At 67.6% G+C, this 56677-nt stretch carries 49 protein-coding genes and 2 tRNA genes (1 of these 51 running past the window's edge); 23 read left to right on the top strand and 28 right to left on the bottom strand.

All coding sequences use genetic code 11. From position 1 onward, the window contains the following. Positions 1-167: 167 nt before the first annotated feature. Positions 168-989 (top strand): hypothetical protein, encoded by an 822-nt coding sequence (locus tag AC07PF_RS11455; protein WP_494611913.1) that lies wholly within the window; start codon positions 168-170, stop codon positions 987-989. 55 nt (positions 990-1044) lie between these two features. Here the strand turns inward: AC07PF_RS11455 and AC07PF_RS11450 are convergent, their stop codons facing one another. Further along, a complete protein-coding gene (locus tag AC07PF_RS11450; protein WP_494611912.1) occupies positions 1045-1716 on the bottom strand; it encodes a DUF1294 domain-containing protein in 672 nt (223 codons plus the stop codon). A 12-nt stretch (positions 1717-1728) separates the two neighbouring features. Then, complete coding sequence (locus AC07PF_RS11445; protein ID WP_494611911.1) at positions 1729-2619, bottom strand: CoA transferase; 891 nt, start codon at positions 2617-2619, stop codon at positions 1729-1731. Between the two features lie 170 nt (positions 2620-2789). Between AC07PF_RS11445 and ygiD the strand changes: the two genes are divergently transcribed. Then, positions 2790-3656 carry a 4,5-DOPA-extradiol-dioxygenase gene (ygiD, locus tag AC07PF_RS11440; RefSeq protein WP_494612024.1) on the top strand — a complete coding sequence of 289 codons (867 nt, stop codon included), beginning with the start codon at positions 2790-2792 and terminating at the stop codon, positions 3654-3656. On the opposite strand, the gene AC07PF_RS11435 is transcribed toward ygiD, so the two are convergent. Both AC07PF_RS11435 and AC07PF_RS11430 read right to left on the bottom strand, forming a co-directional pair. Beyond that, positions 3625-4200 (bottom strand): nucleotidyltransferase family protein, encoded by a 576-nt coding sequence (locus tag AC07PF_RS11435; RefSeq protein ID WP_494611910.1) that lies wholly within the window; start codon positions 4198-4200, stop codon positions 3625-3627. The two genes, ygiD and AC07PF_RS11435, sit on opposite strands and share 32 nt — an antisense overlap. 195 nt (positions 4201-4395) lie before the next feature. Next, positions 4396-5592, bottom strand: coding sequence for an amino acid aminotransferase (locus AC07PF_RS11430; RefSeq protein WP_494611909.1), 1197 nt, complete (start codon positions 5590-5592; stop codon positions 4396-4398). Positions 5593-5697: 105 nt separating this feature from the next. Between AC07PF_RS11430 and uvrB the strand changes: the two genes are divergently transcribed. From uvrB to AC07PF_RS11375, 11 genes are all read left to right on the top strand, one after another. Next, the gene (uvrB, locus tag AC07PF_RS11425) at positions 5698-7788 is read left to right on the top strand and encodes an excinuclease ABC subunit UvrB (protein WP_494611908.1); all 2091 of its coding nucleotides are present in this window, start codon (positions 5698-5700) and stop codon (positions 7786-7788) included. A gap of 289 nt (positions 7789-8077) precedes the next feature. Next, the gene (iscR, locus tag AC07PF_RS11420) at positions 8078-8614 is read left to right on the top strand and encodes a Fe-S cluster assembly transcriptional regulator IscR (RefSeq protein ID WP_007851285.1); all 537 of its coding nucleotides are present in this window, start codon (positions 8078-8080) and stop codon (positions 8612-8614) included. 137 nt (positions 8615-8751) lie between these two features. Then, entirely contained in the window at positions 8752-9966 is a 1215-nt protein-coding gene (locus tag AC07PF_RS11415) for an IscS subfamily cysteine desulfurase (RefSeq protein ID WP_007851283.1), read from the top strand. Positions 9967-10007: 41 nt separating this feature from the next. After that, positions 10008-10406: a Fe-S cluster assembly scaffold IscU gene (gene iscU / locus AC07PF_RS11410; protein ID WP_007851274.1), complete on the top strand. Its 399-nt coding sequence runs from the start codon at positions 10008-10010 to the stop codon at positions 10404-10406. Between the two features lie 6 nt (positions 10407-10412). Then, positions 10413-10736, top strand: coding sequence for an iron-sulfur cluster assembly protein IscA (gene iscA / locus AC07PF_RS11405; protein WP_007851273.1), 324 nt, complete (start codon positions 10413-10415; stop codon positions 10734-10736). A 255-nt stretch (positions 10737-10991) separates the two neighbouring features. Next, positions 10992-11510 (top strand): Fe-S protein assembly co-chaperone HscB, encoded by a 519-nt coding sequence (gene hscB / locus AC07PF_RS11400; RefSeq protein ID WP_007851271.1) that lies wholly within the window; start codon positions 10992-10994, stop codon positions 11508-11510. A 74-nt stretch (positions 11511-11584) separates the two neighbouring features. After that, positions 11585-13453, top strand: a complete 1869-nt coding sequence (hscA, locus tag AC07PF_RS11395; protein ID WP_494612023.1) for a Fe-S protein assembly chaperone HscA — start codon at positions 11585-11587, stop codon at positions 13451-13453. Between the two features lie 42 nt (positions 13454-13495). Next, positions 13496-13834, top strand: coding sequence for an ISC system 2Fe-2S type ferredoxin (fdx, locus tag AC07PF_RS11390; protein WP_007851267.1), 339 nt, complete (start codon positions 13496-13498; stop codon positions 13832-13834). A gap of 1 nt (position 13835) precedes the next feature. Further along, positions 13836-14549 (top strand): DNA polymerase III subunit epsilon, encoded by a 714-nt coding sequence (gene dnaQ / locus AC07PF_RS11385; protein WP_494611907.1) that lies wholly within the window; start codon positions 13836-13838, stop codon positions 14547-14549. A gap of 38 nt (positions 14550-14587) precedes the next feature. Beyond that, positions 14588-14662 (top strand) — tRNA-Val (locus tag AC07PF_RS11380). A gap of 53 nt (positions 14663-14715) precedes the next feature. Beyond that, positions 14716-14790: transfer RNA gene (locus tag AC07PF_RS11375), tRNA-Val, on the top strand. Between the two features lie 80 nt (positions 14791-14870). Here the strand turns inward: AC07PF_RS11375 and AC07PF_RS11370 are convergent. The 16 genes from AC07PF_RS11370 to atzF all read right to left on the bottom strand — a co-directional run bounded on the left by AC07PF_RS11370 (position 14871) and on the right by atzF (position 30278). Beyond that, a complete protein-coding gene (locus tag AC07PF_RS11370) occupies positions 14871-15842 on the bottom strand; it encodes an MBL fold metallo-hydrolase (RefSeq protein WP_494611906.1) in 972 nt (323 codons plus the stop codon). Between the two features lie 48 nt (positions 15843-15890). Then, complete coding sequence (locus tag AC07PF_RS11365; protein ID WP_494611905.1) at positions 15891-16748, bottom strand: ABC transporter substrate-binding protein; 858 nt, start codon at positions 16746-16748, stop codon at positions 15891-15893. A 68-nt stretch (positions 16749-16816) separates the two neighbouring features. Then, a complete protein-coding gene (locus AC07PF_RS11360; protein ID WP_007848330.1) occupies positions 16817-17560 on the bottom strand; it encodes a GntR family transcriptional regulator in 744 nt (247 codons plus the stop codon). A 16-nt stretch (positions 17561-17576) separates the two neighbouring features. Then, positions 17577-18263: a cysteine hydrolase family protein gene (locus tag AC07PF_RS11355; RefSeq protein WP_494611904.1), complete on the bottom strand. Its 687-nt coding sequence runs from the start codon at positions 18261-18263 to the stop codon at positions 17577-17579. After that, on the bottom strand, positions 18260-19867 hold the full coding sequence (locus AC07PF_RS11350) for an ABC transporter ATP-binding protein (RefSeq protein ID WP_494611903.1): 1608 nt from the start codon (positions 19865-19867) through the stop codon (positions 18260-18262). The genes AC07PF_RS11355 and AC07PF_RS11350 overlap by 4 nt, the downstream gene beginning before the upstream one ends. Before the next feature lie 18 nt (positions 19868-19885). Then, positions 19886-20587: a biuret amidohydrolase gene (gene biuH / locus AC07PF_RS11345; RefSeq protein WP_494611902.1), complete on the bottom strand. Its 702-nt coding sequence runs from the start codon at positions 20585-20587 to the stop codon at positions 19886-19888. A gap of 12 nt (positions 20588-20599) precedes the next feature. Beyond that, on the bottom strand, positions 20600-21526 hold the full coding sequence (locus tag AC07PF_RS11340) for an ABC transporter permease (RefSeq protein ID WP_494611901.1): 927 nt from the start codon (positions 21524-21526) through the stop codon (positions 20600-20602). Beyond that, positions 21523-22617 carry an ABC transporter permease gene (locus tag AC07PF_RS11335; protein ID WP_494611900.1) on the bottom strand — a complete coding sequence of 365 codons (1095 nt, stop codon included), beginning with the start codon at positions 22615-22617 and terminating at the stop codon, positions 21523-21525. Before AC07PF_RS11335 ends, AC07PF_RS11340 begins: the two co-directional genes overlap by 4 nt. A gap of 13 nt (positions 22618-22630) precedes the next feature. After that, positions 22631-23752: a BMP family ABC transporter substrate-binding protein gene (locus AC07PF_RS11330; protein WP_494611899.1), complete on the bottom strand. Its 1122-nt coding sequence runs from the start codon at positions 23750-23752 to the stop codon at positions 22631-22633. Positions 23753-23817: 65 nt separating this feature from the next. Next, on the bottom strand, positions 23818-24198 hold the full coding sequence (hpxZ, locus tag AC07PF_RS11325) for an oxalurate catabolism protein HpxZ (protein WP_494611898.1): 381 nt from the start codon (positions 24196-24198) through the stop codon (positions 23818-23820). A gap of 11 nt (positions 24199-24209) precedes the next feature. Then, positions 24210-25628 (bottom strand): AtzE family amidohydrolase, encoded by a 1419-nt coding sequence (locus AC07PF_RS11320; RefSeq protein WP_494611897.1) that lies wholly within the window; start codon positions 25626-25628, stop codon positions 24210-24212. Beyond that, a complete protein-coding gene (locus tag AC07PF_RS11315) occupies positions 25625-25831 on the bottom strand; it encodes a DUF4089 domain-containing protein (protein ID WP_007850504.1) in 207 nt (68 codons plus the stop codon). Before AC07PF_RS11315 ends, AC07PF_RS11320 begins: the two co-directional genes overlap by 4 nt. After that, complete coding sequence (locus tag AC07PF_RS11310; RefSeq protein WP_494611896.1) at positions 25828-26649, bottom strand: ABC transporter ATP-binding protein; 822 nt, start codon at positions 26647-26649, stop codon at positions 25828-25830. The genes AC07PF_RS11315 and AC07PF_RS11310 overlap by 4 nt, the downstream gene beginning before the upstream one ends. After that, positions 26646-27476 (bottom strand): ABC transporter permease, encoded by an 831-nt coding sequence (locus AC07PF_RS11305; protein ID WP_007850497.1) that lies wholly within the window; start codon positions 27474-27476, stop codon positions 26646-26648. The genes AC07PF_RS11310 and AC07PF_RS11305 overlap by 4 nt, the downstream gene beginning before the upstream one ends. 14 nt (positions 27477-27490) lie before the next feature. After that, positions 27491-28498: an ABC transporter substrate-binding protein gene (locus AC07PF_RS11300; protein WP_494611895.1), complete on the bottom strand. Its 1008-nt coding sequence runs from the start codon at positions 28496-28498 to the stop codon at positions 27491-27493. Between the two features lie 43 nt (positions 28499-28541). Next, complete coding sequence (atzF, locus tag AC07PF_RS11295) at positions 28542-30278, bottom strand: allophanate hydrolase (RefSeq protein ID WP_494611894.1); 1737 nt, start codon at positions 30276-30278, stop codon at positions 28542-28544. 332 nt (positions 30279-30610) lie between these two features. Between atzF and AC07PF_RS11290 the strand changes: the two genes are divergently transcribed. The 5 genes from AC07PF_RS11290 (at position 30611) to AC07PF_RS11270 (ending at position 34007) form a co-directional block, all read left to right on the top strand. After that, on the top strand, positions 30611-31657 hold the full coding sequence (locus tag AC07PF_RS11290) for a histone deacetylase family protein (protein ID WP_494611893.1): 1047 nt from the start codon (positions 30611-30613) through the stop codon (positions 31655-31657). Further along, complete coding sequence (locus tag AC07PF_RS11285) at positions 31654-32754, top strand: NAD(P)/FAD-dependent oxidoreductase (protein WP_494611892.1); 1101 nt, start codon at positions 31654-31656, stop codon at positions 32752-32754. Before AC07PF_RS11290 ends, AC07PF_RS11285 begins: the two co-directional genes overlap by 4 nt. Before the next feature lie 160 nt (positions 32755-32914). Beyond that, a complete protein-coding gene (locus AC07PF_RS11280) occupies positions 32915-33220 on the top strand; it encodes a DUF883 family protein (RefSeq protein WP_007850485.1) in 306 nt (101 codons plus the stop codon). A 65-nt stretch (positions 33221-33285) separates the two neighbouring features. Beyond that, on the top strand, positions 33286-33681 hold the full coding sequence (locus AC07PF_RS11275; protein WP_145696571.1) for a phage holin family protein: 396 nt from the start codon (positions 33286-33288) through the stop codon (positions 33679-33681). Beyond that, on the top strand, positions 33681-34007 hold the full coding sequence (locus tag AC07PF_RS11270) for a hypothetical protein (RefSeq protein WP_007850480.1): 327 nt from the start codon (positions 33681-33683) through the stop codon (positions 34005-34007). Before AC07PF_RS11275 ends, AC07PF_RS11270 begins: the two co-directional genes overlap by 1 nt. Here AC07PF_RS11270 and AC07PF_RS11265 read toward each other — a convergent pair. Continuing rightward, positions 33970-39630, bottom strand: a complete 5661-nt coding sequence (locus tag AC07PF_RS11265) for an alpha/beta fold hydrolase (protein ID WP_494611891.1) — start codon at positions 39628-39630, stop codon at positions 33970-33972. The two genes, AC07PF_RS11270 and AC07PF_RS11265, sit on opposite strands and share 38 nt — an antisense overlap. 97 nt (positions 39631-39727) lie before the next feature. Between AC07PF_RS11265 and AC07PF_RS11260 the strand changes: the two genes are divergently transcribed. After that, entirely contained in the window at positions 39728-41506 is a 1779-nt protein-coding gene (locus AC07PF_RS11260; protein ID WP_494611890.1) for an ATP-binding response regulator, read from the top strand. 84 nt (positions 41507-41590) lie between these two features. On the opposite strand, the gene AC07PF_RS11255 is transcribed toward AC07PF_RS11260, so the two are convergent. Next, positions 41591-42241, bottom strand: coding sequence for a response regulator (locus tag AC07PF_RS11255; RefSeq protein ID WP_007850470.1), 651 nt, complete (start codon positions 42239-42241; stop codon positions 41591-41593). A gap of 190 nt (positions 42242-42431) precedes the next feature. Then, entirely contained in the window at positions 42432-43487 is a 1056-nt protein-coding gene (locus AC07PF_RS11250) for a quinone-dependent dihydroorotate dehydrogenase (RefSeq protein WP_494611889.1), read from the bottom strand. Between the two features lie 47 nt (positions 43488-43534). Between AC07PF_RS11250 and rpiA the strand changes: the two genes are divergently transcribed. Continuing rightward, a complete protein-coding gene (rpiA, locus tag AC07PF_RS11245) occupies positions 43535-44224 on the top strand; it encodes a ribose-5-phosphate isomerase RpiA (RefSeq protein ID WP_494611888.1) in 690 nt (229 codons plus the stop codon). Positions 44225-44335: 111 nt separating this feature from the next. Here the strand turns inward: rpiA and AC07PF_RS11240 are convergent, their stop codons facing one another. From AC07PF_RS11240 to AC07PF_RS11220, 5 genes are read right to left on the bottom strand one after another with little or no spacing between them, the layout of a single operon-like run. Beyond that, on the bottom strand, positions 44336-44995 hold the full coding sequence (locus AC07PF_RS11240; RefSeq protein ID WP_494611887.1) for a DUF4124 domain-containing protein: 660 nt from the start codon (positions 44993-44995) through the stop codon (positions 44336-44338). A 36-nt stretch (positions 44996-45031) separates the two neighbouring features. Then, positions 45032-47077, bottom strand: a complete 2046-nt coding sequence (locus AC07PF_RS11235) for a M3 family metallopeptidase (RefSeq protein WP_494611886.1) — start codon at positions 47075-47077, stop codon at positions 45032-45034. 41 nt (positions 47078-47118) lie between these two features. Next, positions 47119-47976: a bifunctional methylenetetrahydrofolate dehydrogenase/methenyltetrahydrofolate cyclohydrolase FolD gene (gene folD, locus AC07PF_RS11230; RefSeq protein ID WP_007848532.1), complete on the bottom strand. Its 858-nt coding sequence runs from the start codon at positions 47974-47976 to the stop codon at positions 47119-47121. Positions 47977-48036: 60 nt separating this feature from the next. Continuing rightward, a complete protein-coding gene (locus tag AC07PF_RS11225; RefSeq protein ID WP_007848524.1) occupies positions 48037-48663 on the bottom strand; it encodes a response regulator transcription factor in 627 nt (208 codons plus the stop codon). Next, a complete protein-coding gene (locus tag AC07PF_RS11220; protein WP_007848515.1) occupies positions 48660-51221 on the bottom strand; it encodes a sensor histidine kinase in 2562 nt (853 codons plus the stop codon). Before AC07PF_RS11220 ends, AC07PF_RS11225 begins: the two co-directional genes overlap by 4 nt. A gap of 239 nt (positions 51222-51460) precedes the next feature. On the opposite strand from AC07PF_RS11220, the gene aceE reads away from it, so the two are divergent. The 3 genes in view from aceE to lpdA are tightly spaced (at most 18 nt apart) and all read left to right on the top strand, a layout consistent with a single transcriptional unit that may run on beyond the window. Beyond that, the gene (aceE, locus tag AC07PF_RS11215) at positions 51461-54178 is read left to right on the top strand and encodes a pyruvate dehydrogenase (acetyl-transferring), homodimeric type (RefSeq protein WP_007848506.1); all 2718 of its coding nucleotides are present in this window, start codon (positions 51461-51463) and stop codon (positions 54176-54178) included. An 18-nt stretch (positions 54179-54196) separates the two neighbouring features. Continuing rightward, positions 54197-55867, top strand: a complete 1671-nt coding sequence (gene aceF / locus AC07PF_RS11210; protein WP_494611885.1) for a dihydrolipoyllysine-residue acetyltransferase — start codon at positions 54197-54199, stop codon at positions 55865-55867. A gap of 15 nt (positions 55868-55882) precedes the next feature. Then, a protein-coding gene (gene lpdA, locus AC07PF_RS11205; protein WP_494611884.1) for a dihydrolipoyl dehydrogenase crosses the window boundary here: on the top strand, positions 55883-56677 show its 5' end (the start). 1038 nt of this gene lie beyond the right edge of the window; the window shows 795 of its 1833 coding nt (coding positions 1-795); its start codon is at positions 55883-55885; its stop codon lies beyond the right edge, outside the window.

Here is a 56677-nt window from a genome sequence, read left to right as displayed (position 1 = left end):
GACACCCGGCCCGCGCCAGCGATGATGCTCGTGCCCCCTGGCCTGGACGCAGCCATCGCGCTTCCCATCTTTCCATTCGTGCACCACGGCGCAGTGGGCGCGGGATATTGCGCAGCCGGGCCAGCAACTTCGATTCAACCTTTGACGGAACTGATAAGGAGAGAGCGGTGCCCACTATTATTTTTGCGCTGAAGCCTTGGTCATCATCGACAGCCACCATTTCAAGACATGAAAACTCACTTGGCGGCATTGACAGTACTTCCTGGCCGGTCAATTCGGTCACGGTCGACGATCCCTACGCCATTGCCGTCGGCCGTATCCTGAATTGGGACGAGGGAACTCTCGATGACCAGGGCGGCATCATCGTGCGCCGTTCCGGGGTGGGGTTCGCCTTTCAAAAGGCATTTGAGCACTACACCAAGGTCACCGGGGAGCCCGCGCCCCATAAATACAAGGTCACGCGCGCGACCTTGTCATTCAGGTACCGCAGCCTGGGCATGACGTTCATGGTGGGCGACGTGCAGCATTCCATCAAGCGCGGCGGGTCGCAACTCAACCGTTTGTTCTTCTCCAGCAGAATCGGCCCCGACGAACTTTTTGAGCCGACCGAGCCTGTGCCCATCAAGACCATCGCGCCTTTTGATCCGCGGCACCAGAAGATACCGGCGAGAATCGAGACCAGCCCGCTCGATTATTCAAAGATCAAGCCGTTTTACAAGGTTCGTGAGGGAGGCCCACCACCCATTTCCGTACCGATCGGGTTTGTCACCAATCCGGGTGGGCATATCCTGAGTGTCGATACCCAACATGATTACGATGGTGTTTACGTCATTGATTTGACAGGGAAAATAAACCCGCAAAACAGGTTCGGCATTGTTTTTGCGGGTACACCCCATGGCGAGAGCCTGAGCGATCCCGATATCAGTGTCTTCGATTTTGGTGCGGCGCTTTATTACAATTTTGTTCTGGCGGTACAAATCGATTTCTGAGAACTCGGCAGCAGCCGGATAGCCGTTTGCAAAAGCGGTCTCCGGCTGCCCACCGTTATCCTCCCCCGCGAAGCAGCCAGGCAGCCAGGCCCGCGCAATGCAGCACGACGGTGGCCCAGTACAGCATGCGGAACGCGGTCTTGCTCGATTTGTGGCGCAGGATCTGCTGGGCGAACCAGGCGCCCGGCCAACCGCCCGCGAGGGCCAGCAGGTGCAGGTGGTTCTCCGGTACGCGCCATTGGCCGCTTTGCGCAGCGCTCTTGTCCAGGGCGTAGACGATGAAGGTCAGCAGGTTGAGCGCCACGGCGGCGCCCAGCAGCCACCAGGGCAATCGGTTGCTCCATGCGCCGAAGGCCAGCATGCCCAGCCACAGCCCCATCAGCAGGAAAGCCAGCCCCTGGAAGGCTGGCGAGGCACCGGATCGACCGGCGCGCGGTGGCTGCGGTCGCCGGGTTGAGGGCGCTTGCGCCTTTTTGCTGCCGCCGGCCGCCGAGCGGGCGGCGGGTGCGGTGACCGCGGGGGCGCCCACGGGCTGCACTGCCATGGCCCGGGGGCCTTTGCCGCCGACATGGATCTCCTGGTAGCTCACCGACTGCCCTTCGCGGGGCGTTCCACCGCCCTGGAAATCGCGCACGTGGAAGAAAACGTCGGCGGGCGTGTCGGGACTGCGGATGAAGCCAAAGGCGCGCTCGGCGTTCCAGCGCACTACCGTTCCCTGTTTCTGCATCGGCGATATCCCTCAGGCCAGGGTGTGCAGTGGAATGTCCTGCGCCTGTGCCAGCGCATCGAGCTGCGCACGGGTCTGCGTGCGCAGGAAGGCGGCCACAGCCTCATGTGTGGCCGGGGCGCGCAGCACCTGGGCATCACCCGTGGCGGGCAGGCCGGCGGCGGCGCACAGGCTGGCGGCAAAGTGGGGCTCGAGCGCGGCCACGGCCACGCGGCCGTCGGCGCAGGGGTAGATGCGGTAGCCCGCATGGTTGCCGCCGACGTCGCCATCGGGTGTGGTCAGGCCCCAGTCGCGTGGCTGGGCCAGCCAGGCGGCGGCATCCGCCAGCGCGACCTCGATGCACACCCCGTTGCCGGCGTGGGCGCGTTCCAGCAGGGCCTGCAGCACGGCCTCGCTGGCCATCAGCGACCCGCCCATGTCGGCATACAGCGTGGGCGGCATCTCGGTGCCGGTGACCAGGCCGGCATCGGCCAGGTAGGTGAGGTCGTGGCCCGGCTCCTCGGCGCGCTCGGCAGCGGCGCCCACGATGCGCACCAGCGACAGGCGTGGGTATTTCGCCTGCAGTGCCTCCCAGGCCAGGCCCAGCTTGGCCAGGGCCGAGGGGCGAAAGGAGGTGATGAGCACATCGGTGTGTGCCAGCTCTTCGTGCAGCGTGGCCTGGCCCTCGGCCGTCTTGAGGTGGGCATGCAGCACGCGCACCCCCTGGTGCAGCGTGGCATAGGCCGCCGGGCTGTAGATGCCCATGGGGTCGGCGCTGGGATAGCCGGCTGTCGGTGGTGGTTCGAGCTTGGTGCATTCGGCACCCATGCGCGCGCAGCGCATCAGCGCGGCGGGGCCGGGCAGGTTCAGGGCAAGGCTCAGTACGCGGGTGTTGCGCAGGGGTTGGGGCAGGGTGGTGCTCATGTCTCTTTATAGGAATGGAATAAAAGCGGAGTGCTGGGCGTGGTCGGAACTTTGGCCAGTCCGGGTGCTCACTCCCTGCGTTATACAAAATTTGTTACCTTATCCTCCCGTCCATGCAACGCAGAACCTCTTTGGCCGCCCTTGCCGGGCTGGCCACTTTTCCGGGAGTGATGACCGTGACCCCGCTCAGCAGTGCCGCCACCTTGCCCGTGTTGCAATCCCTCAAGCCCTCGCCGCGCATGCCGGTGCTGTTTGTCGGCCATGGCAGCCCCATGAACGCCATCGAGGACAACGCCTGGCGCCGCGCCTGGCAGGCGCTGGGCACGGAGCTGATGGCCCGCGCGGTGCAGCCCCAGCTCATCCTGTGCGTCTCGGCCCACTGGCTCACACGGGACGGCTGGCAGCTCACGGGCATGGCCAATCCCAAGACCATCCACGATTTTGGCGGCTTTCCGCAGGCGCTGTTCGACCAGCAATACCCCGCGCCCGGCGCTCCTGCCGTGGCGCGCAGCCTGGCCAAGGAACTCAAGTCGCCTGCCACGGGCGCCGCACTGGGCGTGGACGAGGGCGAGTGGGGCCTGGACCACGGTACCTGGTCGGTGCTCAAGCCCATGTTCCCCAAGGCGCAGATTCCCGTACTGCAGCTGAGCATGGACTACAGCCGGGCACCCGCCGAGCACTACGCCCTGGGCAAACAGCTCGCGGCGCTGCGCGAGCGCGGCGTGCTCATCGTGGGCAGTGGCAATGTGGTGCACAACCTGCGCGTCACGCGCCGGGGCACTGCCGCCAACGAAGCCTACGACTGGGCCAGCGAGTTCGATGGGGTGGTGCAGGACCAGATCAAGCAGGGCCAGCTCGCTGCGCTGCCCGACTTCCTGAAGCTCGGCGCCGTGGCCAAGCAGGCCCACCCCACGCACGAGCACTACCTGCCGCTGCTGTATGCGGCCGGGGCGGTGCAGTCGACCGAAATGCCGCGCTTTTTCAATACAGGCTTCCAGTCGGCGTCTATCTCGATGCGCTCTGTTCTCTGGGGGTGAACTCCCGCTTGATCTGCAGCCAGGGCCAGCGCTGCTGGTAGCTTTGCGCCTTGGCATCGAACAGCGGCAGGTGCGGGCAGGCAGGGTTGGGCCGCAGGATGCCTGCATACAGCTCATCGAGCCCATACGGCGCGTGCAGCACCGGGCCTGACGGGGCGGGCTGCAGACCCACGCAGGTGCAGGGCACCAGAAAGCGACCAATCCCGTCGCGCGCCGAGGTGAGGGCGGTGTAGGGGTAGCCGAACCATTCCTCGTACCACAGGTGCACGCGCGCCTGGTTCTTGGCTTCCACAGTGATCGGCAGGTCGGCGAACAGGGCTGCAGCGCGCGCCTGCACGGTTGCTTCGGCGGCGGCCGACAGGTCGCCGGCATCGAAGTAGAACAGGTCGTAGTCCTTGATGCGCGCATCGGGTGCATGGCCGGAGTGCAGGTTCCACACCGTCTGGAACAGGCAGCCCGCGACCAGCCAGGCATCGGGCAGGCCCAGAAGCGGCAAACGCTCCAGAATGGCCGCGTTGTGCGGGTTCTGGAGCGCTTCGCTCACAAAGCGGCTCTGAAGATCAGAGCTGGGGTTAAAAAGCGCATTCACTGCAATGCGTGTCGCCACTGTCCTTTGAACAAGCGCTGCCCATGCGAGGTAGCCGCGCAAGGGCCGCCCCGCCGCGCTGGCTGCGTCCCCCTTCCCGCCTCGCGTAGCGGGGCGAGAGAAAGGGGGAAGGCGCGTCAGCGACTCAGGGGGTTAGACCACTTTTGCGATGGATTGGCAGACGTAGTCGATGTTCTTGCTGTTCAGCGCAGCGACGCACATGCGGCCGGTGTCCGTGCCGTACACGCCGAACTCGTTGCGCAGGCGCACCATCTGGTCCTTGGTCAGGCCCGAGTAGCTGAACATGCCGATCTGGGTGGTGATGAAGGACATGTCCTGCTTCACACCGGCGGCCTTCAGGCCGTCGACCAGCTTCTGGCGCATGGCCTTGATGCGCACGCGCATTTCGGCCAGTTCCTTCTCCCACAGGGCGCGCAGTTCGGGGTTGCCCAGCACGGCGGCCACCACGGCGCCGCCGTGGATGGGTGGGTTGGAGTAGTTCGTGCGGATCACGATCTTGAGCTGGCTCAGCACGCGGCCGGCTTCTTCCTTGTTGGCGCACAGCACCGACAGGCCGCCCACGCGCTCGCCGTACAGGCTGAAGCTCTTGCTGAACGAGGTGGAGACGAAGAAGTTCAGGCCGGCAGCCACGAACTTGCCGATCACGGCGCCGTCTTCGGCGATGCCGTGGCCGAAGCCCTGGTAGGCCATGTCCAGGAAGGGCGTCAGGCCCTTGGCCTTGACGGCGGCGATCACCTGGTCCCACTGCGCGGCAGTGATGTCGTAGCCGGTGGGGTTGTGGCAGCAGGCGTGCAGCACGACGATGGTGCCGGCGGCAGCTGCGTTCAGGCTGGCCAGGAAGCCTTCGAAGTTCACGCCACGCTTTTCGGCGTCGTAGTAGGCATAGCTGTCGACTTCGAAGCCGGCGTTGGTGAACAGCGCGCGGTGGTTTTCCCAGCTCGGGTCGGAGATCAGCACCTTGGCGTTGGGGCTGACTTTCTTCAGGAAGTCGGCGCCGATCTTCAGGCCGCCGGTGCCGCCGATGGCCTGCACGGTGGCCACGCGGCCGGAGGTCACGGGCTCGCTGTCCGCGCCGAAAACCAGGCCCTTGACCGCATTGTCATAGGCCACGATGCCGTCGATGGGCAGGTAGCCGCGCGCCGTGGGGGCCGACATCATGGTCTTTTCGGCGGCTTGCACGCACTGCAGCAGGGGCAGCTTGCCGTTGTCGTCGAAATACACGCCCACACCCAGGTTGACCTTGTTGGGGTTGGTGTCGGCAGCAAATTGCTCGTTGAGGCCCAGGATGGGGTCGCGGGGTGCCATTTCGACGGCGGTGAACAGAGACATGAAAATCCTTGAAAGGTTGTCAGTAGCGAAGAATCCAGGCGTGGTGTAACGTGCCAGGTTCCGCCGATTTTAACGGCTAGCCCCCACCAACCGTTGACCTACCCCATGCTGGAAATATCAGAAGTCATACCGGATCAGCAAGACGGCGAATTCGTGCGCTTTCCCGATTCGCCGTTCGAGCTGTTCCAGCCGTACCCCCCTGCGGGCGACCAGCCCGAGGCCATCGACAAGCTGGTCGAGGGGCTGAACGACGGCGAGGCCTTCCAGACCCTGCTCGGGGTCACGGGCTCAGGCAAGACCTTCACCATGGCCAACGTGATCGCCCGCATGGGCCGCCCGGCCATCGTGTTCGCGCCCAACAAGACCCTGGCCGCGCAGCTGTACAGCGAGTTCCGCGAGTTCTTCCCGAAGAACGCCGTGGAGTACTTCGTGAGCTACTACGACTACTACCAGCCCGAGGCCTATGTGCCCCAGCGCGACCTGTTCATCGAGAAGGACAGCGCGATCAACGAGCACATCGAGCAGATGCGCCTGTCGTGCACCAAGAGCCTGATGGAGCGCACCGACGTGGTCATCGTCGCCACCGTCTCGGCCATCTACGGCATCGGCGAGCCCGAGAGCTACCACCGCATGGTGATGACCTTGCGCTCGGGCGACAAGCTGGGCCAGCGCGACGTGATCGCCCAACTGATCCGCATGCAGTACCAACGCAACGAGGCTGATTTTTCGCGCGGCAAGTTCCGCGTGCGTGGCGACACCATCGACGTGTTCCCGGCCGAGCACTCGGAGCTGGCCATCCGCATCGAGCTGTTCGACGACGAGATCGAGAGCCTGCAGCTGTTCGATCCGCTCACGGGCCGCGTCAAGCAGAAGATCCCGCGCTTCACGGTCTACCCCAGCAGCCACTACGTGACGCCGCGCGACAAGGTGCTGGCGGCCGTGGAGACCATCAAGATCGAGCTGGCCGAGCGCCTCAAGCAGCTGCTGGACGACGGCAAGCTGGTGGAGGCCCAGCGCCTGGAGCAGCGCACGCGCTTCGACCTGGAGATGCTCAGCGAAGTAGGGCACTGCAAGGGCATCGAGAACTACACGCGCCACCTCTCGGGCGCCGCGCCGGGCGACCCGCCGAGCACGCTGACCGACTACATGCCCAAGAACGCGCTGATGTTCCTGGACGAGAGCCACCAGATGATCGGCCAGCTCAACGCCATGTACAGCGGCGACCGTTCGCGCAAGACCACGCTGGTGGAGTATGGTTTTCGGCTGCCCTCGGCACTGGACAACCGGCCGCTCAAGTTCGAGGAGTTCGAGCAGCGCATGCGCCAGGTGGTCTTCGTCTCGGCCACGCCGGCCGACTACGAAAAGCAGCACGCCGGCCAGGTGGTGGACCAGGTGGTGCGCCCCACGGGCCTGGTGGACCCGGTGGTGGAGGTGCGCCCCGCCACCCACCAGGTGGATGATGTGCTGCAGGAGATCCGCATCCGCGCCGAAAAGAACGAGCGTGTGCTCATCACCACGCTGACCAAGCGCATGGCCGAGCAGCTGACCGACTACCTCACGGACAACGGCGTCAAGGTGCGCTACCTGCACAGCGACGTGGACACGGTGGAGCGGGTGGAGATCATCCGCGACCTGCGCCTGGGCGCTTTCGACGTGCTGGTGGGCATCAACCTGCTGCGCGAGGGCCTGGACATTCCCGAGGTCTCGCTGGTGGCGATCCTCGATGCCGACAAGGAGGGCTTCCTGCGCGCCGAGCGCAGCCTGATCCAGACCATAGGCCGTGCGGCACGCAACATGAATGGCCACGCCATCCTCTACGCGGACCGCATCACCGATTCCATGAAAAAAGCCATGGGCGAGACGGAACGCCGCCGCGCAAAGCAGATCGCACACAACGAGGCACACGGAATCACGCCGCGCAGCATTGTCAAGAGGGTAAGAGACCTGATTGACGGTGTGTACAGCGAGAAAGCGGGCAAGGACGCCGAGCGGCTGGAGCAGGAAACCATGCAGCGCGCCAAGGTGGAGGACATGTCCGAGAAGGACGTGGCGCGCGAAATCAAGCGGCTCGAGAAGCTCATGCTGGAGCATGCGCGCAACCTCGAATTCGAGCAGGCGGCGCGTGTACGCGACCAGCTCACGCGGCTGAAGGACCAGGCCTTCGGCGCGCATGGCAACGATTCCGTGGCCTTGTAGAGCGCGCGGTGCGCCCCGACCTGATGGACAGGGCGTACTGCAGGGCGACGGGCTGTCCGTAAAAACGCGTATGGGGAAATAGTGACCCGCCAGTTTCTTATCCCGACTGATTCAATAGGGATTTGTGCTATACTCCTACAAACTACTCAAGAACAAAAGCCCACAAGATGAAGGGCTCTGCACCGGGAAAACCCGTGTGGAGTAAGGGGCGGAGACGGTGTCGTTGCGGGCCAACAGCCTGCAGTCGGCAGTTTCTACAACGAACAAGCCTTAGCACAAGGAGCTTGCGATGCGTCTCACTACCAAAGGCCGTTTTGCGGTCACCGCCATGATTGACCTGGCCCTGCGCCAGAACAACGGACCCGTCACCCTGGCTGCCATCAGCCAGCGCCAGCAGATTTCGCTGTCCTACCTGGAACAGCTGTTCGGCAAGCTGCGCCGCCACGAACTGGTGGAATCCACCCGTGGCCCCGGCGGCGGCTACACCCTGGCCCGCAAGGCGGGCGACATCACGGTGGCCGACATCATCGTATCCGTGGACGAACCCATTGACGCCACCCAGTGCGGCGGCAAGGAAAACTGCCTGGGCGAAGCCGGCCGTTGCATGACGCATGAGCTGTGGGCCTCGCTGAACCAGCGCATGGTCGAGTTCCTCGACTCCGTCACGCTGCAAAAGCTGGTCGAAGAGCAACTGGCCAAGGGCGTGCAGATCGAGGACAAGCCGGTCGTGCGCCGCGCCATCTCGACGACCCCGGTGGTCAAGCCGATCCGTGTGAACGCCCCGAATTCGGTGTTCGCGCTCGGCAACGTTTTCGCCAAGTCCTGACCGCCAGATGCGCCGCGCCGGCCCTGGGGTCGGCACCGCCCTGAACGTCTCCTGTTTCTGTAACCAACTGTCCAACTGTTCTTCGTTCGTTGTTTGCAAGCAAGCCCAAGCCAGCAACCTCCTGAGCCAGCCACGCCATGACTCCACATTTCCCCATCTACCTCGACTACGGCGCCACCACCCCTGTGGACCCGCGCGTAGTGGACGCCATGATTCCCTGGTTGCGCGAGCATTTCGGCAACCCGGCATCGCGCAGCCACGCCTGGGGCTGGGAAGCGGAAGAGGCGGTGGAAAAGGCGCGTGTGCAGGTGGCCGACCTGATCCACGCCGATCCACGCGAGATCGTCTGGACCAGCGGCGCCACGGAATCGATCAACCTGGCCCTGAAGGGCGCTGCCCAGTTCTACAAGGGCAAGGGCAAGCACCTGATCACGCTCAAGACCGAGCACAAGGCCGTGCTGGACACCATGCGCGAGCTGGAGCGCCAGGGCTTCGAAGCCACCTACCTCGACGTCAAGGAAGACGGTCTGGTGGACCTGGACGCGCTCAAGGCCGCCATCCGCCCCGATACGGTGCTGGTGAGCATCCTGTTCGTGAACAACGAGATCGGCGTGATCCAGGACATCCCGGCCATCGGCGCACTGTGCCGTGAAAAGGGCGTGCTGCTGCACGTGGATGCCGCGCAGGCCACCGGCCGCGTCGAGATCGACATGAACACCCTGCCCATCGACCTGATGAGCATGACCGCGCACAAGACCTACGGCCCCAAGGGCGTGGGTGCCCTGTACGTGCGCCGCAAGCCGCGCGTGCGCCTGGAAGCGCAGATGCACGGTGGCGGCCATGAGCGCGGCATGCGTTCGGGCACCTTGCCCACGCACCAGATCGTGGGCATGGGCGAGGCCTTCCGCATCGCCAAGGAAGAAATGGCCGAATCCAACGCCAAGGCCCATGCGCTGCAGCAGCGCTTGCTCAATGGCCTGAAGGACATCGAACAGGTGTTCATCAACGGCAGCATGGAACGCCGCGTGCCGCAGAACCTGAACATGAGCTTCAACTACGTCGAAGGCGAGTCGCTGATCATGGGCATCAAGGGCCTGGCCGTGTCGTCGGGCTCCGCCTGCACCTCGGCCAGCCTGGAGCCCAGCTATGTGTTGCGCGCCCTGGGCCGCAGCGACGAGCTGGCCCACAGCAGCCTGCGCATGACCATCGGCCGCTTCACGACCGAGGAAGAGATCGACTACGCGATCGCCACCATCCGCGAAAACGTCGCCCGACTGCGCGAGCTGAGTCCGCTGTGGGAGATGTACCAGGATGGCGTGGACATCAGCACCATCCAGTGGGCTGCGCACTGACCGAATTCATGGCATTTTGACGAATTGAAGAGGTAGACATCATGGCTTATTCAGACAAAGTGGTTGACCATTACGAGAACCCCCGCAACGTGGGCTCGTTCGACAAGGGTGACGAATCGGTGGGCACCGGCATGGTGGGCGCGCCCGCCTGCGGCGACGTGATGAAGCTGCAGATCAAGGTGAACCCCGAAACCGGCGTGATCGAAGACGCACGCTTCAAGACCTATGGCTGCGGCTCGGCCATCGCCTCGTCCTCGCTGGTGACCGAATGGGTCAAGGGCAAGACGCTGGACGAAGCGGCAGCCCTCAAGAACAGCGTGATCGCCGAAGAGCTGGCCCTGCCGCCCGTCAAGATCCACTGCTCCATCCTCGCGGAAGACGCCATCAAGGCCGCCGTGCTCGATTACAAGACCAAGCACGCTGCGGCTGTGACCGCCTGATCGACCATGGCCATCACGCTGACCGAAGCCGCTGCGCGGCACGTGACCCGCTACCTGTCCCGCCGGGGCAAGGGGCTGGGCGTGCGCCTGGGCGTCAAGACCACCGGCTGCTCGGGCCTGGCCTACAAGCTCGAGTACGTGGACGATACCGAGCCTGAGGACGTGGTGTTCGAGAACCACGGCGTGAAGGTGCTGATCGACCCCAAGAGCCTGGCTTACATCGACGGCACCGAGCTCGACTTCGTGCGCGAGGGCCTGAACGAAGGCTTCAGGTTCAACAACCCCAACGAGCGCGACCGCTGCGGTTGCGGCGAGAGCTTCCGCGTTTAAGAGGCAGAGAGTCTTTCCTCCATGCCCGTCCTGCACGCTAAAACGCCCTCACTCGTCGTTGCAAATGCTCGCCATAGCCCAGCTATGGCTGCGCTTTGCGCCTAGATTGAGGGCGTTTTGGCGTACCTTCCGGGCACGGCCGAAAAACTCTCTGCCTCTGATCGCTTGCGGGCCACGGTGCCTGCTGTACTGAGCGCCCAGCCAAACCGCCATCGCACCCCGTGCTGGCGGTTTTTTCTTGACCCTTTCCCCTCCATGAACCTGCAATCCGACGATTTCGAGCTGTTCGGCCTCGCGCAGCGCTTTGCGCAGGAGCGCAGCGCCATCGACGCGCGCTGGAAGGAGCTGCAGCGCGAAGCCCACCCCGACAAATTCGCCGCGCAGGGCGCCGCGGCCCAGCGCGTGGCCATGCAGTGGTCGGTGCGCATCAACGAGGCCTACCAGCGCCTGAAGGATCCGCTGCGGCGCGCGGCCTACCTGTGCGAGCTGCGCGATGCGCCGATTCGCGCCGAGGACAACACGGCCATGCCGGCGGCCTTTTTGATGCAGCAGATGGAATGGCGCGAGTCGCTCGAGGACGCCCAGGGCGAGGCCGCCCTGGATGCCCTGGACGACGAGGTGCAGCAGGCGCGGCGCGCGGCCCTGGCGCGCTGTGGGCAGTTGCTGGACGAGGCGGGCGATGCCGCCGGTGCGGCGCGCGAGGTCAGAGCCCTCATGTTCATTGCGCGATTTGCCGACGATATCGAGCGCCGCCGGGATCAACTGGGACAATAGGGACTGCCCCCCTTTCCTGCGAGCCGCACGGCGTGCCCGCAGACAACGTAGAACACGACGACAAGAACTATTCCATGGCGCTTTTGCAGATCTCCGAACCCGGCCAGTCCCCCGACCCGCACCAGCGGCGCATTGCCGTGGGCATCGACCTGGGCACCACGCACTCCCTGGTGGCGGCCGTGCGCAATGGCGTGGCCGAATGCCTGCCCGATGACCAGGGCAGGGTGCTGCTGCCCTCGGTGGTGCGCTACCTGGAGGCGGGTGGCCGCCAGATCGGGCACGATGCCGTGGCCGCGCAGGCACAGGACCCGCGCAACACCATTGCCTCGGTCAAGCGCTTCATGGGCCGGGGCCTGGCCGACGTGGCCGATGCCGGCAAGCTGCCCTACGACTTCGTGCCCCCGGCCGACAGCGCCCTGGGCATGGTGAGCCTGGCCACCGTGGGCGGGGTGAAATCGCCCGTGGAGGTGAGCGCCGAGATCCTGGCCACGCTGCGCTACCGCGCCGAGGACACCTTCAACGACGACCTGTACGGTGCGGTGATCACCGTGCCCGCATACTTCGACGACGCCCAGCGCCAGGCCACCAAGGACGCGGCCCAACTGGCCGGCATCCACCTGCTGCGCCTGATCAACGAGCCCACGGCCGCTGCCATCGCCTACGGCCTGGACAATGCCAGCGAGGGCGTCTACGCCGTGTACGACCTGGGCGGTGGCACTTTCGACATCTCCATCCTGCGGCTCACGCAGGGTGTGTTCGAGGTCATCGCCACGGGCGGCGATTCGGCCCTGGGGGGTGACGACTACGATGCCGCCCTGGCCGACCAGGTGCTGCAGCAACTGGGCCGCACGGTCGAGACCCCATCGGACAAGGTCGCGGCCCGCATGGCGGCCCGCGCCTGCAAGGAGGCGCTGACGGCTGCCGAGCATGCCACCTTCTCGGCCCAGATGGCTGGCGAGGCCGTGCAGCATGCCGTGGCGCGTGCGGACTTCGAGGCGGCCACGGCCCACCTCACCACGCGCTCCATGGCCGCCGTGCGCCGTGCGCTGCGCGATGCGCACCTCACGCGTGAGGAAGTGCAGGGCGTGGTCATGGTCGGCGGCTCCACCCGCATGCCGCAGGTGCAGAAGGCCGTGGCCGATTTCTTCGGCACCACGCCGCTGACCAACCTGAATCCCGACGAGGTGGTGGCCCTGGGTGCCTCCATCCAGGCCAACCAGCTGGCCGGCAACAACACCGCGGGCGATCTGCTGCTGCTCGATGTGATCCCGCTGTCGCTGGGCATCGAGACCATGGGCGGCCTGGTGGAGCGCATCGTGGCGCGCAACGAGACCATTCCCACCGCCAAGGCGCAGGACTTCACCACCTACAAGGACGGCCAGACCGCCCTGGCGATCCATGTGCTGCAGGGCGAGCGCGACCTGGTGCAGGACTGCCGCAGCCTGGCGCGCTTCGAGCTGCGCGGCATTCCGCCGATGGCGGCCGGCGCAGCCCGCATCCGCGTGACCTTCACCGTCGATGCCGACGGCCTCTTGAGCGTGAGCGCGAAGGAGCAGGGCAGCGGCGTGGAGGCGCGCATCGACGTGAAGCCCTCCTATGGCCTGTCGGACGACGAGATCGCCCGCATGCTGCAGGACGGATTTGCCACCGCCGCGCAGGACATGCGCGCCCGCGCCGTGGTCGAGGCCCGCGTGGATGCCGACCGCATGCTGCTGGCTACGCAGAGCGCGCTCGACGCCGATGGCGACGTGCTCTCGGCCGGTGAGCGTGCCGACATCGACGCCCTGATGCAGGCCTTGAGCGGCCAGCGCGAATCAGAGGACGCCGCCGTGATCGAGGCCGCCACCGAGGCCCTGGCCAAGGGCACCGAGGCCTTTGCCGCGCAGCGCATGAACCGCGGCATCCAGCAGGCCCTGGCCGGCAAGAACGTGCAGTCTCTCTGACCGACCGCCCCCTTACGACAAGAACGAACAACCGACGCCACCATGCCCGTCATCAAGATCCTGCCCCACCCGGAATACTGTCCTGCCGGCGCCGAAATCACCGCGCCCGCCGGCACCTCGATCTGCGAGGCCATGCTGGACAACCACATCGACATCGAGCACGCCTGCGACATGAGCTGTGCCTGCACCACCTGCCACGTCATCGTGCGCCAGGGCCTGTCCTCGCTCAACGAGGCCGAGGAGGAAGAGGAAGACCTGCTGGACCGCGCCTGGGGTCTGGAGCCACAATCGCGCCTGTCGTGCCAGGCCATCCTGGCGCAAACCGATGTGACCGTGGAAATCCCCAAGTACACGATCAACCACGCAAAGGAAAACCACTGAAATGACACGGCAGATCGTTCTCGATACCGAAACCACCGGCCTCTCCGCCGAAGGTGGCGACCGCATCATCGAACTTGGCTGCGTGGAGCTGCTCAACCGCAAGCTCACCGGCAACAACCTGCACTTCTATTTCAACCCGGGGCGTGACAGCCATGAGGACGCGCTCAAGGTCCACGGCATCAGCAACGAGTTCCTGCGCGACAAGCCCAAGTTCGCCGAGCTGGCGCCGGACATCCTCGAGTACCTGCAGGGCGCCGAGGTCATCATCCACAACGCGGCCTTCGACGTCGGCTTCCTGAACAAGGAGCTCGAACTCACGGGCCGCCCGGCGCTCAAGACCTATGTCGCCAGCGTCACCGACACCCTGGCCATGGCCAAGGAGATGTTCCCCGGCAAGCGCAACTCGCTGGACGCGCTGTGCGACCGCCTGGAGGTCGACAACTCCGGCCGCACGCTGCACGGCGCCTTGCTCGATGCCGAGCTGCTGGCCGACGTCTACATCAACATGACGCGCGGCCAGGATGCGCTACTGGTCATCGACGATACGGACGACAGCGCTGGCGGCATCAGCGTCGCCGCCGTCGACCTGGGTGCCCTGGTGCTGCCCGTGCTGCCCGCCAGCGAGCAGGAGGTGGCGTCGCACGCCGAGGTGCTCACGCAGATCGACAAGGCAAGCAACGGCAAAACAATCTGGCGCAAATTCCAAACAGCCTGAAAAGTTGTGCCATAATCGAAGGCTGTCGCAGCGACAACGGGAGATTAGCTCAGGGGTAGAGCACTGCATTCACACTGCAGGGGTCGCAAGTTCGAAACTTGCATCTCCCACCACCACGCTCGCAGACAGACCACGGCAAAGTCCTTCGCACGAAGGATGGCGCTGCGGGAGATTAGCTCAGGGGTAGAGCACTGCATTCACACTGCAGGGGTCGCAAGTTCGAAACTTGCATCTCCCACCAATTCGAAACCCTTGCAGGCTTATGGCCTGCAAGGGTTTTTTCGTTGTGGCGCGTGCAACGCACGCTCCGTTGCGGGCCTTTCAGTTGCTGGCCTTGCCGCAACCCGCGGAGCAGATGCCGGCCGCCGTGAACTCCAGGGTCTTGCCGGACAGCGGCACCACCACCGGCACCCGCGATGCCTTGATGAAGGCCTCGGTCTTGCTGCCCGGGCGCACCACGCCGTCCACCGTGCCGACCTCGTTGACGTGCGACGCGATCACGGTGGCCGGCTTGACCAGTTCGTTGATCACGAAGGCGGCTTCCGCCGGGCCGGTGCTGAAGCCATCGCCGATGTTCATCACCGCCAGTTTCGCCTTGTAGTAGTCGCGCACCACGCGCTCCTGGTCGGCGGTGATGCCCGTGTCGCCCGACAGGTAGGCCACCAGCCCGTTGCTGAAGGTCAGCACGTAGCCCGTCGCCAGGCCCACGTCACCGGCAATGCCGGCCGCCTTCATCGCATCGCCCAACTGGCCGCCGATGTAATCCGGGTCCACGCCATTGCTGTGCACGGCCGTCACGGTGGCAATGCGCACACCGCCGACCGTGACGCTGCCGCCGAAGCGCGCCAGCACGGAGTTGGCCGGGTCGCCGCCATTGGCCCTGAGCTTGGCCGCGAAGAACGGCGGCATCTCGCTGCCCGTGACGATCTTGGACTTCTTGGCCAGGGCGATGTTCACCGCGCTGGAGTTGGGCAATGCTGATACCGACATGTCCGGGCTGGCGCAGGTCCCGGAGTTGGGCGCCTTGTTGTGCGCATTGCCGACATGGTCGCCGTGCATGTGGCTCACGAGGATGATGTCGATCTTGCCCAGGCGCGGGTCATTGGCGCCGGCCACCGTGCGGCCGGGGTCGTAGAGCACGCGCGTGCCGTTGGGGTCTTCGAAGACCAGGGCCCGGTCCTGCGGGCACAGTTCGCCGTCGATGCCGCCCAGCGGCGTCACCTTCACGTTCTGGGCCTGGGCCGACAAAGCGGCGACCAGGAAGAGGGCGGCGGCAGAGCACTTCAAGCGCATGGCATCTCCTTGTTCAACAGGCGGGGGCAGACAGGGGTTGGTCGTTGGTCAGCGCGGCGCTGCCGGGTCGGCGACGGCTGCGCCCTCGATGCCATGGCGCTTGAGCGCTGCGGCGACGAAGCCGCTGGCCTTCATGCGCTCGACGAAGGCATGCAGTGTGGAGTGCGCCAGCGGCGGGCGGCCCGCGGGCACGCCCATGGCCTGCTCGATCACCATGAAGCGCCCGGGCAGCAACCGCACGCCGGGCTCGCGCTGCGCGTCGGCCTCGAGCTGCTGGCGCACGCCGGCCGCCACGTCGAGCTTGCGCGACAGGAACTCATCGACCACCTGGGGCGAGGTAGCGGCCCGCACCAGCGTGGCCTGCTTGATCTCGCGGGTGAGGAACAGGTCGTAGGCGCTGCCCTTGCCGACGACCACCGTGGTCCCGGGCCGATCGACCTGCGCATTGGCGGTGAGTGGCGAATCGGCGCGCACCAGGTAGGCGCCCTCGATCACCACATAGGCTGCGGTGAACGCCACGCCCTCGCCGCGCACCGGGTCGATGGCGAAGAAGCCGACGTCGGCCTGGCCGGCGCGCACCACCTCCACCGATTTGCCGGCCGCATCCACGGCCTTGAGTTCCACCGGCACGCCGAGCTGCCGGCCCAGCTCCTGCGCCAGGTCGACCGAGACGCCCTTGAGCGCGCCCGTCGCCGCATCGCGCGAGGCGAGCACCGGGTTGCCGAGGTTGATCGAGGCCCGCAGCACGCCCTCGGGGGCCAACGCGCGGACGGCCTCGGCCGGCAGTACCGGTGATGGAGCGGTGGACGGCGGGGTGAGCGCGCAGGCGCAGAGCAGGGTGGCACACACCAGCGGCGCCAGGCTGCGGCGCGTGGCGAGGCCAGCGGGAATGCGGAGAATGGGCAAGGCAACGCTCCTTCTGTGGGGGCGACGGCACCCTGGGAGATGGCCCCGACGCACGGGGATTGTGTCACCTACCCCGGGTTGGGGCCAAGGCGAGCCATGTGCACCTGGTGCAGCGTGATCTTGCGTACCTCGGCCTGGCTGGTCTGGATGTGGGCGCGCAGCAGCATGGCGGCCTGATCGCCGCGGTGCGCACGGATGGCCTTGAGGATGGTGGCGTGTTCGTCGTACGTAGCGTCGATGCGCGCCTGCTGCGTGAAGTCGAGCCGGCGGATGATGCGGATGCGCTCGGTCACGTCGCGGTGCACGCGCGCCATCTCGGCATTGCCGGCGGCGCGCACCAGCGCGCAGTGGAAGGCTTCGTCCCAGGCCGCGACCTGCAGGGTGTCGGTGCTGCGCTGGTCGGGCGGCACCAGCCAGATGTTGTTCAGCTCGTCGAGCAGGCCGTGGTCGACCTGGATCGACTTGAGCGCGCCGGCCCCCTCGTCGCACAGGCGGTGCACCGCGGTGGTTTCCAGCACCATGCGCAGGTCGTAGAGCTGCTCGAACTGGTCGAAATCGAAGGGCAGCACGCGCCAGCCGCTGCGAAACAGCACCTCCACATAGCCCTCCTGCTGCAGGCGCACCAGGGCCTGGCGCACGGGCGTGCGCGAGACGCCCAGGCGCTCGCAGATCTCGTTCTCGGTGAAGCGGTCGCCGGGCACCAGCTTGAACTCGCCCACGTCGCGCTTGAGCTGGGCGTACACATCGTCGGCACGCGAGCTGCGCACCGGTTTCGTCTGGGAAGGGGGGAGGGCGGGGCGGGGTGTCTGCACAAGGCGACTTTAGCAACTAGGGGGCTGGGGCTGCGTCGGCCAAGGCCGACAGCAGCGCGGCCGATGGAGCGGTCCAGCCGACGATGGCGCCCTGGGCGCGCAGCATCTCGATGGCGGCTGCCTTGAAGTGGGGGAAGTAGCTCTCGGTGCAGTCTTCCAGCAGCAGGCCATCATACCCGCGGTCATTGGCCTCGCGCATGCTGGTCTGCACGCAGACCTCGGTGGTCACCCCCATGAAGACGAGGTGGGTGATACCGCGCGCCTGCAGGGTTGCGTGCAGCCCGGTGGCGTAGAACATGCCCTTGCCCGGCTTGTCGACCACGATCTCGCCGGCCACCGGGGCCAGCGCGGGAATGATCTGGTTGCCAGGCTCGCCCGCGACCAGGATGCGGCCCATGGGCCCCGCGTCGCCGATGCGCAGCTGCGGGTTGCCGCGCAGGCGCTTGGCGGGCGGGCAGTCGGACAGGTCGGGCCGGTGCGATTCGCGCGTATGCACCACCAGGCCGCCCGCGGCGCGCCAGGCCTGCAGCACGGCCTGGCAGGCCGGCACGATGGCCTCGAGCAGCGACACATCGTTGCCCAGGGTCTCGCCGAAACCGCCGGGTTCGATGAAGTCGCGCTGCATGTCGATGATCACCAGCGCCGTGTGCGCCAGCGCGAAGCGGTACTCGAAGGGGTTGGCGTGGAGGGTGCGCAGGCTCATGCGGAGGCTTCCTGGTGGGATGGGTGGTCGTGCCCGCCGCCCATGTAGGCGCCCAGCACATGGCGCTCGGCGATGGCGGCCGGGGTCTCGTGGACGATGCGGCCCTCGCTCATGACCACGATGCGGTCGGCCAGCTCCAGCAGTTCGTCCAGGTCTTCGCTGATCAGCAGCACGGCCCCGCCGCGTTCGCGCACGCCCAGGATGCGAGCATGGATCTCGGCAACGGCCGCGAAGTCCAGCCCGAACACGGGGTTGGCGGCGATCAGCACGTTGATCTCGCCCGCCAGCTCGCGTGCCAGCACCGCACGCTGCACGTTGCCGCCCGACAGGCTGCGGATGGGCGCGCCCTCGCCCTGGGTCTTGACGCCGTAGCCCGCGATCCATTCGCGCGCGCGGCTGCGCCAGGCGGCAAAACGCAGCACGCCGCCGTGGCGCAGCGGCGGCTGGTCGAAGTCGCGCAGGGCCATGTTCTCGGCCACCGACAGGTCGCCCACGCAGGCATTGCGCAGCGGTTCCTCGGGCAGGCTGCGCACCTTGAGCTCGCGGTTCTGCGCGCGCGTGGCGGTGTAGTCCCGGCCCAGCACCTGCACCCGGCCGGCCAGGCGCGGGCGCTGGCCCACCAGGGCCTCGACCAGTTCGCGCTGGCCGTTGCCCGACACGCCGGCCACGCCAAGCACCTCGCCCCGGCGCACCACGAGGTCCAGGCCCGGCAGGGCCAGCGTACCGCGGTCGCCCGGGGCCTGCAGGCCCTGCACCTGCAGCGCGACCTCGCCCGGCGCGGCACCGGTGTCGGCAGCCGACGCCGGGCGGACGGCGATGGACGGGGCGTTGGCGGTCTCGCCCATCATGGCCTGGGCCAGGGCCTGTGGCCCGGTATCGGCCACGCGGCCATGGTGCACGGCCTGGCCCCGGCGCAGCACGGTCACCGCATCGGCATAGGCCATGACCTCGCGGAACTTGTGCGTGATGATGATGACGCTGCACTGCCCGCTCTGCGCAAAGGCGCGCACATGGCCCAGCACCTCGTCGGCCTCCTGCGGGGTCAGCACCGAGGTGGGCTCGTCCAGGATCAAGAGGCGCGGGCGCAGGTACAGCTGCTTGAGCAGTTCGAGCTTCTGCTTTTCGCCGGCTGCCAGCTCCGAGGGGCGGGCATCCAGGTCCAGCCGGAAGGGCGTGGTGGCCAGAAAGGCCTGCAGTTCGGCCCGCTTGGCGCGCCAGTCGATCACCGCCGGGGTCTGGCCGCCGGCCAGCAGCAGGTTCTCGGCCACCGTCATGCCCGGCGCCAGCGTGAAGTGCTGGTAGACCATGCCGATGCCCAGGCTGCGCGCGACGATGGGGTTGGCGATGGCCTGCTCGCGCCCGTCGATCAGGATGGCGCCTTCCTCGGCCCTTTGGTACCCCGCCACGCATTTGACCAGCGTGCTCTTGCCCGCGCCGTTCTCGCCGAGCAGGGCATGCACGCTGCCGGGTTCCACGCGCATGCTCACGCGGTCCATGGCGGTGAAGCTGCCAAAGCGCTTGGTCAGGTTCCAGGTCTCCAGCGCCAGCGCGCCGGTGCCAGGGGGCAGGGCGCCTATGGGGTGATCGGGCAGGGGGACGGACATGGTGTTTCCTTTATCGCGTCAGCCTAGGGCGGCCAGCAGTGCGGCGGACGGGGCATGCGCCCCGAACACGCCGCCCTGCATGGTCACCATGTTCAATGCGGCCTGGTGGTTGGCTGGGTCGGTTGCGGCCGTGCAGTCCGAGAGCAGCAGGCATTCATAGCCCCGGTCGTTGGCCTCGCGCATGGTGGTGTGCACGCAGACATCGGTGGTGATGCCGGCAAGGATCAGGTTCTGCACGCCCGCCAGCTGCAGCACCATGTCCAGGTCGGTGGCGTAGAACGAGCCCTTGCCGGGCTTGTCGATCACCACCTCGCCGGGCAGCGGCGCGAGTTCGGGGATCAGCTCCCAACCCGGCTCGCCGCGCACCAGGATGCGCCCGCAGGGGCCTGCGTCGCCGATGCCCACGCCGTCCTTGCCGATCTGGCGCGAGCGCCAGCGCTTGTTGGCCGGCAGGTCGGCCAGGTCGGGCCGGTGCCCCTCGCGGGTGTGGATGATGCGAAAGCCCTGCGCGCGCATCGCTGGCAGCAGGCGCTGCAGCGGCGCGATGGGCGCGCGCGTGAGGCCGATGTCGTAGCCCATCACGTCCACATAGCCGCCGATGCCGCAGAAGTCGGTCTGCATGTCGATCACGAGCAGTGCGGTGTTGTCCGGGCGCAGGTCACCGTTGTAGGGCCAGGCATAGGGGTTGGCCTGGACATGGCGGGTGGTCGGGGTGGTCACGTGAAAGGTCCTTCAAGACTGTTTGGTGGAAGACAGCTCGCCCGGGCTACCGGTGGCCACGCTGCCGGGTTTGCAGGTCACGACCAGGATCAGCAGGGTCAGCACATAGGGCACGGTGTTGAACAGGTGGTAGCCCCAGCCCACGCCGACCGACTGCAGGGCCGGGCCGATCGCGCCCGCGCCGCCGAAGAGCAGGGCGGCGACCAGGCAGCGCAAGGGGCTCCAGCGCGCAAAGATCACCAGCGCCACGGCGATCAGGCCCTGGCCGCTGGAGATGCCTTCGTTCCAGCTGCCGGGGTAGAAGAGGGTGAGCGAGGCGCCGCCCAGCCCGGCGATGAAGCCGCCCGCCGCCGTGGCCGCGATGCGGATGCCCGGCACCGAATAGCCCAGGGCCCGCGTGGCGTTGGCCGAGTCGCCCGCCAGCCGCACCAGCAGGCCCCAGCGCGTGCGTGCAAAGGCCCACCACAGCAGCACCGCCAGCACCACGCCCAGCGGCAGCAGGGCATTGACCTGCAGGGCCGACTGCACCACGGGTGAGTCGCTCCAGCCGCCCAGCGCCAGCGCAGGGATCTGCGGGGCCTGCGGCTGGATCAGCGGCTTGCCCAGGTAGAAGGCCAGGCCCGTGCCCAGCAGCATCAGCGCGATGCCCGTGGCCACGTCGTTCACGCGCGGCAGCGAGCACAGCACGCCGTGCAGCGTGGCCAGCAGGGCGCCTGCCGTGGCACCGGCCAGCACGCCCAGCCAGGGCGAGCCCGTGAGGTAGGCGCCGCCGAAGGCCGCCATGGCCGAGAGCACCAGCACGCCCTCCAGCCCCAGGTTGATGCGGCCCGACTTTTCGGTGAGGCATTCGCCCAGGCTCACGAACAGGAAGGGCACGCCCACGCGCAGGGCTCCGCCCACGATGGCGGCGACAAGGGCAATCCATTGGTCTGTGCTCATATCGCCTCCACATGCGCGGTGGGTGCCGGGGCGCCGATGTCCTCGGGCCGCTTGCGGCGCTGGGCCCACCAGGCCCGCCAATCCACGTCGCGCAGCGCCTCGCTGGCCAGGATCAGCACGAAGGCGATGCCTTGCAGCACCATCACCGAGGCGTCGGGCAGGCCCAGGCGCCGCTGCAGCAGGCTGCCTGCAGCGCCGAAGCCGCCGAACACGATGGCCACGGGGATGATGGCGATGGGGTTGTGCCGCGCGATGAAGGCCACGAGGATGCCTGCATAGCCATAGCCCGCGATCAGCGCCCCGTTGGCATTGGTGTGCACGGCCGCCACTTCCACTGCGCCGGCCAGGCCGGCCGCCGCCCCGCCCAGGGCGCAGGCCAGCAGCACCAGGCGCGTGGCCGGAAGGCCCACGAGCTGCGCCGCACGCGGGTTGCCGCCCACCACGCGCACCGAGAAGCCCGAGGCCGTGAAGTGCAGCCACAGGCCCAGCGCCACGCAGGCCAGCACGCCGAGCACCAGGCCCCAGTGCACGTCCGAGCCGGCGATGCCGCCGATGAGCAGCCCGGGGCTGAGGCTGGGCGTGGCCGGCTTGTTCAGGCTGGCCGGGTCGCGCAACGCACCCTCCACGAAATGCTTGAACAGGCCGATCGCCACGTACGACAGCAGCAGGCTGCTGATGGTCTCGTTGATGCCGCGGTATTGGCGCAGCCAGCCCGCGAGCATGATCCACAGCGCGCCGGCCACCGCCCCCGCCGCGCAGGCCAACACAGTGCCTGCCGCGTTGGTGGGCAGGGTTACGGCCATGGGCAGGGCCGCGGCGGCCATGCCGCCGAGCACCAGCGCGCCTTCGCCGCCGATCACCGTGAGGCCAGCGCGCGCGGGCAGCGCCACGCACAGGGCCGTGAGCATCAGCGGCGCGGCGCGCTGCAGGGTGTTCTGCCACGAGAACCAGTCGCCGAAGGCGCCCTTGAACAGCGTCGCCCAGACGTCGAGCGGGTTCACGCCGGCAAAGCCGACGAAGCCACCGAACAGCAGCAACGCCAGGGCAATGGCGGCAACGGGCAGGAGAATGTCCTTGGCGGCCGGGTGCATGGCAGTCCCTTGCTTAGAAGGAGCCCTGGACGCCTTCGACCAGGTAGTCCATCTTTTCCAGCTCCAGGTCGGTCTGCTTGAACGACTTGCCGCTGGCGATGACCTCCTTGCCCTTGTTGGTCTTGAGCGGGCCCTTGAAGATGTCGAAGCCGCCCGCGACCATCTTGACCTTGGTCTCGTCGGCCTGCTTCTTCGCCGCATCGCTCACGGCCGGGCCGTAGGCGGACATCTTCACGAAGCCTTCCTTCAGGCCCCCGCGCAGGAAGTTGGGGTGCGGCTTGCCCGTGCGCGCCGCCTCGATGATGGTGGTGTAGGCCGTGAGCCAGTTCCACTCGGCGCCCGTCAGGTAGGCCTGGGGCGCCAGCTTGGCCTGGCTGGCGTGGTAGCCGCAGACCATCTTGCCGCGCTTGGCGGCGGTCTCGACGATGACCTTGGGCCCGTCCACGTGCATGGTGAACACGTCGCAGCCCTGGTCGGCCAGGCTGTTGGTGGCCTCGGCCTCCTTGACGGCCATGGACCATTCGCCCGTGAAGATCACGCTGCAGGTGATGCCCGGCTTGACCGAGCGCGCGCCCAGCGTGAAGGCGTTGATGTTGCGCAGCACCTGCGGAATGGGCTTGGCCGCGATGAAGGCGATCTTGCCGCTCTTGCTCATGTGGCCGGCAATGACGCCATTGAGGAACTGGCACTCGTCGATGTAGCCGAAGAAGCTGCCAGCGTTCTTGGGGTGCTTGCCCTCGGTCCACATGCCGCCGCAGTGCGAAAAGCGCACGTCGGGGTACTTGGCGGCCAAGGCCAGCAGGTGTGGGTCGAAGTAGCCGAACGAGGTCGGGAACAGCAGCTTGGCACCGTCCTGCGCGATCATGCCGGTCATGGTCTTCTGCACGGCGGCGGTCTCGGGCACGTTCTCCTCTTCGACCACCTTCACGCCAGGCATCTTCTTGAGCTCGGCCGCCGCCTGGGCATGGGCCTGGTTGTAGCCGTAGTCGTCGCGCGGGCCCACGTAGATCACGCCCACGGTGAGCGGAGCCTGCGCGTTGGCCTGCTGGGCCCATCCGCCCAGGCTGCCGACAGCGCCCAGCGCCGCGAGGGATTGGAGGGCGCCGCGGCGGTTCGGGGGGGCAAGGCGGGACATGGGTTTCTCGGGTTTCATGGCGGTCCTTTCGGCGGGGTGGGTTGCAGGGGGAAAGAGGAGCGGGGTCAGTCCAGCAGGCTCACGTGGGCGGCCACCACGCGCCAGCCGGCTGGCGTGCGCAGCCAGGTCTGGCTCTGGCGGCCGGTGCGGGCGCTGCCCTCGCGCTGGAACTCGGCGTTGGCGGTGGCGAAGTCGCGGCCATAGGTGGTGATCACGGTGTTGAGCAGGCGCCGCTGCAGGCCCTGGGACGGGCGTGCGGCGCGAAACGCCTGGATCTGCGCGTAGCCGTACAGGTTCTCGGTGGCGCCGTAGCGCAGGGTGTGGGGGCTGTCCCAGAACAGCTCGTCGAGCACGTCGACCTGGTTGTTCACCAGCGCGTTTTCGTAGCGGGCGAACACGGCCTGCACTTCGGCAAGCACCTCGGGCTGGTTGATGGTGTAGGGCATGGTGCGGGCTTTCAGAGGGATGCGACCGGTGCCTGGCAGATGCCTGTAGCCTCCAGCACGGCGGCGGCGCGCAGCGCCAGGTCTTCGCGCCAGGGCGCGGCGATGAGCTGCACGCCGAGGGGCAAGGTGGGGTGGGCGCCCCACACGGGCACGGAGCACACGGGCAGGCCGATGCACGAGATCGGCTGGGTCAGCAGGCCCATGTTGGGGCGCAGCGGCAGGCCGCGCCCGTTGAGGTCGAAGCGCTCGGTGCCGATGGGCGTGGCCGCGCAGGGCGTGGCAGGGGCCAGCAGCAGGTCGTAGCGCGAGAGCACCTGGGCGGCGGCATGGGCGTAGCGGCTGCGCACGCGCTGGGCCCGTGCCACCCAGGCGGCCGGGATCAGTGCACCGGCCAGGAAGCGGTCGCGCGACAGCGGTTCGAAGTCGGCCGCCCGCGTGCGCAGGTTATCCAGGTGCAGGGCCCCGGCCTCGGCATTGGTGATGAGGAAGGCCGCGGCACGGCCGGCCTCCACCAGCGGCAGTTCCACCGGCTCGGCCTCGGCGCCCAGCGCCTGCGCCACCCGCGCCACGGCGTTGCGCGCCTCGGGCAGGGCGTTGTCCGAAAAGTAGCCGCCGAGCACACCGATGCGCAGACCCGCCGTGCCTTGCCCCAGCGTTTGGAAAACCGGCTCCACGGGCCGCTGCGCGCAGCCGGCATCGGTGTGCGCACCAGGCGCCTCGGGCCCCTGCAGGGCGTCGTAGGCCAGCGCCAGGTCGCGCACGCTGCGCGCCATGGGGCCCAGGTGGTCCAGGCTGGAGATGAAGGGAAAGCTGCCCGTGCGCGGCAGGCGCCCGAAGCTGGGCTTGAGGCCGAACACCCCGCACAGCGAGGCTGGCACGCGGATGGAGCCATTGGTGTCCGAGCCCAGGGTGATCGGCACCTGGCCCGCGGCCACGGCGGCGCCCGAACCGCCCGAGGAGCCGCCTGCGATGCGTGCCAGGTCGTGCGGGTTGTGGCAGGCGCCCTCGTGGCTGTTCTCGGTGGTGAAGCCGTAGGCGTACTCGTCCATGTTGAGCGCACCGACCAGGATGGCGCCCGCGGCCTCCAGCCGCTGCACCAGCAGGCCATCGGCCGTGGCGGGTGCGGAGCTGCGCTCGATCTTCGAGCCCGCCAGGGTGGCGATGCCTTCCACATCGAACAGGTTCTTCACCGCAAAGGGCACGCCCAGCAGGGGCAGGGCGGCCTGCGTGCCATCGGCCAGGCCGGCGTCGATGCGCGCGGCGCGTGCCAGGGCGCGGGTGCCCAGCACCTCGGTGAAGGCGTTCACGCGGGCGTCGGTCTGCGCGATGCGCGCCAGGCAGGCCGCCACCAGCGCCGTGGCTGTCACGTCGCGCGCTGCCACGGCCTGGGCCATGCCGGCGGCGTCCTGCTGCCACCAGGGGGCCGTCATGCGCTGCCCTCCAGCGGTGCCACGGGCACGAAGGCCATGGCGGGTTCGTCCGTGGCGTCCAGAGGCACGGCGTTGACCGTATCGGCAAAGCCGCTGGCCAGCGCCAAGTAGCCGAGCACGGCCGTGCGGTGTTCGGGCGCGATGGGCAGGCCGATGGCTGCCGAGGCCGCGTCCAGGTAGCGTTCGAGCTCGGCGGCGTTCATCGGCGCACCTCGCGCTGGAAGATCTCCAGGCTGAGCTTCTTCATCGCCACGAAGCTCGGCTCGCTCAGCGTGGCCAGGGTGCGCGGGCGCGCGTCCTCGTAGCGCAGGATCTCGGCCACCTTGGTCGGGCGCTTGGTCAAGAGCAGCACCTCGTCGGCCAAGTAGACGGCTTCTTCGAGGTCGTGCGAGACCAGCAGCATGGTGGTGCCGGTCTGCATGAACACCTCCTGCAGCTTCTCGCGGATGAACAGCGTCATCTCGAAGTCCAGCGCCGAGAAGGGCTCGTCGAGGAACAGCACCTCGGGGTTGGGCGCCAGCGCCCGCATGATGGACGCCGTCTGCTGCTGTCCGCCCGAGAGCTCGTAGGGGTAGCGGTTGAGGTCGAACTTCACGTCGAACGAGGCCACCAGCTCGGCCATGCGGCGGTCCACCTCGGCCTTGCTCTTGCCTTCGAGTTGGAGCGGGTAGGCGATGTTGTCGATGGTGCGCATCCACGGGAACATCGCCTCGCGGTAGTTCTGGAAGACGTAGCCGATCTTGGTGTCCTTGAGGCTCTTGCCGTCGAACAGGATCTCGCCGCGGTCGATGGGCACGAGGCCTGCGATCATGTTGATCAGGGTGCTCTTGCCGCAGCCGTTGGGGCCGAAGACCGAGACGATCTTGTGCTTGGGGATGTCGAGGTCGAAGTCCTCGTACAGCGGCCAGCCCGCGAAGTACTTGGTCAGCCCGCGGATGGTGATGTGCGTGCCGGCCGGGCCGGGCGTGAAGGCGCGGCGGGGCACGTCGGCGTACACGGCGCCGTTGACGACGGTGTTCATCGGCCGCTCCAGTGCACGATCTTGCGCTCGGCGACGAGGAACAAAATGTTCAGGGCATAGCCCAGCGCGCCGGCAGCCAGGATGGCGGCGTACATGCTCTTGACGTTGAGCACCTGCTGCGCGTCGATGATGCGGTGGCCCAGGCCGTTGTCCGAGCCGATGAACATCTCGGCCACGATCACGATGACCAGCGCCATCGACACGGCCGAGCGCAGGCCGACGAAGGTGGGCTGCAGGCTCTCCCAGACCAGCACGTCCTTGAAGATCTGCCAGCGCGAGGCGCCCATGACGCGCGCCGCCATCACGCGCTGCTTGCGGGCGTTGATGACACCGTAGGCGCTGTTGAAGATCACGATCAAAAAGGCGCCGAACGCGGCGATGGCCACCTTGTTCACGTCCGACACGCCGAAGATCAACAGGAACAGCGGGATCAGCGCCGAGGAGGGCGTGGAGCGGAAGAAGTCGATCAAAAACTCCACGCTGCGGTAGGCGCGCTCGTTGCTGCCCAGCAGCACCCCCAGGGGCACGCCGACCACGGCCGCGATCAGAAAGGCCTGCACCGTGCGCCAGACGGTCACGGCAAAGTCCAGCAGCAGCGGCCCGCCGGCCAGGCCGGTGACCAGGGTGAGCACGGTGGTTCCTGGCGGGGGCAGCAATATGGGCTTGATGAAGCCCAGGCGCACCACCAGGTCCCAGACGATGAACAGGGCCAGCGGCCCGGCAAAGGGCAGGAACTTGTCCCAGGCGGGTTTCCTGGGCGCGGCGGAAGCCGCCTTGCCCGCGGGTGGCGACCAGGCGCCGGCGGTGGTGGACGTGTTGTCGGCCATGGCGCGTCCTGCCCTCAGGCCTTGTAGATCAGGCTGTCGACCACGACCTTCTTCTCGAAGATGCCTTTTTCGGTGAACAGGTCGTAGAACTTCTGGAAGTGCGCCAGGTCGCTGGGCTTGAACTCGTTGTAGAGCATGTACGAGGCCAGGGGCACCTCGGCCGTGAGCGGGCCCTCGATGGCGGTGTAGCCCTTCATGAACTGGCGTGCCTCCTCGGGCTTGCTGCGCACCAGCTCGATGCCACGGGCATAGGCGGCGATGAACTTCTTGGCGGCGTCGGGGTTCTTCTTGATGAATTCGCTGGTCAGGCTGGCTGCGCCACCGTGCCAGGGGGCCATGGCGTCGCCCAGGATGTACCTGGCCACCACGCCCGACTCGATCACCCGCGTGGTGCCGTTCATGCGCCCGATGGTGCCCGTGGGTTCGAGCGTGTAACAGGCATCGACCTGGCCGGCCACGATGGCGGCGATGTGCTGGCCGATGGGCAGCTCGGTCACCGTGACGCCGCTGGCGCCGGCGCGCTCCAGCATGGTCTTGCACAGGGTCATGTTCTGGATGCCGGGGCCCGACGCGACCTTCTTGCCCTTGAGGTCGGCCATGGTCTTGATGGCGCTGTCCTTGCCGGTGATGAACTGGTCGAGCACGAACTTGGCGTTGCTCGGGTTGGTGGCGAAGATCTTGAACAGGCCGGGCTGGGCGATCTCGCCGATGGCCAGGTTGGCCGAACCCGTGCCGTTGGAGCTGCCGTCGGACCGGCCCGAGAGCATGGCCTCCATCACCTGCTGGGCGCCCGCGAACTTGAGCGGCTCCACGTCCAGCCCGGCCTCCTTGAAGTAGCCCTTTTCCACCGCCGCGAAGAAAGGCAGGCCAGCCGCCACGGGCCAGAAGCCGATGCGGATCTTGGGGCCCGCCTGGGCGTGCACCAGTGCGGGCGCGGCCAGCGCACCGAGGGTGGCGGCCGAGGCCTGCAGGATGCGGCGGCGCGAGCTGCCGTTGGAAAGGGGAGAACTGTGGGATGTCATGGAAGGCTCCTGCAGCAGGGTTGGAAGGGAATGGACAAGGGGTTCAGGTGCTGGCCTTGAGCGACGCGATGTACGCCCGCCAGCCGCCAAAGTGGCTGATATCGCGCGCACCGGCCAGGGCCAGCGGTTCGCATATGAAGCCCTGCACGCTGCTGCCGTCGGCCAGGGACAGGGTGCCTATGCCCAGTGGCTGCGGGATCAGCGCGACGAAGCTGCCGTAGTGCGCGGCCGGCATGCGCCAGACCTCGACGGCGATGCGCGTGCCCTGGCCGGGCGCCACGCGCAGCAGGCCGGGCTTGGGCGGCACGGTGCCGGGCAGGGCGTAGAGCTGGTAATCGGGTGCGGTCTCGGTGGCGCGCTCCAGCGTGGCGCCGCGCTCGGTGAGCTGGCCGTTGAGCGGCATGCCACTCAGGTGCGCGCCCACCACGGCGACCCGCACCGTGGCAGGCGCCTGCAGCCCGGCAATGGGCTGGGGCGCGGGCAGGGGCGTGCTGCCGGCGGCCTGGGGCAGGCCAGTGGCATGGTGGTAGCGCTGGCCCAGCTCGGCCAGTTGCAGGTCGCTGCCGCAGGGGCCGATGAGGGTGATGCCGAAGGGCAGGCCATCGGCGCGCAGGCTGCTGGGTACCGAGATGGCGGCGTAGTCCAGCAGGTTGACGAAGTTGGTGTAGGCCCCGAGGTTGCGGTTGAGCACCACCGGGTCGGCCTGCATCGCGGCAATGGTGTAGTGCGTGGGCGCCGTGGGCACCAGCAGCACATCGATGGCCTCGGCCCCTTGCCACATGGGTGCCACCTGCTGGCCCAGCGCGCGCAGGCGGGTCTGGGCATCGCACAGGTCGGCCGCGCTGTAGCCGCGCCCGCTGGCCAGGATGCTGCGCACCGGCTCCACCACCTCGTCGGCATGCGCATCGAAGAAGCTGCGCACGGCGGCGTAGCGCTCGGCCACCAGGGCGCTTTCGTAGAGCAGGGCGGCGGCCTGGGCCAGCGGCGCGTAGTGGATGGAGACCGGCGTGCCGCCCAGGGCCTTCAGCCGGGACACGGCTTCGGCGAAGGCCGCCTCGGCCGCAGCGTCGCCAAAGAACTCCAGCACGTCGGGCACGCCGAAGCGAAAGCCCACGGGCAGCGGCTGGCGGGCCAGCGTGAGCTGGCGGCCATAGGGGTCCTGTGCGTCGTAGCCCTGGGCCACCTGCAGCACGCGGGCCGCCAGGTCCACCGTGCGCGCGAAGATCGAGACGCAGTCGGCACTCTGCGCCGCGGGCACCACGCCGCGTGCGCTGACCAGGCCCTTGGTCGGCTTGATGCCGACGATGTTGTTCAGCCCGGCCGGCACGCGGCCCGAGCCCGCCGTGTCGGTGCCCAGCGCGAAATCCACCTGCTCCGTGGCTACCACATAGGCCGAGCCCGAGCTGGAGCCGCCCGACACGCAGGCCGGGTCCAGCGCATTGGGCACGGCGCCGTGCGGCGAGCGCGTGCCGTTGAGCCCGCAGGCGAACTGGTCCAGGTTGGTCTTGCCCACCAGCGTGGCGCCCGCATCGAGCAGGCGCTGCACCACGGCCGCGTGGGCCGTGGCGGTGTAGGCAAAGGCAGGGCAGGCGGCCGAGGTGGGGTGGCACGCCACGTCGATGTTGTCCTTGACCGCAAAAGTGAGGCCGCTGAGCGGCCCGCCCGGCGTGCCGGCGATGGGCGGCTCGCAGCGCAGGATCCAGGCCTGCGGCGCCAGCACCGGCAGGCCTGCCGCTGCGGGGGAAAGTTCGGCGACCAGGGGGCTTGTTGTTTGCACCATTTTGAAGAATTCAATCTTGGATACAAGATGAGATGCAAGCGCTGTGCCAGGATGGCGGGTAGCGCCAAGTGCGCGGTGGTTTGCACATCCGGGCAGGGGGAAGAGGGCGACTGTCTTCCTGTGTGCGGGGTTGCTGGCCGTGGTCATGGGCGCACTGGCCGGGCTGGCGGGGTGTGGCGCCAGCGAAGGGCCATCGAGACGGGTCCTGCTGCCGTCTGGTGCACGGATTGGGTTCCAGGTGGTGCGGGACGCGCTAAAGTGGTGAGCCCTGCCGGCGTCCATGGAGCACGTGAAGGACGCTGGCGCGAAACCCTTTCCCTGCCCGTGTCCGCATGATCTCCTTCCACAACCCCCTGCACCACCGGCATGCGCCGGTCCACGAGTTCTACCGCGGCGAGCGCGTGCCGTGCTTCGAGAAGCCGGTCCGCGCCCAGTACGTGGAGGATGCGCTGCGCGAACGCGGCCACGGCCTGCTGGTGCCCGACGTGGACAGCAGCCCTGTGCTGGCCCAGATCCATGCACCGCGCTACCTGGCCTTTTTGCAGACGGCCTGGCAGCAATGGCTGGCGCTGGACGCGGCCAACGCCGCCGTCCAGCCCTTTCCCTCGGTATGGCCGGTGCGCAGCCTGCGCAGCGACGTGGAGCCGGACAACTTCGTCGCCAAACTGGGCCTGTACTCCATGGACAACGGCACACCCATGGCCGAAGGCACCTGGGAGGCCGCCAAGGCCGGGGCCGATGCGGCGGCCAGTGCCGCGGCCCGCGTGACGCAGGGCGCGCGCGCCGCGTTCTGCTGCACGCGCCCGCCGGGCCACCATGCCGGCCCCGATTTCATGGGGGGCTACTGCTTCATCAACAACGCGGCGGTGGCCGCGCAATGGCTGCGCAACCACGGGTCCGCTCGCGTGGCCCTGCTCGACGTGGACTACCACCACGGCAACGGCACGCAAAGCATCTTCTACGACCGTGCCGACGTGCTTTTCATTAGCATGCATGGCGATCCGCGCACCGAATACCCGTTCTACCTGGGCCATGCCGACGAAACCGGCGAAGGCGCCGGGGCAGGCTTCAACCTCAACCTGCCGCTGCCCGCGGGCACCAGCGCCGACGAATGGTTCGCCGCACTGGAGCAGGCCTGCGTGCGGATTGCGCAGTACCAGGCAGATACGCTGGTGGTCTCGCTCGGGCTCGATGCCTTCGAGGACGACCCGATCTCCAAGTTTGCCCTCAAGACGACAGACTTCACGCGCCTGGGCGAACGCCTGGCCGCGCTGGGCCTGCCCACGGTGTTCGTGCTCGAAGGCGGCTATGCGGCGGCCGAACTGGGCCACAACGCCGTGAACGTGCTCGATGGCTTTGACCACGCAGCGGCGCGATGAGCGAAGCCGTCGACTGCGTGGTGGTGGGCGCCGGCGTGGTCGGCCTGGCCGTGGCCCGGGCCCTGGCGCTGCAGGGGCGCGAGGCGATGGTGCTGGAGGCGGCCGACGCCATCGGCACCGGCACCAGTTCGCGCAACAGCGAGGTCATCCACGCCGGTCTGTACTACGCCACGGGGTCCCTCAAGGCCCGGCTGTGCGTGCAGGGGCGCGAGATGCTGTATGCCTACTGCGCAGAGCGCGGCGTGCCGCACCAGCGCTGTGGCAAGCTCATCGTGGCTACGTCCCCCGACCAGATCCCTGCGCTGCAGGGCATCGCGGCACGTGCCCTGGCCAATGGCGTCACCGACCTGCAGTGGCTGGACGCCGCGGCCGCGCAGGCGCTGGAGCCCGCGCTGCAGTGCGTGGCGGCCCTGCATTCGCCCAGCACCGGCATTGTCGACAGCCATGCGCTGATGCTGGCGCTGCAAGGCGACCTGGAGCATGCGGGCGGCCTGGTGGCGCTCAACTCGCCGCTGGCCCAGGCACGCTGCACGGCCCAAGGCATCCACCTGCAGGCCGCCGATGGCACCGAACTGCTGGCGCGCACGGTGGTCAATGCGGCGGGCCTTGCCGCGCCCGACCTGGCGCGCCGCTTCGGGGGCCTGGACGCCCGCCACGTGCCCACGCCTTACTACGCCAAGGGCAGCTATTTCACGCTGGCCGGGCGCGCGCCGTTCAGCCGCCTCATCTACCCCGCACCCGAGGCCGCGGGCCTGGGCGTGCACCTGACCCTGGACCTGGGTGGCCAGGCCCGCTTCGGCCCCGACGTGCAATGGGTGGACGACCCTGCCGACCTGCAGGTGGACCCGGCCCGCGGCGATGCCTTCTACCCCGAGGTGCGCAAGTACTGGCCGGGACTGCGCGATGGGGCGCTGGACCCGGGCTATGCCGGCATGCGCCCCAAGATCAGTGCACCGGGCGAGGCGGCGGCCGACTTCGTGGTCCAGGGGCCTGCGGAGCATGGCGTGCCAGGGCTGGTGAACCTGTTCGGCATCGAGTCGCCGGGGCTCACGAGCGCACTGGCGATCGGTGCGCACGTCGCTGCAATGGCTGCCTGATCCGTGTCAACTCCCTGCCAGTGGTAAGCCATTGCGTCCAAGTCCTACATGGTTTTTGGCGATGTGTCCGCTAAGATGACAACGAACGCTGCATGAGTGGGAGCCACAGGCAACCCATGGGGTGTGTTCTTTTCAATTTCTAATCAGAAAGGTTTGCTGTATGAGCGTTTCCGAATCCCTCTCCACGACCCAGGCCGATCTGGAAAAACTCGTGTCCGACCTGCGCGGCCTGCTGGCCAGCAAGGACCTCGATTCCGTGCCCGACATCAAGATCCTGCGCCAGAAGCTGGACGATGGCCTGCATTCGGCCCGCGAGGCCGCCGTGCGTGCTGCCCAGGACGCCGCCCGCCAGGCCAAGGATGCTGCCCTGGCCGCCGACCGCTATGCCCATGACGAACCCTGGCGTGTGGCCGGTGCTGCGCTGGCCGTGGGCGCCCTGGTCGGCTTTCTGCTGGCCCGCCGCTGAAGCGGCTGTGCATTGAACCGCTGGCCCCGCCGCTTGCTTTTATCCCGTAGAACCCAAGGACACTGATGAACTGGCTTGCTCTTCTGGGCCTGGATGCGCTGGTGGCGCGCTGGCGCGCAAATGTCATAGAAGGGGCCATTGCCGCCGAAGACCGGATGGACCTGGCCCGCCTGGAATGGCAGGACCAGAAGCAGCGCCTGCAGCAATTGCTGGTGCTCACCATCCTGCTCGGCGGGCTCACGGTGGTGGCACTCATCATGCTGTCCATGGCGGTGCTGGTGCATTTCTGGGATACCGAACACCGGGTGCTCGTGGGCTGGCTGGTGGCGGGGGCCTGGTTGCTGGGCTGGGGCGGCACGCTGCTGGGTCTGGTTTCCGTGGCCAAGCGGGCCAGCAACGGCTTTGCCCTGACCCGCAAGGAACTCGCCCAGGACTGGCGCGATATCAAGGAGCGCCTGTGATGGCTGCCGACAACCAAGCCCTTGTTCCCGAACCCACGGCCGAGCAGCAGCGCGTGCTCGACCGCATTGCCATGCAGCGCGAGCGCATTCGCGCGCGGCGCGTGGCCCGAGCCCAGTCGATGGCGCTGGCCCAGTCTGCACAGCAGGCCTCCTCGGACGAGCCGTTTGCGCTGCGGGCTGCGGCCTTTGCCAAGCAGCACCCGGTCGCGGTCGCCGCCCTGGCGGGTGTGGCCCTGGTCGCAGGGCCGCGCCGCCTGGTCCGCTGGGTGGGGCTGGCCATGCCGCTCATCACCCGGCTTCGGCCCTTCCTGGCGCGCGGGGGCTGACGGCCGCGGGCTGCACGGCCTGCACATGCGGCGCGCCGGTGGTCCGGCTGCCCACTGCCAGCGGGGCCCGCAGTTCCTTGGCCAGGGTGTTGCCAGGTTCGTAGACGTCCATGGCGACCATTGCCTTGCCGCCGTCTGCGGGATCCTGGCTGACCGTGATCTTGGAGAACTGCCGCAGGGCGTCCGACGCGAAGCGTGCGGTGGACACCATGGCCACATCCGCATCGCTGCCCGGCGCGCGCACCGGCTGGTCGAAGGTGAAATCCGACTGCTGGGCGTTGGCGAAGGGCAGGCTGGCGTTCCACGCCGAACACACCAGATTGAGCGCCGTCACGGATTTGCCCTGGCTGCTGAGCTCGATCTCGACCAGGGCGCTCAGGTGGTAGTCGCCGGCCACGAAGATGAGTCCCTCGATCTCGTTCCTGACAATGAACTGGACCAGCCTGCGCCAGCTGGCCGGGTAGCCCAGCCAGTTGTCGGCCGCGACGCAGGTCGCCGGCTCGGCGACGAAGCGGTTTTCCGGCAGGGCGAACACGCTGCCGCTGCACAGCAGCTTGGGGCCCTTGGGGTGCGCCTGCAGCCAGCCTTCGATGGCGCACATCTGTTCTTCGCCCATGATGGTCACGTCCCTCCAGTTGCGCAGGGTGCGTGAGCTGCGCTCGGTGCGCGTATCGGCGGCGAAGGCGGGAATACCACCCACCTCGAATGCGTGCCACAGGCCGTGCTCCACCTTCCATCCCTGCGGGCCCGTGGACTGCCTGGACAGCCTGGGTCGCTCCGGGCGGTGAAAGCGCGACTGGTAGGCCGTGGCCGCCAGGAAGCCGTGGAAGAAGCGCTGCCCGCGCAAGGAGTCTGCGGCGGCATGGTCCGCACCATCGAGGTTGTCGTCGAACTCATGGTCGTCCACCACCAGCCAGACCGGAAGGCGTGAAAACAGCTGCCGCGTGGCGGTGCTGCCCCAGCTCTCGCGGTAGCGCTGGGCACTGCGTTCATCGCGTTCCGTGGTTTCTGCGATGTTGGCCGTGGCATCGGCGTAGATCTGGTCGCCCAGCAGCAGCAAGGCCTGCACCGGCGCGGTGGCATGGGTGACATGCTGCTCCATGTCGCCGGCCAGCGCGTCGATCGCGCGGCGCTCGAAGGCCATGCCGGGCCAGCGGCAGGAACTGGCGAGGAAGCTGGTGCTGGTACGCGCCTGGCCCTCCGTGGTCCAGTGCTGCCACCAGGGCAGTGCCGCCAGATCGAGAACGACGGGCAGCGATGCGTTCGGAGCAGGGATCGGCGCCGCTGCACCGGGCTGGCGGTCGGGCTCCACTGCCCGGGCCGTGCCGGACTCCTGGGGGAGGCAGCGCAGCGTCAGGCTGATCGGCGGCAGGCCTGCGAACCGCAGGCTGTCGCTTTCCTCGAGCACACAGGTCCAGTAGTAGCCCTGGCCGGTGGCCGGCGCGGCCGGCGCGGTGCTTTCCTCCAGCACGCCGGGAAACGCCGTCACGCGGGCGGCATGGCACACTTCGCCACCGATCCGGACCTCGGGCGGCATCGGCGTGCTGGTGGTGTCGAAGTACTGCTCCACCCAGATCACCAACCGGCGCTGGCGCGTGGCTCCCTGCCCGTGCCATTCTGCCTGCAGCATGGGGCCGGTCAACGGACGGATGGGCGCGATGAAGTCGCGGTCGGCCAGGTCGGTGTCGCTGGACTGGCCGTCCGGGCACGGCAGGTCGGGATCGATGTGGCAGCCATCGGAGATGTCCTCGAATGCGGCCGGATTCCCGAAAAAGCGGGTGAGGTGGGGATAGATGTCCCGGTGGGCATTCTTTCCGAACAGGAAGTCCATGTGCCCGTAGCCTTCACGGATGAAGGTGCGCACCACGCGCCCGGGACGGTGCGCGAAGACCCGGCGCAGCCGGTTCCAGGTACGCGCCGCTCCGCGCGGATCGAACACCTGGTTGTCCAGGCCGTGCACGAACAGCGTGGGAAAGTGCCAGTTCCGAAGGAAGTTGTCCTCCAGGAGGTAGGTGTTCTCGCCCTCGCGGTTGGTGAGCCGCTCGCGCAGCACGATGAAGTACAGCTGGCGGAACACCTCGACGCCGGCCACGCCCACGAGTTCGCCGAGCCGCTCGTGCGTGCGCGGATCCAGGTTGCCATGCACCCATTCGCGTCCGTAGAAGGCGGTCATCCGGTTGCAGATGGCGCAGCCTGCGCCCGGCGATTCGCGGTGCGCTTCGTGCAGGCTGCGTTCCTCGTCCGACCAGGCCAGGGTCGCGGCGAAGCGGTCCAGCAGTTCGTCGGCAGGGCCGGGGTTGGCCGGGGGCAGGGGGTCGATGCGCTCGTCTCCCGTCAGCAGGTTGCGGTAGAGCGCGGCCAGCGCCCCCGAGAACCGATTGGACACGGACGGCACCACCCAGGGGTGCACGGCATGGATGATGGCCGCGCGCACCTTGGTGGTGTCAAAGCGCGCCTGCAGCGCCGCCATCGCGAAGGCGCCCGCGCCCACGCAGTGCGCAAAGACGTCGATGGCCTGGTTGCCGGCCTGCGCATGGACGCGGTCGATGGCGGCCGGGATGTCGTTGTGCGCAATGTCGTCCATGGTGTGCGCATCGCGCGCGTAGCCCAGGCGGTTGGACATGCGGTTGTCCAGCAGCCAGACGGTGTAGCCCTCGCGCAGGAAGTGGCCGGCCATGTTGGTGTCCACGGTGTCCGTTGCATACACGCCGCTGCCGTGGGCCAGCCCATGGATGAACAGGACATGGCGCGCGCTGCGGGGTGGGCGGTAGACCGTCAGCTGGAGATCGATCTGTTCCTGCGCGCCATGGCGGCGTGCCGCCTTCAGCACCTCGGTCTCTGGCCAGACTTCGATTCCCTGCGCGGTTTTCATGGGCGGATGCGCTGGCAGGGCCGGGCGCTGGTACTTGCCGTAGTCCAGGCCGCGCAGCGACCAGAAGTGCGTCTGCATCACCGCGCGCAGCCACACGGAGGCGAACGATGCCAGCGCGACGATGGAGGCCGGCGTGCTCGATGCCTCGCGGATCTGCAGCCGCAGCCGGCTCACGAGATCCGCGAGATCGACCCGCAGCGCAATCTTCCAGGGCGCGCTGTCCTTGTGCCGCAGTTCGAGGTCGAGCATCGTGAGCGCTTCCCACAGCGTGCGTGTGCCATGCCGGTAGGCCAGCAGCTTGCGGCCCGTGACGGCGATCTCCAGGGCTTCACCTGCGGTGCTGGCATGCGGGGTCAGGGTGAAGCGGTAGTCGAGCGTGCGATAGTGGGTATGCAGCCAGCCCGCGCGGATGAAGGCCATGATCTTCTTGCGCCAGTCGGCGGTGAAGTACTGGCGGATTCCGCCGGGCCTGCGCTTCAGGTAAGTGCCGAACGCCAGCAGCCAACGCCAGACCCTGCACGCGAAGCCGGCCTGGTCGAGTGCGAGCAGGGACACCTGGCCCGGGCCGCGCAGCAAAGGCTCGCCCTTCAAGGCCTCGGAGTGGATCGACGGCCAGCCGGGAAGGGGGTTGGCGTAGATCGCCATCGAGGCATCCCAGCGGGTCGACGGGTTGACCAGCCATTGCTGCAGGTCCACCGCGACCTCGACGGCTGCGATGAACGCGCGCGGCTGCATCGCGGCCCCGGGCGGCAGCGCGGGGTCGTGCCGGGACAGGAGCTGCCGGGCCCAGTCGGGAAAGTGGCCCTGTTCGGTACCGCCCAGCAGGTGCTCGTGGATGCGAAACACCGCCACCCCATCGGAGCCGGCCCCTGTGGTCTGCGCCACACGTGGCTGCGGCCTGGGAATGGGCTTCGCTGCCACGGGCGCTGCGCTGCCCAGGTCCGGCAGGGCCAGTTCGCTGGCGATGTCCCTGGCCGCGAGCATGGACAGGGCGGAAATCGTGACGAAGGGATTGACGCCCAGGGCGCGTGGAACGATGGCTCCGTCCAGCACGTGCAGGCCCGCATGCACCTCGCGCCCCGGGCCTTGGAAGACCGCGCCGCGCCAGTCGACCACCCCCTGCGCACCGTCGTCGCCCATGGGGCAGCCGCCCAGCGGGTGCACGGTGACCGATTTTTCGCGCTGGCCGCCCGCGATGATGTCGGAAAAGCCATCGGGTGCCGGGTGCCACAGGGGATTGGGCAGGTAGTCGCCGCCATCGAAGCCGCCGGCCGCATGTGCCTGGTGGAGTGCGCGGTGCACGGCCTGGTAGTACGCGGCACGCCCTGCGGTCGCGGTCTTGCCGTGGCTCGGCCAGCGCACGTCAAGTTCCAGGGCCTCTGGGTCCACGGCACTGGTGCCGGAGGGCGGGCGCAGCGAGATCCTGCCGTTCGACGCGTCCTGGCCCATGGCCAGCAGCAACTGCGTGTGCCGCGCCGCACCGGGGGGCAGGGCCAGGGGATCGTCGGTGCCGGGAAACCGTGCATCGGCGTCGCCCACATAGCGGTGCAGGGTGGCCAGCGTATGGCCCAGGGTGTTCGTGGCCTGGGCGAGCGCGGAGGGGATGGCGCCGTCCTGGACCAGGATCTCCTGCGGCACACCATCCACCTCCAGGGGCACGCGCAGCGTGGCGCAGATCGTCGGGCCGACATCACGGCTCGGTGCGGTGCTGCCGGCTTCGGGGGCCGAAACGGCGTTGACGCTCTGGCGCTGGCGCCAGCCCATCGCCACCACGTCGCCGTTGGTGGAAAAGGCGGAGCCGAGCGTTCCGGAGTGCGGCAGCCCGGTGGACCGCAGCAGCAGCTCGGTACTGCCCAGGCTGCCTGCGCTGACGATGACGGTGTGCGCGTCGATGGTGAACTCGGCGGGCGCCGTGTTGCGGCCGCCCGTGGCACACCGGAAATGCACGCGCCAGCGCAGGCCGCGCCCGTTGGCGCTGTGTGCGGATGCCGCGAGGGGCTCTACCCGCAGGGCATGGCCGCCGACGAAAAAGCGCGCGCCACGGCTGTGCGCCGCCGGGATGAGGTTCGTGGCCAGCGATCCTTTGGCGCCGATGTTGCAGCCGGTGAAACAGTTGCCGCAGCGCACGCAGGCCTCCATCTCCACCCCTTGGGCGTTGGTCCTCTTCGTGCTCGAGATGGTGAGGTCAACTGGCTGGGCACCGCCCGCCTGCAGCGCGCCGGCCAGGCGCGACAGCGCCTGGAACTTGGGCAGCTCCGCCGCGCGTTCCAGGGGGGCCGCCTCCAGCGCCGAGACGACTTCGTCCAGGGCCTGCACCAAGGCCCCGTGGCGTGCGCCGCCGGGCCGGTACACACCGGGCCACCGTGCGTGGCCAAAGGCGCTGGCCGCCGGCTTGAAGGCCACGCCGGCGTTGACCAGGGAGCCGCCGCCCAGGCCGCTGCCGGTGAGCACCGCCACGTCGTCGAAGTTCTGCACCTGGAGCAGCGCCTGCGCGTTGCCCAGGGATTTTCCACTGGCACCGCGCTGCATCCGCAGGTGGCCGGGCAGGTGGCCGATATCCTCGGGGAAGTCGCCGAGCGCGTATTCCTTGCCGCGTTCGACGACCCAGGTTTCCACGCCTGGGCCGGCCAGTTCGCGCGCTGCGAAACTCCCCCCATAGCCGGAGCCCACAATGAGTACATCGCAGCTGGGAGCGGGGTGGGCCTGCAGCATCGCTTCGATTGGTTCTGACCAGCGAGAATGGGTCGCCATGGGGCCTTTCCGTAGGGCTTGTTTTTGAGTAACAATTGTTTACATGCATTTTCTACCGCCCTTTCCCGTCGATGCCAATCACCCATTGGATGTAGCGATGGCGCGCGAGTCCCTGCGCTTGCGTGCGCAGCAGTCGGTCAGCGCGCGCACCATGGTGGTCGTGGCGGCCATCGTGGCGGCGATCTGCTTTGGCTTTTCCACGCCGGCCTGGCGCGTGCTGGCGTGGATGCTTCCCGTGGTGCTCATGGCCCAGATCAATGCGGTGCTCAGTGCCCGCGCACTGGCCATGCTCGAGACGGCGGACGCTGCTGCGCTGGCCGAGCAGCAGACCGATCACTGGTGGATCACTGTGGCCAACCAGGCCCTGATGGGGACGACCGTCTGGTGGATCGGCTACGGCACCAGCGGAGGCATCGCGACGTTTGCCACCGTGCTGCAGCTCATCTACCTGGGTGGGGCGCTGGTGAATGCGTCAACGCACCCGGCGACCTTCATCGCCGGGGCGTGGATCAACCTGGCCTTCGCCGCCGTGTTCTGGCTCACCCAGGGCGGCACGAACGGCCTGCCGCTGGCCCTGGCCCTGTTTGGCGTGGGGCTGGTGGTCGCGGTCTCGTCGCGGCAGACGGCGCAGGCCTTCCGCGATTCGCTGCAAATCCGCTTCGAGAACGCGGACCTGCTGCGCCGGCTGGGGGAAGAGAAGCAGGTGGCCGAAGAGGCGAACGCCGCCAAGTCGCGGTTCCTGGCCGCTGCCAGCCATGACCTGCGCCAGCCCCTGCATGCCCTGCTGGTCTTCTCTTCCCTGCTGCACCGCCATGAAACGCCCCAGACTGCGCAGCTGATCGCCCACATCCGTGATGCGGCAGGCTCGCTGGACAAGCTGTTCTCGGGGCTGCTCGATCTCTCCAAGCTCGAAACCGGCAGCATCGTGCCGCAGATGCAGGCCCTGAACATCGCCGCCATGGTGAAGGACCTGGCACGCGAGTTCGAGCCGAGGTGCGCTGCCAAAGGGGTGTCCATCGTGGCCGAGGGCGACGATGAGGCGTGGGTGCTGAGTGACGCCTTTCTGCTGGAGCGCATCTTGCGCAACCTGGTGGACAACGCGGTGAAGTACACCAACGACGGTGGCGTCATGGTCTCCGTGCTCGCGAAGGAAAGCGTGGTGGAGCTGCAGGTCCGCGATACCGGCATCGGCATTGCGCTCGACTCGCAGGCCCGCGTGTTCGAGGAGTACTTCCAGGTCGGCAATCCCTCGCGCGACCCGGGGCAGGGCAGTGGCCTGGGCCTGGCCATCGTGCGCCGGCTGGCGACCCTGCTCGGGCTGGAAATGGGCATGCAGTCGAATCCCGGCCAGGGAACGACCTTCATGCTCACCTTGCCCCAGGCGCCCATCTTCGAGAGCACGGGCGCGGGCGCCCTCTCGGCACCGGCCCAGCCGGTGTTGGGCATGGCAGTGGATGTCTGGCTCGTCGAGGACCATGCCCTGGTGCGGATGGCGACCACGCAGGCGCTCGAGTCCTGGGGCTGCAAGGTCACGCAGTGGGACGGCATGCCGCCCGATTCCGCGATCGACGCGGCGGCGGCACCTCCGCATGCACTGGTCGCCGACTACCGGCTTTCTGGCGAGGCCACGGGCCTGGATGTGGCGCAGCGCCTGCGCACCCGCTGGCCCGCGCTGCCGGTGGCGATCATCACGGGCGACCCCGGCATCGACGTCCACGAGGTCGCACGCCTGGGCAACATCGCGATGTGGCAAAAGCCGGTGCTGCCTTCGCTGCTGATCAACTGGCTGGCAGAGATCGGCGAGCCGGTGGCCGACCGCCGTGCTCCGGCCCTGGGGCCTCTGGCCGACAGGCCCGGGACCGTCAGTCCGTCATGAAGCGGGCCCGGCACGGGCCATGCCCTGCGTGACAAGCGGGAGCATTTCAGTTATCCGTGGCGCTGCGCGCCACCCCCCATCGCGTCACGCGATGCGCACACCTTGCCGTGCGCAGACGTAGACCGCTTCGGTGCGGCTCTGGACGTTCAGCTGGCGGAAGATGACGCTCAGGTGCGACTTCACGGTCTGGTCGCTGATGTTGAGCTCGCGCGCAATCACCTTGTTGGGCAAGCCGCGCAGGATCGCCGCCAGCACATCGCCCTGGCGCTGGGTCAGTTCGGGAAACGCCTGGGTGAGGTCGCTGGGCAGGTGTTTGTCCGTGGGCGCCGCCGTCCTCCCGGGCCCGGAGAGCAGGGTGGCAGGCAGGTAGATGCCGCCCGAGGCAATGGTGTTGAGGGCCTGCAGCAGTATTTCCGGCTCGGAGTCCTTGGCAATGAAGCCGACCGCACCGTTGTCGATCGCCGTGCGCACCAGGGCCGCGCTTTTCTCGCCCGACAGCACGATCTGGCGTGCCTGGGGCACCAGTTCACGGATGGCCACCATGGCATCGGCGCCGGAAAGGCCTTCCATGTGCCAGTCCAGCAGTACGACATCTGCGGGCTGCGCCCGCAGTTTTTCGAGCCCCTCCTCGCAACTGCCCGCGATCTGGGTGTCTATTCCGAAACCGAGCTCGGCGAGCAGCAGGCGCAGTCCCTCTCGAAACAGGGAGTGATCGTCAATGACAAGAACATTCATGGATGGAAATGCGGGGCATCACCGTGATGCCACAAAGGCCACATGCACGGTCAAAATGGATTGGATTGCCATCGGATGACACATTTGGTATCGCGCCGACTATGCCATGGTCTTGGCGTCCGTGCTGTGGGATACCCCAGTTTTTTACCACTTGGTGGAATTGCTGGCGTGCAGAGCCTGCCCCGGTGCCTCAGCGCAGGGCCTTGATGGCCTGCGCCGCCCGGGTCACGAGCGCCGGGCCTTCGTAGATCAGCCCGGTGTAGATCTGCACCACGTCCGCGCCCGCGCGAATCTTGCTCACTGCATCGTCGGCGCTCATTACGCCCCCCACGCCGATGATGGGGAATTGGCCGCCCAGCGCGGCGCGCAGCTGGCGGATCACGTTGTTGCTGGCTTCGAGCACCGGTGCGCCGCTCAGGCCACCGGTTTCCTCCGCGTGGCGCAGGCCCTTGACCGCATCGCGGCCGATGGTGGTGTTGGTGGCGATCACGCCGTCCATGCCGTGGCGCTGCAAAGTGGCGGCGATCACGGACACCTGCTCTTCGCTGAGGTCGGGCGCGATCTTCACGAAGATGGGCGTGCGCTTGCCGGCCTGTTTCGCCAGCACCTCGCGGCGCTCGGCAATGGCGCCCAGCAGGCCGTCCAGCGCCTCGTCGCTTTGCAGCGCACGCAGGTTCTGGGTGTTGGGCGAGCTGATGTTCACCGTCACGTAGTCGGCATGGGGGTACACGCCGTCCAGACAGGCCAGGTAGTCGCTGGTGGCATTTTCGATGGGCGTGCTGGCATTCTTGCCGATGTTCAGGCCCAGCAGCATGCGCGGGCCGCGGCCTTTCTGCTCGCGAAAGCGCGACTGCTGCACATTGCGCAAGAAGGCGTCCAGCCCTTCGTTGTTGAAGCCCAGGCGGTTGATCAGGGCGCGCTTCTCGGGCAGGCGGAACATGCGCGGCTTGGGGTTGCCGGCCTGAGCCTTGGGCGTCACGGTGCCCACTTCCACGAAACCGAAGCCCATGGCGCCCAGGGCGTCGATCACGCGGGCGTTCTTGTCCAGCCCGGCGGCCATGCCCACGCGGTTGGGAAAGGTGAGGCCCGCCAGCTCGATGGGGTCGTCCACCCGGGTGTTGCACCAGGCCCATTGCAGCGGCGTGCGTTGCCCGCGCGCCAGCATGTCCATGGTGAGTTCATGCGCGGCTTCGGCATCCATGCCGAAGAGGAAAGGGCGGGTGAGGGCGTAGGGGATCAGAGACATGGGGGGATGACAGGGGATAATTGCGCAACAACCTCCGATTTTCCCTCATGACGACCTCCATCCCCCTGACCCAAGACGAACTCAAGGCCCTCGTAGGCCAGGCTGCCCTGCAATACGTGGTGCCTGGCGAGATAGTGGGGGTGGGCACGGGCTCCACCGTCAACAAGTTCATCGACGCGCTGGCCAGCATGAAGGACAGCATCAAGGGCGCCGTGTCGAGCTCGGTGGCCAGCACCGAACGCCTGAAGGCCCTGGGCATTCCCGTGTTCGACGCGAACGAGGTCGAAGCCCTGTCGGTCTACATCGACGGCGCCGACGAAATCGACGGCCAGGGCCACATGGTCAAGGGCGGCGGCGCAGCGCTCACGCGCGAGAAGATCGTGGCCGCACTGGCCGGCCGCTTCGTCTGCATCGCCGACGAATCCAAGCTGGTGCCGGCGCTGGGCAAGTTCCCCCTGCCCGTGGAGGTGATTCCGATGGCTGCCCAGAACATTGCACGCCGCTTTACGGCCCTGGGCGGCAAGGCGTCCATCCGGCAGAAGGATGGACAGCCCCTGGTCACCGACAACGGCCAGCACATCCTTGACGTCACCGGCCTGTCCATCACCGACCCGCTGGCCTTCGAGTCTGACGTCAACCAGTGGCCTGGTGTGGTCACGGTGGGGGTGTTTGCGCACCAGAAGGCCTCGGTCTGCCTGCTGGGCACCGCCCAGGGTGTGAAGACGCTGAGCTACTGATTGCTTGCGCACGCCCCCTCGTCGGGGCTTGGCCGGCAAAAAAGACAATGGGCCGCTGGTCGCGGCCCATTGTCTTTTGGGGTGGGGCTGGGCGGGTGCCCGCTCGAAGGCTCAGAACCGGATGCCTGCCGGGTTGGTGGGCGCCGGGCCTTCGGTGGAAGAGGGTGCCGGGCGCGCGCGTGGCGAAGCCGTTGTGGCCGCCGCATCCGAGGCGGGGGCCCCGGCAGCAGCGGCTGCTGTGGCTGCGAGTGGCGTGGCGGGAGGGCGCCGGTAGCTGGCCGTCAATTGCGATGCCTTGGGGTAACCGGCCGCATCCAGGTACTGCGTCCACTCCGTGTCCTGGAAGCCGATCATGCGCTGGCCGCCGATGGTGCCATAGGGCAGCGAGGTGTCTCCACTGAGCTTGCGCAGTGCCTCAATGTCCTCGTTGGTGGTCACGCTGCGCTCGGTGAAGGGCACGCCCCGGTTCACCAGCAGGCTGCGTGCGCTGAGGCAGGGCGCGCAGTCACTGCCGGTGTACAGCGTGACGGGAAAGCGCTGGGCGATCCGCGACAGTTCCAGCGGCAGGCCGGTCGTGCTGCCCACGGCACCCGTTGCGGGGTTGGTGGTGGTGGCCGTGGCCTTGCTCGCATTTTCCGGTGCTCGGTCCGAGAAGGTGACCTTGCCGTCGGGCCCGACGATGCGGTACACAGTTTGCGCCTGGGCTCCCGCGCAGGCAAGAAGGACCAGCACCGGGGCCAGCATGGGCAGGGACAGCAGGTTCTTGCGCATCGTCTTTCTCCTCGGATCCGTGTGTTGTGGGGAAACTCAGGCTGCGGCCGGTTCGGCCATGCCCTGGTGGCGCATCAGGGCATCCAGGCGCGGCTCGCGGCCCCGGAAGGCCTTGAACGACTCCATCGCCGGGCGGCTGCCGCCGGCTTCCAGGATGGCCTCGCGGTAGCGGCGGCCGGTCTCGGCGCTCGGCTGGCCATCGCTGCCCACCGTTTCTTCAAAAGCGGCATAGGCGTCGGCGCTCAGCACCTCGGCCCACTTGTAGCTGTAGTAGCCCGCAGCATAACCGCCCGCGAAGATGTGGCTGAAGGTGTGCGCCGTGCGGCTGAAAGCCGGTGGCTGCAGTACCGCCACCTCGGCACGCACCTGGGCCAGCAGGGGCATGATGTCCCGCGCCGGGTCGTGCTCGGTGTGCAGCAGCATGTCGAACAGCGAGAACTCGATCTGGCGCAGCGTCTGCATGCCGCTCTGGAAGTTCTTGGCCGCGATCATCTTGTCGAACAGCGCGCGCGGCAGCGGCTCGCCGGTGTCCACATGGGCCGTCATGTGCTTGAGCACGTCCCACTCCCAGCAGAAGTTCTCCATGAACTGGCTGGGCAGCTCCACCGCATCCCACTCCACGCCGCCGATGCCCGAGACGTCACGCTCGTTCACCTGGGTCAGCATGTGGTGCAGGCCGTGGCCGAATTCGTGGAACAGGGTGATCACGTCATCGTGCGTGAGCAGTGGCGGCTTGCCGTCCACGCCACTGGCGAAATTGCACACCAGGTGTGCCACAGGGGTCTGCAGCACGCCGGTGTCGGGGCGCAGCCAGCGGGTGCGCACGTCGTCCATCCAGGCACCGCCGCGCTTGCCGGTGCGTGCTGGCTGGTCCAGGTAGAACTGGCCGACCAGCGTGTTGCCGCGCTCGATGCGGTAGAACTCCACGGCCGGGTTCCACACCGGGGCGCTGTCGCGGCGGATGGCCACCTCGAACAGCGTCTCGATGATCTTGAACAGGCCGGCGAGCACCTTGGGCGCCGTGAAGTACTGCTTGACCTCCTGCTCGCTGAAGGCGTAGCGCGCCTCCTTGAGCTTTTCGGCCACATAGGGCCAGTCCCAGGCCTGGGGGTTGGCCAGGCCGAGGTTGCCTGCGGCGAAGGCGCGCAGGTCGGCCACGTCCTTTTCGGCATAGGGGCGGGCGCGGTGCGCCAGGTCGCGCAGGAAGCTGACCACTTCGGCAGGCGATTCGGCCATCTTGGCCACCACCGAGACTTCGCCGAAGTTGGCGTAGCCCAGCAGCTGTGCCTCTTCCTTGCGCAGGGCCAGGATCTCGCTGATCAGCGCCGTGTTGTCGTACTTGCGGGCGTCGCCCTCGGCCTGGTCCGAGGCGCGCGTCACGTAGGCGCGGTAGATCTTCTCGCGCAGGGCGCTGTGGTGGGCGAACTGCATCACCGGCAGGTAGCAGGGCATCTTCAGCGTGAGCTTGTAGCCATCCTTGCCATCGGCCTGGGCGGCATCGCGCGCGGCCTGCAGCACGTCGGCCGGCACGCCATCGACCTCGGCTTCGGTGGCGTAGTAGGCAAAGGCGTCCGTGGCGTCCAGCGCGTTCTCGCTGAACTTCTGGCTCAGCTCGGCCTGGCGCTCCTGGATTTCGGCAAAGCGGTCCTTGGCCGTACCGGTCAGCTCCGCGCCGCTGAGCACGAAGTTGCGCACCGCATTCTTGTGCGCCTGGCGCTGCTCGCTGGTCAGGGCGGCGGGGTCGATGGCCTTGTACTTGGCGTACAGGCGCTCGTCGGCGCCCAGGCGGGTCCAGAACTCGGTCACGCGGGGCAGGGCGGCGTTATAGGCGGCGCGCAGCTCGGGTGTGTCGGCCACGCTGTTGAGGTGGCTCACCGCGCCCCAGGCTGTGCCCAGTTGCTCGGTGGCCACGTCCAGCACCTGGGCAATGGCGTCCCAGCGGGCGGGAAAGTCGGGGGCGGTCACCTTTTCCAGCGCCACGTTGGCACGCTCAAGGAGCACATCGACCGCAGGCGCGACGTCCTCGGGGGTGATGCGGTCAAACTGGGGAAGGCCGGAGAATTCGAGAAGGGCGTTGCTCATGCGGTGTAGATGGCGCCTCGGGGCGTAGGTTCAAGGATTTTTCACCGGGCTGCCGCGGTGCGCTCGGCGGCCTCGATGGTGTTCACCAGCAGCATGGTAATGGTCATCGGGCCAACCCCGCCAGGGACGGGGGTGATCCAGCCGGCCACTTCCTTGACGCCCTCGAAGTCCACGTCGCCGCAGAGCTTGCCTTCGGCGTTGCGGTTGATGCCCACGTCGATCACGATGGCACCGGGCTTGACCATGTCGGCCGTGAGCGTGTTGGCGCGGCCCACGGCTGCCACCACCACGTCGGCCTGGCGCGTGTGGTAGCCCAGGTCGGGCGTGCCGCTGTGCGTCACGGTCACGGTGGCATTGGCCTGCAGCAGCAAGAGGGCCATGGGCTTGCCCACGGTGTTGCTGCGCCCGATCACCACGGCATGCTTGCCCTTGAGCGACTGGCCGGTGGACTCGATCAGCTTCATGCTGCCGTAGGGCGTGCAGGGGCGAAAGCCCTCCAGGCCGGCCATCAGCTCGCCGGCCGACAGCACCGAGTAGCCGTCCACGTCCTTGGCGGTGGATATGGCCTCGATCACCTTGTGCGGGTCGATGTGCTTGGGCAGGGGCATCTGCACCAGGATGCCGTGCACCGTCGGGTCGGCGTTCAGCGCGGCGATGCGGGCCAGCAGGTCGGCCTCGCTCAGAGTGGCCTCGTACTTCTCGAAGACCGAGCGCACGCCGCTGTCCTCGCAGGCCTTGACCTTGTTGCGCACATAGACGGCGGAGGCCGGGTCTTCACCCACCAATATCACGGCCAGGCCGGGCTGGTGGCCGCGCGCGGTGAGGGCGGCGGCGCGCTGGGCGACTTCGCTGCGCAGTTGGCGGGAGAGGGCGGTGCCGTCGATGAGTTGGGCTGTCATGGCTGGAATACGGATCGAAAAGGGCGCCGGGGGGCGCCCTGGTGGGTGACTGGTGTGGGCTCAGCCCTTGGGGGCATTCTGGCCGAGGGCGATTTTCAGCAAATCGGCCACGGTATTGGCGTTGAGCTTTTCCATGATGTTGGCGCGGTGCGCCTCCACCGTCTTGATGCTGATCCCGAGGTCGTCGGCGATCTGCTTGTTCAGGCGGCCGGCGACGATGCGCTCGAGCACCTGCGCCTCGCGGCTGGTGAGCTTGGAAAGCAGGGCATCGCGGCTGGCGGCCTGCTGGTAGCCGGCGAAGGCCTCGCGGGCATGGTCCAGCATGCGCTCGACCAGGCCGACCAGCTCTTCTTCGTCAAAAGGCTTCTGGATGAAGTCGAGCGCACCCTTCTTCATGGTGTTCACGGCCATGGGCACGTCGCCGTGGCCGGTGATGAACACGATGGGCAGGGGCGACTTGCGCTCGATCAGACGGTCCTGCAGCTCCAGCCCGGTCATGCCGCCCATGCGGATGTCCACGATCAGGCAGGCCACTTCGCGCGGGTCGTAGCGCGACAGAAAGGTCTCGGCCGAATCAAAGCAGCGCACCCGGTAGTCCTTGCCTTCCAGCAGCCACTGCAGGGAGTCTCGGACGGCTTCGTCGTCGTCCACGACGTATACGGTGCCTTTTTTCGGAATCAAGCTCATGCAATTGTCCTTGGAGTATGTGCGTTTGCTACAGAATTTGTAGTGTCATCGGCAGGCTTGGCAAGCGGCAACCAGAAGGAGAACCTGCAGCCCGTGACCTCGGAACCATTGTAGATGTTCTCTGCATGCATCCGGCCCTGGTGCGACTCGACGATGCTGCGGCACAGATTGAGGCCCATGCCCATGCCTTCCTGCTTGGTGGAGAAGAAGGCTTCGAACAGCCGCTCCAGCACCTCGGGCGCCAGGCCCTTGCCGGTGTCCAGCACCGAAAACTCGACCACGCCGCGGTCCTCGATGGTCTTGGGGACCACGCGCAGCTCCACGCTGCGGCCGGCGGTGGGGCGGTTGGCCTGCTGGATGGCCTCGGCGCCGTTCTTCATCAGGTTCACCAGCACCTGCTCGATCAGGATGGTGTCGGCCATCACGGGCGGCAGGCGCGCGGCGATGTACAGCGTGAGGCGCACATGGTGGCGGCGCAGCTCGATGTCGGCCAGCTCCACGGCCTCGGTCACCATGGAGTGCACGTCGGCCAGGGCACGGTTGGGCTCGCTCTTCTTCACGAAGGAGCGGATGCGCTGGATGATCTGCCCGGCGCGCTGCGCCTGGTGGGCCGTCTTCTGCAGGGCCGTGAGCAGGGCCTCCTCGGTCAGCTGCCCGCTCTGGATGCGCGAGACCATGCCGCTGCAGTAGTTGTTGATGGCGGTGAGCGGCTGGTTGAGCTCGTGCGCCACGCTGGATGCCATCTCGCCCATGGTGATCAGCCGGCTCACCGACTGGGCGCGTTCGGCCTGGCGCGAGGCCTGTTCCTCGGCCTGGCGGCGCGGCGTGATGTCGGTGGCGATCACCATCTGTGCCAGGCGGCCGTCCACCCAGTTCAGGTAGCGTGAGCGCACTTCCAGCCACTTGCCCAGGTCGGGCAGGTAGATCTCGGCGTTTTCGGTGCGGGCGCTGGTCAGCGTATCGGTGGGCAGGCCCATCAGCCCGTCCTCGTCGTCCACCCCCGTCGACGTGCTGCTCGCCACGGGCACCACGCCGGCCTGGGCCACCAGTTGCAGGTGGCCGCCGGTCTGCGAGCCGAACCACTGGCGGTACAGCTTGTTGGCAAACAGCAGCTCCTCGCTGCCCAGCGGCGCCACGGACACCGAGGCATCGAGCGATTCGAGCACGATGGTGAAGCGCTCGTGCGATGCCGACAGCTGCTCGCGCACCCGGTTGGGCTCGGTGATGTCGGTCATCGACGTCATCCAGCCCGTCTGGTGGCCATGGGCGTCGATCAGCGGCGACACGTACAGCCGCGCATCGAACAGCGTGCCGCTCTTGCGCCGCACCCGCACCTGGAAGCCGCCGACGATGGTCTTGCCGCTGAGTTCATCGCGCAGCTTGGCGTGCAGCGCCTCGTGGTCCGAGTCGGGCCAGTAGGGGAAGGGTGCCTTCAGGCCCACCAGCTCGGCCTCGCTCCAGCCCGTCATCTGGCAAAACGCGGCATTCACGTAGGTGATGCGGCCTTCCATGTCCAGGGCGCGCATGCCGGTCAGGATGGAGTTCTCCATCGCGCGGCGGAAATTGGTCTCGGCCACCAGGGCCTGCTGGGCCTGCATGCGCCGGCGCGTGTGGCGCCAGGTGGCGATCAGCATCCAGGCCGTCATGGCCGAGAGCGTGCCCACCAGCCAGAACAGGCCGCTGCCCACCACGCCCAGCGAGGTGCGGTAGGCCTGGGCGCGCAGCACCAGGCCGTTGCCCACCGGGGAGACCGGCACCTCGTACTCGTTGGCGCGCGGGCTCCAGGGCAGGAACTGCGTGGCCGGGTTGCGCGGGCCCAGGGGCGTACCCGCCAGCACCTGGCTCTTGCCATCGAGCATGGTCACGGCATAGCGTGCCAGCACCTCGGTCGGCGTGCCATAGCGCAGCAGGCTGTCGATGGAGTACTCGCCGAGCACCACGCCGCTGAACTTGCCCTGGTTGTTCAGCGGCACCTGCAGTTGCAGCAGCGGCGTCACATCGCCCTGGGCGGCCGGTGGCTGGGCGTAGACGGGCTGCTGCAGGTCGCGCGCCAGGCCGTAGGTGTCGGCCGTGTCGCCGGCTTTGAGCACCTCGCCGGCAATGCGCAGCTCGCTGCTGGCCAGCGTGGGCGCGGCATGGCTGGCACGGATGCGGCGGCGCTCGTCGATCCAGGTGATGGCCTGCAGCTCGGGGTACTGGCTGATCAGCGTCTCGGCCCGGCTCACGAACTCGGAGCGCTCCAGCTCCTGGTTGGACAGGTCGCGCGCAATGCGCATGAGCTGCTCCTGCCGCTCCAGCAGGCGCAGGCGCACCCGCTGCTGGGCATATTCCACATCGCGGCGCAGGGCTTCCTGCTCGCGCTCGGCCTCTTCGGCGCGCAGGTACCAGAAGGCCGCCACGATCGCCGCCAGGAACATCAGCACCGCTGCCAGGGGCGCGAGCGCGGCGAACCGGTCCTGCCGGGTGGGCGAGAGGCTGCGCCACCACTTGCGCCACCAGCGCGCAGGGGCCGCGATGGGGGAGACCGTGGGGGAGGGCGCTGGGTCAGTGGGATGCATGTCCCTCAAGTGTAGAGGAGGTGCACACCTGGTTACGGACAGCGGGGACAAACCTGTCCACGATCCCTTTTGCGGCGGCTTGTCAGGCTGGCGTAGGCCTTTTGCGAACGCTCGTTCTTGTGCAGTTGCAGCAAAATCTCATAATGCGATATCGATGGGCACCATTTGAAATTGGCGAAAAGTTGTGAGAAACTAGGGGCAGTGTTCTAAATTGCTGCCACACCCATAGGAGACAAAGCATGTCAGCTCAGCCCGACCCTCAGGCCGCTTTCGGCCTCGGTACCGACGTCGATCAGCAGGAAACCCGTGAATGGATGGATGCGCTGTCCGCCGTGATCGACAAGGAGGGCCCCGAGCGCGCCCACTTCCTGCTGGAACAACTGCTGGAGCACGCGCGCCAGAGCAGCATCGACATGCCGTTCTCGGCCAACACCGGCTACGTGAACACCATCGAAGCCGACCAGGAAGCCCACTGTCCCGGCAACATCGCGATTGAAAAGCGCCTGCGCGCCTACATGCGCTGGAACGCCATGGCCATGGTGGTGCGCGCCAACCGCCTGAACCCCGCCGACGGCGGCGACCTGGGCGGTCACATCGGCTCGTTCGCATCGGTGGCCAGCATGTTCGGCGCCGGCTTCAACCACTTCTGGCATGCCGCCAGCGAAGACCACGGCGGCGACCTGCTGTACATCCAGGGCCACAGCTCGCCCGGCATCTACGCCCGCGCCTACCTCGAAGGCCGGCTGACCGAAGAGCAGCTCGACAGCTTCCGCCAGGAAGTGGACGGCAAGGGCCTCTCGAGCTACCCGCACCCCAAGCTGATGCCCGAGTTCTGGCAGTTCCCCACGGTGTCCATGGGCCTGGGCCCGCTGATGGCCATCTACCAGGCGCGCTTTCTCAAGTACCTGCACGCCCGTGGCATCGCCAACACCGAAAACCGCAAGGTCTGGGTGTTCTGTGGCGACGGCGAGATGGACGAACCCGAATCGCTGGGCGCCATCGGCCTGGCCGCGCGCGAAAACCTCGACAACCTGGTCTTCGTGATCAACTGCAACCTGCAGCGCCTGGACGGCCCGGTGCGTGGCAACGGCAAGATCGTGCAGGAGCTCGAAAGCGAGTTCCGCGGCAGCGGCTGGAACGTCATCAAGCTCCTGTGGGGCAATGGCTGGGACACCCTGCTGGCGCGCGACAAGACCGGCAAGCTCAAGCAGCTGATGATGGAGACGCTGGACGGCGACTACCAGGCCATGAAGGCCAACGACGGTGCCTTCGTGCGCAAGAACTTCTTCGGCCGCTACCCCGAGACGCTCAAGCTCGTCGAGCACATGACCGACGACGAGATCTTCGAGCTGCGCCGCGGTGGCCACGAGCCCGCCAAGGTGTATGCCGCCTTCCACGCCGCCAACGCGCACAAGAACCAGCCCACCGTGCTGCTGGTCAAGACCGTCAAGGGCTATGGCATGGGCAAGGCCGGTGAAGGCAAGAACACCGTGCACCAGACCAAGAAGCTCTCGGACGAGGACATCAAGTACATCCGCGACCGCTTCAGCATCCCGATCCCGGACAGCCAACTGGCCGACATCCCGTACTACAAGCCGGCCGACGACACGCCGGAAATGCAGTACCTGCAAGAGCGCCGCAAGGCCCTGGGCGGCTACCTGCCCAAGCGCCTGCCCAAGGCCGAAGAGAGCTTCACCGTGCCCTCGCTCGATACCTTCAAGGCGGTGCTGGAGCCTACGGCCGAAGGCCGCGAGATCTCCACGACCCAGGCCTACGTGCGCTTCATCACGCAGCTGCTGCGCGACCAGGCCCTGGGCCCGCGCGTCGTGCCCATCCTGGTGGACGAGGCACGTACCTTCGGCATGGAAGGCCTGTTCCGCCAGATCGGCATCTACAACCCCAAGGGCCAGCTGTACACCCCGGTCGACCGCGACCAGGTGATGTACTACCGTGAAGACAAGGCCGGCCAGATCCTGCAGGAAGGCATCAACGAAGCCGGCGGCATGGCCAGCTGGATCGCTGCCGCCACCAGCTACAGCACGAACAACCGGATCATGATCCCGTTCTACGTGTACTACTCGATGTTCGGCTTCCAGCGCATTGGCGACCTGGCCTGGGCGGCGGGCGACATGCAGGCCCGCGGCTTCCTGCTGGGTGGCACCTCGGGCCGCACCACGCTCAACGGCGAAGGCCTGCAGCACGAAGACGGCCACAGCCACATCCTGGCCGGCACCATCCCCAACTGCGTGAGCTACGACCCGACCTTCGCTCACGAAGTCGGCGTGATCATGCACCATGGCTTGAAGCGCATGGTCGAGCGCCAGGAAAACGTCTTCTACTACATCACGCTGCTCAACGAGAACTACCCCATGCCCGGCCTGCAGCCCGGCACGGAAGAGCAGATCCTCAAGGGCATGTACCTGTGCAAGCAGGCACCCGCCCTGGCCGCCGATGCGCCCACGGTGCAACTGCTGGGCAGCGGCACCATCCTGCGCGAATCCTTCTTCGCCCAGGAGCTGCTGGAAAAGGACTGGGGCGTGGCCGCCAGCATCTGGAGTTGCCCGAGCTTCAACGAACTGGCCCGCGATGGCCAGGACGTGGAGCGCTGGAACCTGCTGCACCCGACCGAAACGCCACGCGTCTCGTTCGTCGCAGAGCAGCTGGGCAAGACCACGGGCCCCGTGGTCGCCTCCACCGACTACATGAAGAACTACGCGGACCAGATCCGCTCGTTCATCCCGGCCGGCCGCACCTACAAGGTGCTGGGCACCGACGGCTTCGGCCGCAGCGACTTCCGCAGCAAGCTGCGTGAGCACTTCGAGATCAACCGCCACTACATTGTCGTGGCGGCCCTCAAGGCGCTGTCCGAAGAAGGCAAGGTGCCTGCGGCCAAGGTGGCCGAGGCCATCGCCAAGTACAACATCCAGGCCGACAAGGTCAACCCGCTCTACGCATAAATCGCACCGGAGACAACAATGGCATTGGTAGACATTCAGGTTCCGGACATCGGTGACTTCGACGAAGTCGGCGTGATCGAGCTGCTGGTCAAGCCCGGCGACACGGTCAAGGCCGAGCAGTCGCTGATCACGGTGGAATCCGACAAGGCGTCGATGGAGATCCCCTCGAGCCACGCAGGCGTGGTCAAGGAGATCAAGATCGCCGTGGGCGACAAGGTCAAGCAGGGGTCCGTCATCGTCGTGCTGGAAGCAGCCGACGCGGCTGCTCCCGCAGCAGCACCGGCGGCAGCTGCTCCTGCACCCGCTGCCGCTGCGCCTCAGGCCGCAGCACCAGCGCCGGCACCCGTTGCCGCGCCAGCCGCTGCATCTGGCCCGGTGGAAGTGCGCGTGCCCGACATCGGCGACTTCAAGGACGTGGCCGTCATCGAGATGCTGGTCAAGGTGGGTGACACCATCAAGGTCGAGCAGTCCCTGTTTACCGTGGAGTCCGACAAGGCCTCCATGGAGATCCCTTCGCCTACCGCAGGCGTGGTCAAGGAACTCAAGGTCAAGATCGGCGACACCGTGAACATCGGTGACCTGGTGGCGATTCTCGAAGGCGCAGCCGCGCCTGCGGCTTCCGCGCCGGCACCTGCAACGGCTCCTGCTGCTGCGCCTGCAGCCCAGGCAGCGCCGGCCCCTGCCCAGGCTGCTGCGGCAGCGCCCGCTCCCGCAGCGGCTGCCGTGCCCGCCCACCAGCCCGGCGGCCCCGTCACGGGCCTGCCCCATGCATCGCCCTCGGTGCGCAAGTTCGCCCGCGAACTGGGTGTGCCGCTCGAAGAAGTCAAGGGCACCGGCACCAAGGGCCGCATCAGCCAGGACGACGTGCAGGCCTTCACCAAGCAGGTCATGAGCGGCGCCACCCAGACCAAGGCCCAGGCGGCCAAGGCTCCTGCAGGTGGTGGTGGCGGCGCAGGCCTGGACCTGCTGCCTTGGCCCAAGGTCGACTTCAGCAAGTTCGGCACCGTCGAGCGCAAGGACCTGTCGCGCATCAAGAAGATCAGCGGCGCCAACCTGCACCGCAACTGGGTGATGATCCCCCACGTCACCAACAACGACGAGGCCGACATCACCGAGCTCGAAGCCTTCCGCGTCTCCACCAACAAGGAGAACGAGAAGAGCGGCGTCAAGGTGACCATGCTGGCCTTCGTGATCAAGGCCGTGGTGGCTGCGCTCAAGAAGTTCCCGGAGTTCAACACCAGCCTGGACGGCGACACCCTGGTCTACAAGCAGTACTACAACATCGGCTTCGCGGCGGACACGCCCAATGGCCTGGTGGTGCCTGTGCTCAAGGACGCCGACAAGAAGGGCATCATCCAGATCAGCAATGAAATGGGTGAGCTGGCCAAGAAGGCCCGCGACGGCAAGCTCGGCTCGGCCGACATGCAGGGCGGCTGCATGTCGATCAGCTCGCTGGGCGGCATCGGCGGCACGCACTTCACGCCCATCATCAATGCGCCCGAAGTGGCCATCCTGGGCCTGTCCAAGGGCCAGACCAAGCCCGTGTGGGACGGCAAGCAGTTCGTGCCGCGCCTGGTGCTGCCGCTGTCGCTGTCGTACGACCACCGCGTGATCGACGGTGCCAGCGCTGCGCGCTTCAACGCCTATCTGGGCCAGGTGCTGGCGGATTACCGCCGCATCCTGCTGTAACGAGGAGACCCTGGTATGGCAATCATTGATATCAAGGTTCCGGACATCGGCGACTTCGACGAAGTCGGCGTCATCGAAGTGCTGGTCAAGCCCGGCGACACCATCAAGGCCGAGCAGAGCCTGATCACCGTGGAGTCCGACAAGGCCTCCATGGAGATCCCCTCCAGCCACGCTGGCGTGGTCAAGGAGCTCAAGGTCAAGATCGGTGACAAGGTCGCCCAGGGCGCCGTGGTGCTGACGCTGGAGGCGGCGGACGCAGGTGCCGCGGCTCCCGCACCTGCGGCAGCGCCCGCGGCAGCCGCACCGGTCGCTGCGGCAACCCCCGCTGCACCCGCGCCCCAGGCATCGAGCTTCGGCGGCAGCGCCGACCTCGAATGCGACGTGCTGGTGCTAGGCGCCGGCCCCGGCGGCTACAGCGCCGCCTTCCGCGCAGCCGACCTGGGCCTCAAGGTCGTACTGGTCGAGCGCTACGCCACCCTGGGCGGCGTCTGCCTGAACGTGGGCTGCATCCCCTCCAAGGCCCTGCTGCACGTGGCGGCCGTGATGGACGAAGTCAGCCACATGGCCGACCTGGGCGTGAGCTTCGGCGAGCCCACGCTGGACATCGACAAGCTGCGCGGCCACAAGGAAAAGGTCATCGGCAAGCTGACTGGCGGCCTGGCCGCCATGGCCAAGATGCGCAAGGTCACCACCGTGCGCGGCCTGGGCCAGTTCGTCGGTGCCAACCACCTCGAAGTGGAAGAGACCAGCGGCGCCACCGGCCAGGAGAAGACGGGCACCAAGAAGGTCATCGCCTTCAAGAACGCCATC

It is taken from the genome of Acidovorax sp. GW821-FHT10A04 (assembly GCF_059415825.1).
This window is presented reverse-complemented; position numbering and strand designations above follow the sequence as displayed.

Bases quoted from the DNA above. Each gene is read 5' to 3' on its own strand.
- AC07PF_RS11450 (WP_494611912.1), bottom strand. From the start codon at position 1,716: ATGCAGAAACAGGGAACGGTAGTGCGCTGGAACGCCGAGCGCGCCTTT.
- AC07PF_RS11445 (WP_494611911.1), bottom strand. From the start codon at position 2,619: ATGAGCACCACCCTGCCCCAACCCCTGCGCAACACCCGCGTACTGAGC.
- ygiD (WP_494612024.1), top strand. From the start codon at position 2,790: ATGACCGTGACCCCGCTCAGCAGTGCCGCCACCTTGCCCGTGTTGCAA.
- AC07PF_RS11430 (WP_494611909.1), bottom strand. From the start codon at position 5,592: ATGTCTCTGTTCACCGCCGTCGAAATGGCACCCCGCGACCCCATCCTG.
- uvrB (WP_494611908.1), top strand. From the start codon at position 5,698: ATGCTGGAAATATCAGAAGTCATACCGGATCAGCAAGACGGCGAATTC.
- iscR (WP_007851285.1), top strand. From the start codon at position 8,078: ATGCGTCTCACTACCAAAGGCCGTTTTGCGGTCACCGCCATGATTGAC.
- AC07PF_RS11415 (WP_007851283.1), top strand. From the start codon at position 8,752: ATGACTCCACATTTCCCCATCTACCTCGACTACGGCGCCACCACCCCT.
- iscU (WP_007851274.1), top strand. From the start codon at position 10,008: ATGGCTTATTCAGACAAAGTGGTTGACCATTACGAGAACCCCCGCAAC.
- iscA (WP_007851273.1), top strand. From the start codon at position 10,413: ATGGCCATCACGCTGACCGAAGCCGCTGCGCGGCACGTGACCCGCTAC.
- hscB (WP_007851271.1), top strand. From the start codon at position 10,992: ATGAACCTGCAATCCGACGATTTCGAGCTGTTCGGCCTCGCGCAGCGC.
- hscA (WP_494612023.1), top strand. From the start codon at position 11,585: ATGGCGCTTTTGCAGATCTCCGAACCCGGCCAGTCCCCCGACCCGCAC.
- fdx (WP_007851267.1), top strand. From the start codon at position 13,496: ATGCCCGTCATCAAGATCCTGCCCCACCCGGAATACTGTCCTGCCGGC.
- dnaQ (WP_494611907.1), top strand. From the start codon at position 13,836: ATGACACGGCAGATCGTTCTCGATACCGAAACCACCGGCCTCTCCGCC.
- AC07PF_RS11370 (WP_494611906.1), bottom strand. From the start codon at position 15,842: ATGCGCTTGAAGTGCTCTGCCGCCGCCCTCTTCCTGGTCGCCGCTTTG.
- AC07PF_RS11355 (WP_494611904.1), bottom strand. From the start codon at position 18,263: ATGAGCCTGCGCACCCTCCACGCCAACCCCTTCGAGTACCGCTTCGCG.
- AC07PF_RS11350 (WP_494611903.1), bottom strand. From the start codon at position 19,867: ATGTCCGTCCCCCTGCCCGATCACCCCATAGGCGCCCTGCCCCCTGGC.
- AC07PF_RS11340 (WP_494611901.1), bottom strand. From the start codon at position 21,526: ATGAGCACAGACCAATGGATTGCCCTTGTCGCCGCCATCGTGGGCGGA.
- AC07PF_RS11335 (WP_494611900.1), bottom strand. From the start codon at position 22,617: ATGCACCCGGCCGCCAAGGACATTCTCCTGCCCGTTGCCGCCATTGCC.
- AC07PF_RS11330 (WP_494611899.1), bottom strand. From the start codon at position 23,752: ATGTCCCGCCTTGCCCCCCCGAACCGCCGCGGCGCCCTCCAATCCCTC.
- hpxZ (WP_494611898.1), bottom strand. From the start codon at position 24,198: ATGCCCTACACCATCAACCAGCCCGAGGTGCTTGCCGAAGTGCAGGCC.
- AC07PF_RS11320 (WP_494611897.1), bottom strand. From the start codon at position 25,628: ATGACGGCCCCCTGGTGGCAGCAGGACGCCGCCGGCATGGCCCAGGCC.
- AC07PF_RS11315 (WP_007850504.1), bottom strand. From the start codon at position 25,831: ATGAACGCCGCCGAGCTCGAACGCTACCTGGACGCGGCCTCGGCAGCC.
- AC07PF_RS11310 (WP_494611896.1), bottom strand. From the start codon at position 26,649: ATGAACACCGTCGTCAACGGCGCCGTGTACGCCGACGTGCCCCGCCGC.
- AC07PF_RS11305 (WP_007850497.1), bottom strand. From the start codon at position 27,476: ATGGCCGACAACACGTCCACCACCGCCGGCGCCTGGTCGCCACCCGCG.
- AC07PF_RS11300 (WP_494611895.1), bottom strand. From the start codon at position 28,498: ATGACATCCCACAGTTCTCCCCTTTCCAACGGCAGCTCGCGCCGCCGC.
- atzF (WP_494611894.1), bottom strand. From the start codon at position 30,278: ATGGTGCAAACAACAAGCCCCCTGGTCGCCGAACTTTCCCCCGCAGCG.
- AC07PF_RS11290 (WP_494611893.1), top strand. From the start codon at position 30,611: ATGATCTCCTTCCACAACCCCCTGCACCACCGGCATGCGCCGGTCCAC.
- AC07PF_RS11285 (WP_494611892.1), top strand. From the start codon at position 31,654: ATGAGCGAAGCCGTCGACTGCGTGGTGGTGGGCGCCGGCGTGGTCGGC.
- AC07PF_RS11280 (WP_007850485.1), top strand. From the start codon at position 32,915: ATGAGCGTTTCCGAATCCCTCTCCACGACCCAGGCCGATCTGGAAAAA.
- AC07PF_RS11275 (WP_145696571.1), top strand. From the start codon at position 33,286: ATGAACTGGCTTGCTCTTCTGGGCCTGGATGCGCTGGTGGCGCGCTGG.
- AC07PF_RS11270 (WP_007850480.1), top strand. From the start codon at position 33,681: ATGGCTGCCGACAACCAAGCCCTTGTTCCCGAACCCACGGCCGAGCAG.
- AC07PF_RS11265 (WP_494611891.1), bottom strand. From the start codon at position 39,630: ATGGCGACCCATTCTCGCTGGTCAGAACCAATCGAAGCGATGCTGCAG.
- AC07PF_RS11260 (WP_494611890.1), top strand. From the start codon at position 39,728: ATGGCGCGCGAGTCCCTGCGCTTGCGTGCGCAGCAGTCGGTCAGCGCG.
- AC07PF_RS11255 (WP_007850470.1), bottom strand. From the start codon at position 42,241: ATGAATGTTCTTGTCATTGACGATCACTCCCTGTTTCGAGAGGGACTG.
- AC07PF_RS11250 (WP_494611889.1), bottom strand. From the start codon at position 43,487: ATGTCTCTGATCCCCTACGCCCTCACCCGCCCTTTCCTCTTCGGCATG.
- rpiA (WP_494611888.1), top strand. From the start codon at position 43,535: ATGACGACCTCCATCCCCCTGACCCAAGACGAACTCAAGGCCCTCGTA.
- AC07PF_RS11240 (WP_494611887.1), bottom strand. From the start codon at position 44,995: ATGCGCAAGAACCTGCTGTCCCTGCCCATGCTGGCCCCGGTGCTGGTC.
- AC07PF_RS11235 (WP_494611886.1), bottom strand. From the start codon at position 47,077: ATGAGCAACGCCCTTCTCGAATTCTCCGGCCTTCCCCAGTTTGACCGC.
- folD (WP_007848532.1), bottom strand. From the start codon at position 47,976: ATGACAGCCCAACTCATCGACGGCACCGCCCTCTCCCGCCAACTGCGC.
- AC07PF_RS11225 (WP_007848524.1), bottom strand. From the start codon at position 48,663: ATGAGCTTGATTCCGAAAAAAGGCACCGTATACGTCGTGGACGACGAC.
- AC07PF_RS11220 (WP_007848515.1), bottom strand. From the start codon at position 51,221: ATGCATCCCACTGACCCAGCGCCCTCCCCCACGGTCTCCCCCATCGCG.
- aceE (WP_007848506.1), top strand. From the start codon at position 51,461: ATGTCAGCTCAGCCCGACCCTCAGGCCGCTTTCGGCCTCGGTACCGAC.
- aceF (WP_494611885.1), top strand. From the start codon at position 54,197: ATGGCATTGGTAGACATTCAGGTTCCGGACATCGGTGACTTCGACGAA.